Genomic DNA, 57,671 nt, shown 5'->3' on the forward strand with positions numbered 1-57,671 from the left:
CACATTGATGCGCGCGCCCTTCCAGTCGATCGGCGCAATGGTCGTCGAGATGGAAAATGCACGCTTGACCTCCTCGGGGTCATAGTCGAGCGTGGGCTTGGTGCCGTCGTGGCCGCCCAGGCGGGCGGTCTTGCCAGAAAGGTGGAGCATGGCCTCGGCGAGTGAGGTCTTGCCCACCCCGCCTTGGCCTACGAGCACCACGTTCCTTACGTTACCGGTCTTGGGAGCACCCATGATGACCTCCTTGCAGGGCCGCGCGCAATGCGCGACGCCAACGGGGAGAGTTCGCGGTCGGTGCCATCCCGGGAGCAGCATGGTCGGCAGCCGAGCCGACTCACCCTCCAAATGTCCTATGCCACCACCCTACCCTCACGGGCGACCGTCCATGCATACCTTTCGGCGCACGTATGAATACAGGCGGCGAGAGGAAGAAGAGCGCATGCGAGGCGATTATTAAACCCCATCGATACAAATAAAAGCCGCCGCAGACCATAAGACCTGCGGCGGCTTTTTCTCAATATATAGCTGAGCCTAGCCCTCGATACGGCTCAAGAACTCACGGGTACGTTGCTCACGCGGGTGATCGATAACCTGCTCGGCAGGACCCTCCTCGACAATGCGACCGCCGTCCATAAAGACCACGCGGTCGGCAACATCGCGCGCAAATTGCATTGCGTGGGTCACGATCACCATCGTCATATTCTGCGCGGCAAGGTCTTTAATGACACGCAGCACCTCGGCCGTTAGCTCGGGATCGAGCGCCGAAGTCGGCTCGTCAAAGAACAAGATCTCCGGGTCGAGCGCCAAGGCGCGGGCGATACTCACACGCTGTTGCTGACCACCCGAAAGCTCACATGGCACCTTGTTCTCGTTGCCCGTAAGCCCCATCTGCGCGATCAACTCACGCGCACGCGCTTCGGCCTGCTCGCGCGGACGCTTGAGTACGCGAACCGGAGCGTCGGTGATGTTTTTCATCACCGTATAGTGCGGGAACAGATTGTAGTTCTGAAACACCAGACCAAACCGCGAGCGCGCCTGTTTAGGCACATCGCCCTTTGCGTACACCGCGCCCGAACCCGCATCCGTCGCGACGGCAAGGTCGCCAAACGAAAGCGAGCCACCGTCGAGCGTCTCGAGCAGCGTGGCGCAGCGCAGCAGCGTGGACTTACCGCCACCCGAAGGCCCGATAATCGCCACAACCTCGCCACGCTTTACCTCGAGTGAGATATCCTTGAGCACCTTATTGCCGCCAAACGCCTTGCGCGCGTTCGCTATATTCATTACCGAATTAATCATGGTAGTAATCCAATTTTTTCTCGGCGGCGCCCAGCAGCATCTCGACCACAAAGTTAAAGACCCAGTAGATCAGCGCCGCAATCGCAAACGGCACCATGCTCACCTGCGAGGCAACCAGCGCCTTGGCGGTCGAGAACATCTCACCCACGCCAATGGCAAACGCCAGCGACGTGTCCTTGACCAGCGTGATGATCTCGTTGCCCATCGCCGGCAGAATACGCTTGGCGACCTGCGGCATCACGATATACAGAAACGTCTGCGTGCGCGAATAGCCCAGCACCTCGGCGGCCTCATATTGACCGCGCGGAATCGACTGCAAGCCCGAGCGATAGATCTCGGCAAAGTAGCCGGCGTAGTTGATGATGAACGCCACAACGCACGCCGTCCATTTGGAATCGGGCGTGAGCGAGATGCCGAACACGTAATACGGGGCAAAGTAGATGGCAAACATCTGCAGCATGAGCGGCGTACCGCGCATGACCGAAATGTAGATGCGCGCAATCCAGCGCAGCGGCGCGACCTTGCTCATGCGCATAAACGCCACGGGAATTCCCAGGGGAATCGACCCGAGCAGCGTCAGCACAAACAGCTGCAAACTGACCAAGAATCCCTGGCCAAGCATCTGCATCATGACTTGGATAGACATTATTTCAAAACCCAGTTGTCGAAGGATAGACCGTAATCTGCATATTTATCACACAGGTCCTTGACCGTGCCGTCCTCATAGAGTGCCTTGAGCGACTCGGTCACGGCATCGGCCGACTTGGTGTCGCCCTTCTTAAAGCCGACGGCGTAGTGCTCGCTGGACAGCGGCTCATCAAGCTGTGTATAGGCATCGGGCTTGGCGGCAAGCTGATACTGGGCAATCGAGAGGTCACAGGCGACGGCATCGACTGCACCACTCTCGAGCTGCATAAACGCCGTGTTGTACTCACCGATGGTATCGAGCGTGGCAAACGTCGCGGCCAAATCCTTCTGGTCGCCCTCGAGCACATCCTGTGCAGCGGAATCAGTCTGGGTAATCACGGTCTTGCCGGCAAGATCGTCCCAGCTCTTGATGCCTGCATCCTTCTTTACCACCAGCACCTGCTCGTTGAGCATGTACGGCTCGGAGAACGTGTAGTCGTCCTCGCGGCCCTCCATGGTAAAGCCGTTCCAGATACAGTTGATGGCGCCCGAGTTGAGCAGCGTATCCTTGGCATCCCAGTCGATGGCCTCGTATTTGACCTCCCAGCCCTGCTTATCGGCAACAGCCTTGGCCAAATCGAGATCAAAGCCGGTGTACTCGCCATCGTCGCCCACAAAACCATACGGAGGATAGGACTTATCAAAGCCCACCACGAGCTTCTTGGACTCCGCAGCGCCCTTCACATCCTTGGCCGCGGCAGAGCCAGCGGCGGAGCCCTTGCCGGCGCCACCGCCGCAACCGACAAGACCAAGGCCAAGCACCGTGGCGAGCGAGCCGGCTAGACCAACAAACTGACGACGAGACATATCGGTGTTCATGGTATTCCCCCTTGATGACACTTTAGTTAGGTAAAGTGAGTCATGTAACGTTCAGAATCATACACTTTAGCGTGATAGAGCACAAGGCGAGTTTGCCCGCCGCGTGAGGGGTGTGGGGGTTAAGTTTCCTGCTCTACAGTCCTGCTCACGACGGAGGCCACATTAAGTGGCCTCCTGTTCGTGCGGAACTCGCGATAAACTTAACCCCCACACCCCTCACGCGGCGGGCAACCGTCGTTGGGCTTATCACTGACACGAATAAACCGCTTGTATATCGTCTGCTGGCTTGGCACGGTACAATACTTGCAGCTTTAATTCATGAATTAGTGGAGTTATTGATGGCAGAATCTCGTGCGGAGCGTAAGGCTCGTCGTGCTTTGATCGAAGCGGCTGAGGGGTCGGAGGAGAAAAAATCTTCTAAGAAATCCAAGTCGTCTCAGGATGCGAAGGGCAAGTCAGCCAAAGGCAAGGCTAAGGCCAAGCGTCCCGGCTCTCGTCGGAGCGAGGACAAGGCATCTCAGACTCGCTCCAAGCGCTCGCATAAAGATCCGGTTTCGCCTGCGCGTAAGGCTGTGGACCCCAAGTCTCCTTGTTCCATCATGAAAGCTTGCGGTGGGTGCACGGCGCTCAATCGTCCTTATAAAAAGCAGTTGGCAGCTAAGCAGGCTGTTATGGAGGAGCTTTTTGCTGCCCTTTGCGAGCGCGAGGGTATTAGCGTCGACCCCATTCGCGGTATGGGAGTCACCCTGGGTGACCCAGGCACATATCCTGCGCCGCGCGGTTTTCGCCATAAGGCCGCCACTCCCTTTGCCCCCGGCAAAGGGGGCGCTGTCCGCTGCGGCTTTTTTGAACGTGGCACGCACAGAATCGTTGCCGTGCCCGAGTGTCCTGTCGAGGCGCCGGGTGCCCGTCAGATTCTCAACGGCATCGCGCGCGAAGCTGAGCGGCTGCATATTCCCGCCTTTAATGAGGACAAGCATCTGGGGCTGCTTCGCTATGCCGTCGTCCGCTGCGGTTGGCGTACCGACCAGGTCATGGTCACGCTCGTGACCGCCCAGCGTGACTTACCGCATGCGCAGGAGTTCTTTGAGGCCGTCGCGGCGCTCGATCCGCATATCGTCACCGTCGCCCAAAATATCAATGGCCGTCCCGGTAACGCCATCTTGGGTGAGGAAACTCATATCGTCTATGGCGCCGAGTGCATGCGCGATCAGCTGCTCGGCTGCAACTTCGATATCTCCCCCACCGCGTTTTATCAGACCAACCCGCAGCAGACCGAACTGCTCTATCAGCTCGCTATCGACGGCATGGACCTGCGCCAGGGCGATGTGCTTATGGATGCCTACTGCGGCAGCGGCACCATCGGTCTTTGCGCAGCTAAAGATGCCCAGAGCAAGGGCATCGGCATCATGCTGCTCGGCGTGGAGCGCAACCCGGCGGGCATTGCCGACGCGCGCCGCAATGCCGAGCTCAACGGTCTTACCCGCAGCGCCTGGTTTATGGCCGACGATGCCACCGATTACATCCTAGATGCCGCCGACAACAACGAGCGCGTCGACGTCCTTTCCATCGACCCGCCGCGCGCCGGCTCCACCCCCGAGTTCCTCGAAGCTGCCTGCGCACTTAAGCCGCGCCGCATCACCTATATCAGCTGCAACCCCGTGACCCAAGAGCGCGACCTGCACCAGCTCCTCGACGGAGGCTATCGCCTGCTCAAGATCACGCCCGTCGACATGTTCCCCCACACCGACCATACCGAAACCGTAGCGGTCCTCGAACGCCGCTAATTCTCTGGCACAAGAAGGGGGCGGCCCGCCCGGGCCGCCCCCTTCACTTGGTTTATAAACTCCGCTACATCCCCTTGCGCAGGTCGCACACGCCAGCTGCCGCCATCTCGCGCAACAGCGTCTCGCGGTCGCGCGTCACGATCAAATCCAGCGGGAAGTGAATCTCGTCGAGCAACTTGCGGGCGTGATCGAGCTTGCCAATGGCCATACCAATGTGGGCATCGGTCGACACACCAATACCCACGCCCAGCTCGGCGCAGCGCTCGGCGATCTTGCGGCATACGGCCCAATGCTCAGTGTCGACACCGTGTTCAAGACTATGGTTGTTGATCTCGATGATCTTGTGCTTGGCCTTAGCCGCCAGCAGCACCTCGTCGATATCGAACGGCACGCCCGAGCGCCCCGCGTGGCCCAGCATGAACACCTTGGGGTGCTCCAGGGCATTGATATACATCTCGGTCGTCTGGGCCAGCGTCGCGCCTTCAGCGAGCTGCGGATTATGCACGCTTGCCACCAAATAATCCAAATTGCGCGTAACCAAATCGAACAGCGAATGCGGGCGGCTGTACGAATCGCCGGCGATATCGAGCGTGACAGGAGTGTCCTCGCCAAACAGGCTTCCGTCCAGTGAAACGATATCGGCCTCGGCACCACGCAACACCAGCACGCCGCTCCAAATGCGCGGCCAGATATCCTGGTTGATAAAGAACTGATAACTGCGCAGGTCATTAGGGCAAGCCGTAACCATAGAGCTCAGATGGTCGGCAGATCCGAGCACCTGCAGACCACGCTCTGCCGCCCAGTACACATTCTCCTCAATGGTCGAATATGCATGCGCAGAGAACATCGTATGGGTATGAATGTCACAAGAAAGCAGGTAGGGCATCGGGTCTCCTTATCTGGCACGGCCGTCGCTTATATTCATTGTACGCATAGCCTTCGATAGTCGTAAAACCACTCCATCCCAACGACACAACGTCCATGACAACGGGGTCCGGCTTAACACCAAACCCCGTTTCACGTAAAACATTGTAGGCAGAGCGCTTTACTTTTAACGATACTCGTCCGCCAACTGTTTCCAAGCGGGTAGCGAATTGATGATCGTTTCGCAACTCACGCAATAGCCCAGGCGGAACCAGCCCGGCATACCAAAGCTGTCCGAGGGAACCGCAAGCAACTCATACTTCTTTGCGCGCTCGCAAAACGCATTCGCATCGGGCTCGAGTGCCTTCACCCACAGGTAGAAAGCACCGTCCGGCTCAACATAGGTATAGCCGTAGTCCGCCAAGGCGTCGGTAAGCGCCGTGCGGTTGCGAGCATAGGCCTCGATATCGCTCGGCTCATCGATGCAATCGATAATCACGCGCTGGAAGAGCGCCGGTGCACATACAAAACCCAGCGTACGGGCAGCACCCGCAACAGCCGGCATCAGACGCGCAGCCTGCGGATTGGTGTTGGGAACCAAGATCCAGCCAACGCGCTCACCCGGCAGCGACAGCGACTTAGAATACGAGTAGCACACCACGGTGTTCTCGTAGATCGAGGGCACCCAAGGCACCTCGGCACCGTACACGATCTCGCGGTACGGCTCATCCGAGATGAGCATAATCGGATTCTCGGGATCACGCCGAGCGTTGGCCTCGCGCAGAACATTGGCCAGTCGCGTCAGCGTGTCGCGCGTATATACGGCACCGGTCGGGTTGTTGGGCGAGTCGATGATGACGGCCGCCGTCTTTTCGCTGATCGCCTTGAGCACGTTGTCCACGCTCAGCTGAAACGTGTCTTCATCGGCGAGCGCCTCGACACACGTGCAGCCGGCCTTCTCAATCCACACGCGATACTCCGGGAAGTACGGGGCGATAACAACAACCTCATCGCCCGGGTTCGTAACGGCGTTGAGCGCGCAGGTGAGCGAAGCCGCGGCACCCACCGTCATAAAGACGTCCTTGCCCTCATAGCTCGTGCCAAAGCGACGGTTGAGCGATTCGGCGACAGCTGCTCGACATTGCGGCAGGCCCGGTGCGGGAGTGTAGCCGTGCAGCTGGTCACTCGGCAGCTCCAAGGCCTTCTTAATGGACTCCGCCACGGCAGCGGGCGCCGGAACACTCGGGTTGCCCAGCGAAAAATCGAATACGTTTTCCGCACCGATCTGTGCCTTGCGCTCAAGACCATAGCTAAAGATCTCACGGATGATGGAGCTTTCCGCACCGCGAGCATACATAGTTTCGTTGATCATCTGTTCCCCTTTCGCATAGGCGCTATTGTACGCTTTAGTCGAGCAAAGTGCCGCAGCAATGTTAATTGGGTGTTGATTGGGGACAGACTTAAATGCGTGAAAACGCTCATTTAGTCTGTCCCCAATCAACAGATGGCCCCATATCGCTCAAAAGAAAAGGCCTCCGCAGGTTTCCCCGCGGAGGCTTTCACCACAAAGACTATTTGTCGTCGTCGGTGTCGGCACCGGCATTGACGGCACAGTCATCATCGGCAGTCTCGGATGCGACTTCGGCATCCTCCTGCATGGCCGCCTGCGCAAAAGCTGCGGCATCAGCCGCCAGCTCCTCCTCGCTCATGCGAGGCGCGCGCTTCTTGGTCGGCATGCCAGCCGCCTTGGCATTGCGCTCCTCCTTGGCCGCCAGGATATCGCCCTCGCGCTCAAGGTAGGCATCCCACTCGTTGTCGAGCAGGGCATTCACGGCGTCGCCTTCGACGGTCTCGCGCTCAAGCAGCACCTTCGCCATCAGATCAAGCTGATCGCGACGGGCATCCAGAATCTCGACCGCGCGGCGATGGGCCTCGCGCATAATGCGCTGGACCTCGATATCGATGCGACGCGCCGTCTCCTCGGAGTAATCCTGGTGATCGGCGTAATCGCGACCAAGGAACACCTGATGCTGCGCCTCGCCAAACACCTGCGTGCCCAACTCCTCGCTCATGCCCAGGCGCGTGACCATCTCGCGCGCCATCTTGGTCGCGCGCTCCAGGTCGTTGCTCGCGCCCGACGTGATGTCGTCGCACATGAGTTCCTCGGCAACGCGACCGCCCAAGAACACGGCAAGCTCATCGAGCATCTCGTTCTTGGTCTTGAGGAAGTGATCCTCCTGCGGAAGCTGCAACGTGTAGCCCAGAGCCTGGCCGCGGCTGACAATCGAAATCTTATGAACCGGATCGGAGTGCTCCAAGATGTGACCCACCAGGGCATGACCGCTCTCGTGGTAGGCAATCGTGGTGCGCTCGGCTTCGGTCATCACACGGCCCTTGCGTTGTGGTCCGGCAATCACGCGCTCCATCGACTCCTCGACCTCGTCCATCGAGATCACGGAACGATGACGGCGAGCGGCCAGCAGCGCAGACTCATTGAGCAGGTTCGCCAAATCGGCACCGGTAAAGCCAACGGTCATCTGGGCGAGCTTCTCAAACTTAACGTCCTCGTCCATCGGCTTGTTCTCGGCATGCACGCGCAAGATCTGCTCGCGGCCCTTTACGTCCGGACGGTCGACCGTGACCTGGCGGTCAAAACGACCGGGGCGCAGCAATGCCGGGTCCAGAATATCGGGACGGTTAGTTGCGGCGATCAGGATGACCGAGTCGCTTTCCTCAAAACCGTCCATCTCGACCAGCAGCTGGTTGAGCGTCTGCTCGCGCTCGTCGTGGCCGCCGCCCAGACCGGCTCCGCGCTGACGTCCCACGGCATCGATCTCGTCAATAAAGATGATCGACGGAGCCTGAGACTTGGCCTCCTTAAAGAGGTCGCGCACGCGGCTGGCACCGACACCCACGAACATCTCGACAAAGTCAGAACCAGAGATGCTAAAGAACGGCACGCCCGCCTCGCCGGCAACGGCCTTGGCCAGCAGCGTCTTACCGGTACCCGGAGGGCCCACCAGCAAAACGCCGCGCGGGATCTTGGCACCCAGTTTGCGATAGCGGTCCGGATCGCTTAGGAAGTCGCGGATCTCCTCGAGCTCCTCGACGGCCTCGTCCACGCCGGCCACGTCCTCGAACTTGACCTTGGGACGCGTAGCCTCGTTAGTCTTGGCGTTGGTCTTGCCAAACTGCATGTTCCTGTTATTGGCGCCCATCATCTGGCGCATAAAGTAGAACATGATGGCGATCAGGGCGATCGTCGGCAGCACGCTCATCGCCAAGTCGCCCCAAAAATCGGGGTCGTTGGTGTTGACGATATACTTGGTGTCGGGGTGCTCCGCCATAAGCTCGGCAAGCGAATCGGAGCCGACATAGGTCGAGGAAAAGCTCTTGAGCTCGCTCGTATCGCCCTTGTCCTTTTTTGTCTTCCAGTAATGACCCGCCACGCTTCCGTCTTGAACCGTATAGGTCAAATCTTCGACGCGATCCTGCTTAATGGCACTGACCATCTCGCTCGTCGCGAGCTTAACGGTATTGCTGGAGTTGGCAAAGCCGGAACCCATATTAAAGAAGGCATAGCCCAGAAGCGCGCAAGCCAAAAGAAAATACAGCCAGCCCGTACGCGTGGGCTTCTTGCCTCCGGGCATCCCCGGAATCTTTGGGTCCCGGGGAGTCTGGGGATTGTTGTCGTTACGGTCGTCGGGCATCTTACGAATAAACCTCCGGTTTCAAAATGCCCAGATACGGAAGGTTGCGATAGCGCTCGGCATAGTCGAGGCCGTAGCCCACCACAAAGGCATCGGGGCAATGGGTTCCAACATACTTGGGCGTGATGGCCGAGGTACGGTCCTCAACGTCCTTCCACAGGAAGGCAGCGACCTCCAGCGAAGCGGGCTTGCGGCTCTCGAGGTTCTTCATCAGGTACTTGAGGGTCAGGCCCGAGTCCAGAATGTCCTCGACGATCAGCACGTCGCGACCACGGATGTCGATATCCAGGTCCTTAATGATACGCACGATGCCCGAAGACTTCACACCGTCGCCATAGCTCGAAACAGCCATGAAATCGATGTTGGTCGGCAGCTCGATCTTGCGCATCAGGTCGCCCATAAAGACAACGGCGCCGCGCAGAACCGCGATCAACACCAGATCCTTACCAGCGTAGTCGCGCGTAATCTCCTCGCCCAGGCGAGAAACGATACCTTCGATATCCTCCTGCGTAAACAGAACCTTCTCGATATCCGGATGTTGAGAAGCCATGACAACCCTTTCTTGTGCTTAATCGCCCACACACCGCCGTATGGACGCGAACTACACATTCTAGCAGCGCACGGGGTATATTTTCCAGCCCGCGCATCATCAGCGCTGGAATACCGTCAACGCCGCACAGAAAAGCTGGTACGAGGGGCTAATCCGCGTCAACCACGCGAAGCAGATAGGCCACACGCGTCGCCGCCGTGCACTTAAAGCGTTCGTCCGCGCGAACTCCGGCGACCCACACCACGGCACCTCCCGGCGCCGTCCTCACCATGGGCACGCCGGCGCGCTCGGAAACGGGAATGCGAGCCTCTCCTAGCAAGTCGGATACCTTCTTGCTTCGGCCACTCATTCCTAACGGGCACATCACGTCTCCCGGTGCGGGACCGTCCACCCATAGGCGCGCCAATCGCGCCTCGGCAGGGATCTCGCCACGCGAGCCCGCCAGGATCCGCTCGCTATCGCTGTCGGCAAAACCCAGGGCAGCCGCGTCTACCAAAGCTGCCACTTCCCCGGCAGCCGCAAGCTCACGGGCGCGGCGCACGATATCGCATCCCGGTTCAACGGCCATCGGCTCTGCGACCAGCATACGTCCCCCGCCCAACGGCAAACGACCGGGTACGGTAACCCAGTCCGCGACCAGGCCCTCGCGAGCCACCGGAGCCTTAAACGCCAGCATGCCAAATTCGACGCGTGCGTCAATCCCCGCCGGAAGCGTGACCGAGCCTGCGCCCTCGGCAACGCAGGAAAGGACTCGCTCCACATGTCGCATCTCTGGACGAGCGTCCGGATCGATGCGTTTGATCGCCAGTCGCACGATGCGCCGCGCGATTACCACCTCGGCCGCAGCAAGGCGTCTGGCATCGAGCACTAGCGCACCCGCCGCCTCCTTGCGCAGGCAGCTTCGAAACGCCTGTGCCGACAGCTGGGATAGAAACGCATCTTCGTCACCAAGGATCTCGCAGGCGGCGCCAATCGTCTTGCACACGCTCGCATTACGCTGTGCCACCACTGGCATTACCCGATGGCGCACGTAGTTTCGCAGATACGAGATATCCTCATTGCTCTCGTCCTCACGCCACGGCTGACCATGTACCTGTAGATAGCCCACGAGCTCGCCATGAGTTAGGTCGAGCAAGGGGCGCACCACGATATTCCTCCGGTGAGGAATGCTCGATAGGCCAGCGGGCCCTGAACCCTTAATCGCGTTCATCAAAAACGTTTCCGCGCGATCCGAAGACGTGTGCGCGGTGCAGATACGAGCCGCCGTTCGCGGTGCCCCCGTCTGGGCGCAGAGCTCGCGAACATACCTCCGCGCCGCGGCATAGCGCACCTCGCGGGCCGCGGCCTCAATATTGCCCGACTCCCCATCAAAATAAGCGTGCTCCACGCACAGCGGTAAACCATATTTCGCGCAGAGCTCACGCACAAAGGCCTCGTCGCCATCGGACGCCTTGCCGCGCAGATGATGGTTTACATGCAGCACATGCAGGCGCTCGCGAGCAATGGGGGCAACACCGCGTCCGTCTTGGATATCCAGCTTTGATGTGCACGCCATAAGAAGCAGTGCCGTCGAGTCCGCGCCGCCTGATACCATGAGCACGACAGGAGCAGCCTGCTGCCTCGTCCGGGTCTCATCGACTGCCCCAGGCACGGCATGGTGTCCATAATGCTGAGATACCGTAGGCATTTGCTTCCTCCTCTATTCGTCCGCACCCATTGTATCCTTTGGAATCTTATGTCTCGTCTGCACCTTCATATCCTCGGCAGTGGCTCTAAAGGCAACTGCGCACTCATCGAGGGCCCGCAGGGGCTCATTATGGTCGATGACGGACTGTCTCGCCGCGAAACGCTCAAACGCATGGCGGAACTCGGACTGTCGGTAGACGACGTGTACGCCCTTGTTGTCACCCATGAACACAGCGACCACATCAAGGGGCTTGAGGTATGGTGCAAGCATTGGAATGGCCCAGTCTTTTCCAGCAGAGGAACGCTCACGTCCAAAGAAAGCCTCGCACATCTACCTGTCGAGGAATTCGACCCAGGTGACGCCCTCTCTATTGCCGGAGTCCACATTCAAACATATTCGACATCCCACGACGTCGTTAATCCCGTCGGCTACCGGTTTGACGCTCAGGGTGATTCAATTGGCTTTGCCACCGACACCGGCGAGTTGTCGAAGCATGCCATCGATACGCTCAAGGACTGTCGCATTCTCGCACTCGAAAGCAACCACGATGTAACCATGCTGCGTCAAGGCGACTATCCTCGCTTTCTTCAGGAACGTATCCTGTCTGTAAAAGGGCATCTCTCCAACGATCAGGCCGCCGATGCCGCACGCGCGTTGGCAACCGATCGCACCGAGCAACTTATCGCGATGCACATTAGCCAAGACAACAATCGCCCAAGCCTGACCGTCAAAAGCTACGCAAGCTCCCTCGACGCAACGCTCGACAACGAGCTTGGCAGCACCGCCACCCGCGTTGAGGGGCTGCATAAACTCACGATACGTCCCGCCGGACAATATCGGCCCATGACCATACAGTAAACAGCAAAGGGGGCTGGGAATCACTTCCCAGCCCCCTTAACGTAGGCACCGATTTTAAAAGCCGATAGCCTTAATCGATGGAAATCTTCGTAACGTTCTTCTTCTCGACAATCTTAGGAACCGTAACGGTAAGGATGCCGTCAGCGTACTTTGCAGAAAGGCCCTCGCTCGAAGCATCCTTCAGGTACACGCCGCGCGTCGCGCTGTACGAGCTGAACTCCTTCTGCAGGAAGTTCTTACCCTCGTTCTCCTCGTCTTCCTCGACATTCACGCTAATGGACAGACGGCCCTCGTTAAGCTCGACATCGATATCGTCCTTGGCGACGCCGGTCAGATAAGCCTTGACCTCATAGCCATCGCCCTTATCCTCAACGTCAACGGGGAACGCCTTAGAGGCAATCGAGCTGTTCGCTAGGTCGCTCATATCATCAAAGAGATCAAACAACGAGCTAGCAGAGGGACGAACACCAAAAACCGAACGATAAGGAACCATGCTTGCCATGACTACCACTCCTTTAAGGGACTGCCGAGCCATCTTCTAGGTGGCAGGGACTTCTTTTGACGCTCTAATATATGCCCATCCATTTCTTATATATACATTTTGATATAAAGTTTTTTAAGTCTCTTTCTATAAGCATATCTAAGTCTGGTCGACTAAGGTTTTAACGAAGCTAAAGTTCTTTGAACCGTGCCTTAAATACCATATACGCGGCCTGTCAAAACGAAGCGGAGGGCTTACAATGAGCGCATACACGTTGTTAATGACAACCTAAGGGCATCATGGACGATCAGACCTCCGACAATTCGTTTGAGTCGCTGCAGAACGATAGTTCTGCCTATTCACAGCCCATACGCTACCATCGTCCCCATATTTCCCAAGAGCCCATTAACGATGCAGAGCCTGAGTATGTAACTCGCAATCGATATCAAACCCTAGAAGAATCTCAATCAGCGCGCAGACACATGGGTGTCGCCTCGAGCGATCCGGTGTATCTAAAAGATGCCCCATTATCCAAAAACAGCGCAAGCAGCCAGGAGCAGACACAAACACCCACAAAGCAACATCGCAGAGGGCCCCGTCCCAAGCAAACTCTAACGCATTCCGCCCGCTATCTCGAGACGCCTAAGCAGGGGAAATCGATATTTACATCGTCAAACAGACGGCGCAGACAGCACCGTCTCCAAATTGCGCTCTTGATCATTGCCATCGTGGCAATCGCGCTGGTCATTCATTTTGTTTTCTTCAAATAGAAAAGGCTATTAAGCCATAGAGGCGTTTAGCTCATATCGACCAAACGCAAAAAAGGGGGAGGCCGCGAGGCCTCCCCCTTCTACATTCCCAATGGCGGCTCGGTGCCGTCCACCGGTCAGCGGCGCCCTGGCCTCCCACGGGCTGACCCCGCAGTACTCTCGGCGCGATGGGGCTTAGCTTCCGGGTTCGGAACGGGACCGGGCGTGCCCCCCATGCTCTGGCCGCTGACCGGTGGGCGGCGCCCACCGTTCTCGGTGTCCGGGTGTCCCTCTCACGTGCCCTGGGGGCCGCATGGCGTATAGGAAAGGTGACTCGGGGGCATCCTCGTGCCCGGACCGCGCATGGGCGCTTGTCCCGCGGGCCGCGAGGTGCGGTTCCGGAAGAGCTCGGGCGATTAGTGCGGCTCGGCTGAGGACGTCGCCGTCCTTGCACCTGCCGTCTATCGACCAGGTAGTCTACCTGGGCCCTTACCGGAAGGAGAACTAATCCCTGGAACGGCTTCCCGCTTAGATGCCTTCAGCGGTTATCCGCGCCGCACGCGGCTACCCGGCCGTGCCGTTGGTCGACAACCGGTTCACCGGAGGTGCGTCCACCCCGGTCCTCTCGTACTGGGGGCAGCCTCCATCGATTCTCCTGCGCCCACGGAGGATAGGGACCGAACTGTCTCACGACGTTCTGAACCCAGCTCGCGTACCGCTTTAAACGGCGAACAGCCGTACCCTTGGGACCTGCTCCAGCCCCAGGATGCGATGAGCCGACATCGAGGTGCCAAACCTTGCCGTCGATGTGGACTCTTGGGCAAGATCAGCCTGTTATCCCCGGAGTACCTTTTATCCGTTGAGCGACGGCCCACCCACTCGGGGCCGCCGGATCACTAGAGCCTGCTTTCGCACCTGCTCGGCTTGTGGGCCTCGCAGTCAAGCCCGCTTGTACTCTTGCATTCAAAAGGACGGTTGCCGACCGTCCCGAGCGGACCTTCGCGCGCCTCCGTTACCCTTTAGGAGGCGACCGCCCCAGTCAAACTGCCCGCCTGGCACGGTCCCCGAGCCGGTTGACGGCCTCGGGTTAGGACGCCGGTCGCGCGAGGGCAGTATTCCAAGGGCGGCTCCCCGGGGGCTGGCGCCTCCGGATCGATGCCTCCTGCCTATCCTCTACACGCGGGACCAGCGGCCAATGCCAAGCTGCAGTGAAGGTTCACGGGGTCTTTCCGTCCTTCCGCGGGTAAGTCGCATCTTCACGACCAGTGCAATTTCACCGGGTCCATGGTCGAGACAGCGCCCAAGTCGTTGCGCCTTTCGTGCAGGTCGGAACTTACCCGACAAGGAATTTCGCTACCTTAGGACCGTTATAGTTACGGCCGCCGTTTACCGGGGCTTGGCTTCGGGGCCTCGCCTTAACGGCTAACCCCTCCGCGTGACCTTCCGGCACCGGGCAGGCGTCAGACCCTATACGTCGCCTTGCGGCTTCTGCAGAGTCCTGTGTTTTTGGTAAACAGTCGCTTGGGCCTCTCCACTGCGGCCCGCCTCCGCTCCCGGAGCAAGTCCGTTCACGTACGCGCGGGCACCCCTTCTCCCGAAGTTACGGGGCCATTGTGCCGAGTTCCTTGACCATGGTTGACCCGATCGCCTCGGTATGTTCTACCCACCCACCTGTGTCGGTTTGCGGTACGGGCGCGCACGCGCCTGCCTAGGGGTTTTTCTAGGGACCTCGGGCTCACTCGCTTCGCTCAGTCGCTTCGTCCGGAGCCTCGCCCTCGTGCGGACCGGATTTCCCTGGTCCGCGGGCCGCGCTCCATCACGGGGACGTCCAGAACCCCGCCGAGCCACCCCCATCCGTCGCCCCGTCGGTCGTAGCGCCGCGTGCGCGGTGCAGGAATGTCTGCCTGCTGCGCGTCGGCTACGCCTCCCGGCCTCGCCTTAGCCCCCGACTGACCCTGGGAGGATTAGCCTTGCCCAGGAAACCTCGGGTTCACGGCGGACGAGTTACTCTCTCGTCTCTCGCTACTCATGCCAGCATTCTCACTCCCATGCGCTCCACCGTCGGTCGCCCTGACGGCTTCTCCGCCCATGGGAAGCTCCCCTACCGATTCTAATGAATAAAATCCCGCCGCTTCGGTGTCCAGCTTAGCCCCGTGTATTGTCGGCGCATGTCCACTCGACCAGTGAGCTGTTACGCACTCTTTGAATGCATGGCTGCTTCTAAGCCAACATCCTGGTTGTCTGGGCGGACGCACATCCTTTGCCACTCGGCTGGAACTTGGGGACCTTAGCGGGCGGTCCGGGCTGTTTCCCTCTCGAGCACACAGCTTAGCCCACATGCTCTGACTGCCGCGCTCTGGGCCGCCGGCATTCGGAGTTCGGTTGGATTCGGTAGGCGGCGAAGCCCCCTCGTCCATCCGGTGCTCTACCTCCGGCGGTGAACGCGCGACGCTAGCCCTAAAGCTATTTCGGGGAGAACGAGATATCTCCGGGTTTGATTGGCCTTTCACCCCTATCCGCAGGTCATCGCCGCCGTTTTCAACCGACGTGCGTTCGGCCCTCCACGGGGTCTTACCCCCGCTTCAGCCTGCCCACGGATAGCTCACCCGGCTTCGCGTCCGCGGCGCGGGACTCAAGTCGCCCTGTTAAGGCTCGCTTTCGCTCCGGCTCCCTTTCGGTTAACCTCGCCCCGCGCCAGCGACTCGCTGGCTCATTCTACAAAAGGCACGCCGTCACACCCTAAAAGGGTGCTCCGACTGCTCGTGGGCGCACGGTTTCAGGTACTGTTTCACTCCCCTCCCGGGGTGCTTTTCACCTTTCCCTCACGGTACTGGTGCGCTATCGGTCACAGGGTAGTACTCAGGCTTGGATGGTGGTCCACCCAGGTTCGGACCGGGTTTCACGTGCCCGGCCCTACTCAGGGACCGCGTCGCGCCGTCCGGTCTGGGTTCGCGTACGGGGCTGTCACCCGCTGCGGCCGGCCCTCCCATGCCGTTCCGCTCCCCAGCCGGACCTGCGCCCGGGGGCGGCAGCCCCCGGATGCGCGGCCCTGCAACCCCGTCGGCGGAACCCCTGCCGGGTATGCCCGCTCGACGGTTTGGCCATCGGTCCCCTTTCGCTCGCCGCTACTCGGGGAGTCTCGAGATTGATTTCCTCTCCTCCGGGTACTTAGATGTTTCAGTTCCCCGGGTCGTCCTCCCCGCCCCTATGTGTTCGGGGTGGGGATATCCACACTGCTGTGGATGGGTTCGCCCATTCGGAGACCCCCGGGTCGAAGGATGTGTGCTCCTCGCCGGGGATTATCGCAGCTTGCCGCGTCCTTCATCGGCTCCCTGTGCCAAGGCATCCGCCGTGCGCCCGTGGTATCTTGCGGGACCGCATCGGGCCCGCGGGATATCCACGTGTCGCTAAAATTAATTAATCGATATCATGAATAGCGCTCGTATGTCGCAATTCGGGTATCTCATACCGCGGCACAGTGTATGTACTGTGCTCGCGATCAGATGCTCCTCACTCATATATAAGTGAATTCTTCTTGTTTGGATCGGATGAATGATTGCTATCATTCTCTGTTTAAATCGCAGAAAAGAATCGAGTCTGGAAGAATTGGATCTTCCATCTCTCTCCTATCGCTATGCGGCTCTCAAGGTACGCGGGTGCGACCCCGGGGACCGGGTGCTGCGGGGACGTACCGGGAAGACATCTGCCGGACGGGCTCCTGCCCTCTATTCGAGTTAAGTTGATCTCTCTAGAAGATTTATCTCCCTAGAAAGGAGGTGATCCAGCCGCACCTTCCGGTACGGCTACCTTGTTACGACTTCACCCCCCTCACCCTCCACACCTTCGGCGCCTCCCCCCTTGCGGTTGGGCCGGCGACTTCGGGTGCAGACGACTCGGGTGGTGTGACGGGCGGTGTGTACAAGGCCCGGGAACGCATTCACCGCGGCATGCTGATCCGCGATTACTAGCAACTCCGACTTCATGGGGGCGGGTTGCAGCCCCCAATCCGAACTGGGGCCGGCTTTCCGGGATCCGCTCCCCCTCGCGGGGTGGCATCCCTCTGTACCGGCCATTGTAGCACGTGTGCAGCCCAGGGCATAAGGGGCATGATGACTTGACGTCGTCCCCGCCCTCCTCCGCCTTGACGGCGGCGGTCCCGCGTGGGTTCCCGGCATCACCCGATGGCAACACGCGGCGGGGGTTGCGCTCGTTGCGGGACTTAACCCAACATCTCACGACACGAGCTGACGACAGCCATGCACCACCTGTATGGGCTCCTCTCGGCCACGGGGTCTCCCCCGCTTCACCCATATGTCAAGCCCTGGTAAGGTTCTTCGCGTTGCTTCGAATTAAGCCACATGCTCCGCTGCTTGTGCGGGCCCCCGTCAATTCCTTTGAGTTTTAGCCTTGCGGCCGTACTCCCCAGGCGGGACGCTTAATGCGTTGGCTGCGGCACGGGGGGATCGTCCCCCCACACCTAGCGTCCATCGTTTACGGCTGGGACTACCAGGGTATCTAATCCTGTTCGCTCCCCCAGCTTTCGCGCCTCAGCGTCGGTCTCGGCCCAGAGGGCCGCCTTCGCCACCGGTGTTCCACCCGATATCTGCGCATTCCACCGCTACACCGGGTGTTCCACCCTCCCCTACCGGACCCAAGCCGCGGAGGTTCCGGGGGCTTCGGGGGGTTGAGCCCCCCGCTTCGACCCCCGGCCTGCCGGGCCGCCTACGCGCGCTTTACGCCCAATGAATCCGGATAACGCTCGCCCCCTACGTATTACCGCGGCTGCTGGCACGTAGTTAGCCGGGGCTTCTTCTGCAGGTACAGTCTTGACTCTTCCCTGCTGAAAGCGGTTTACGACCCGAAGGCCTCCGTCCCGCACGCGGCGTCGCTGCGTCAGGGTTCCCCCCATTGCGCAAGATTCCCCACTGCTGCCTCCCGTAGGAGTCTGGGCCGTGTCTCAGTCCCAATCTGGCCGGTCGGTCTCTCAACCCGGCTACCCGTTGTCGGCACGGTGGGCCGTCACCCCGCCGTCTACCTGATGGGCCGCGGAGCCATCCCCTCCCGTCGGGGCTTTAGCCGGGGTGCCATGCGGCACCCCGGGGTATCCGGTATTACCCGTCCTTTCGGGCGGCTATCCCGGGGGAGGGGGCAGGTTCTCCACGTGTTACTCAGCCGTTCGCCACTCGCTTCCCTCCGGAGAGGGGTGCCGTTCGACTTGCATGTGTTAGGCGCGCCGCCAGCGTTCATCCTGAGCCAGGATCGAACTCTCCGTCCAAATATGTTGGGCTTCGAGCCCGTCCGGTCCTCTCAGTCATTCGCTGATCGGTTCCGTTCGATTCATATGGTTTTAGTATAGGAAAAGGAATTTCTCGGGGCCGCCTCTCGGCGGCCTTGCGAAAAACAAATCCAAGTTAGACCATTTCAAATGGTTCGATGTCTGCCCGGATGCGACACTGAAGTAAGTGTCCATCCTCGCAGTATCCGGTTCTCAAGGTGCACGCTGTGCGGTCCATCCGGTTCGACCGGGCCGCGCGGCAAGGAGATATATTGCCAGACCGGAGGGGGCCCCGGGGGCGGGAATCATGCACTCCATATTTTGTTCACAAATGAATCTTGGGACCCTGGGACCCGTCAGGGTCTAATCAACGATCATATATCTCAGACAGACCGTATGACCTCGGTGTTCTTGCTGTCTGATGTAGACGCATCGCTTATATACCCAAACCAGAACTGAATAGCGCCTAGGAGATGGATTGCTTAGGTTCCCCTTATAGGGCCTTTACGCGGCAAAGGACCCCGCCAGACAGCGCTGGAGCCCCATTGGTGTGCAACCCCAAGCTGCAAAACGCGAAACGCGAGAAAAGATTGATTTGTGATCTAAATTGGCAGATCCATCTAGGAAATACACAACCAGCCAAAGAAGCGTTCCTAAGTGCGGACTATAAAGAACGAGTCCCAAGACAGGCCTCGAAGAGAATCAGCCCACTCCATATGCTATTGCGACTTTAGAATAAAGAAATCAGCTATCTAGAGCCACGGCTCGATATAAACGCAAAAAAGGGGGAGGCCGCGAGGCCTCCCCCTTCTACATTCCCAATGGCGGCTCGGTGCCGTCCACCGGTCAGCGGCGCCCTGGCCTCCCACGGGCTGACCCCGCAGTACTCTCGGCGCGATGGGGCTTAGCTTCCGGGTTCGGAACGGGACCGGGCGTGCCCCCCATGCTCTGGCCGCTGACCGGTGGGCGGCGCCCACCGTTCTCGGTGTCCGGGTGTCCCTCTCACGTGCCCTGGGGGCCGCATGGCGTATAGGAAAGGTGACTCGGGGGCATCCTCGTGCCCGGACCGCGCATGGGCGCTTGTCCCGCGGGCCGCGAGGTGCGGTTCCGGAAGAGCTCGGGCGATTAGTGCGGCTCGGCTGAGGACGTCGCCGTCCTTGCACCTGCCGTCTATCGACCAGGTAGTCTACCTGGGCCCTTACCGGAAGGAGAACTAATCCCTGGAACGGCTTCCCGCTTAGATGCCTTCAGCGGTTATCCGCGCCGCACGCGGCTACCCGGCCGTGCCGTTGGTCGACAACCGGTTCACCGGAGGTGCGTCCACCCCGGTCCTCTCGTACTGGGGGCAGCCTCCATCGATTCTCCTGCGCCCACGGAGGATAGGGACCGAACTGTCTCACGACGTTCTGAACCCAGCTCGCGTACCGCTTTAAACGGCGAACAGCCGTACCCTTGGGACCTGCTCCAGCCCCAGGATGCGATGAGCCGACATCGAGGTGCCAAACCTTGCCGTCGATGTGGACTCTTGGGCAAGATCAGCCTGTTATCCCCGGAGTACCTTTTATCCGTTGAGCGACGGCCCACCCACTCGGGGCCGCCGGATCACTAGAGCCTGCTTTCGCACCTGCTCGGCTTGTGGGCCTCGCAGTCAAGCCCGCTTGTACTCTTGCATTCAAAAGGACGGTTGCCGACCGTCCCGAGCGGACCTTCGCGCGCCTCCGTTACCCTTTAGGAGGCGACCGCCCCAGTCAAACTGCCCGCCTGGCACGGTCCCCGAGCCGGTTGACGGCCTCGGGTTAGGACGCCGGTCGCGCGAGGGCAGTATTCCAAGGGCGGCTCCCCGGGGGCTGGCGCCTCCGGATCGATGCCTCCTGCCTATCCTCTACACGCGGGACCAGCGGCCAATGCCAAGCTGCAGTGAAGGTTCACGGGGTCTTTCCGTCCTTCCGCGGGTAAGTCGCATCTTCACGACCAGTGCAATTTCACCGGGTCCATGGTCGAGACAGCGCCCAAGTCGTTGCGCCTTTCGTGCAGGTCGGAACTTACCCGACAAGGAATTTCGCTACCTTAGGACCGTTATAGTTACGGCCGCCGTTTACCGGGGCTTGGCTTCGGGGCCTCGCCTTGCGGCTAACCCCTCCGCGTGACCTTCCGGCACCGGGCAGGCGTCAGACCCTATACGTCGCCTTGCGGCTTCTGCAGAGTCCTGTGTTTTTGGTAAACAGTCGCTTGGGCCTCTCCACTGCGGCCCGCCTCCGCTCCCGGAGCAAGTCCGTTCACGTACGCGCGGGCACCCCTTCTCCCGAAGTTACGGGGCCATTGTGCCGAGTTCCTTGACCATGGTTGACCCGATCGCCTCGGTATGTTCTACCCACCCACCTGTGTCGGTTTGCGGTACGGGCGCGCACGCGCCTGCCTAGGGGTTTTTCTAGGGACCTCGGGCTCACTCGCTTCGCTCAGTCGCTTCGTCCGGAGCCTCGCCCTCGTGCGGACCGGATTTCCCTGGTCCGCGGGCCGCGCTCCATCACGGGGACGTCCAGAACCCCGCCGAGCCACCCCCATCCGTCGCCCCGTCGGTCGTAGCGCCGCGTGCGCGGTGCAGGAATGTCTGCCTGCTGCGCGTCGGCTACGCCTCCCGGCCTCGCCTTAGCCCCCGACTGACCCTGGGAGGATTAGCCTTGCCCAGGAAACCTCGGGTTCACGGCGGACGAGTTACTCTCTCGTCTCTCGCTACTCATGCCAGCATTCTCACTCCCATGCGCTCCACCGTCGGTCGCCCTCCGGCTTCTCCGCCCATGGGAAGCTCCCCTACCGATTCTAATGAATAAAATCCCGCCGCTTCGGTGTCCAGCTTAGCCCCGTGTATTGTCGGCGCATGTCCACTCGACCAGTGAGCTGTTACGCACTCTTTGAATGCATGGCTGCTTCTAAGCCAACATCCTGGTTGTCTGGGCGGACGCACATCCTTTGCCACTCGGCTGGAACTTGGGGACCTTAGCGGGCGGTCCGGGCTGTTTCCCTCTCGAGCACACAGCTTAGCCCACATGCTCTGACTGCCGCGCTCTGGGCCGCCGGCATTCGGAGTTCGGTTGGATTCGGTAGGCGGCGAAGCCCCCTCGTCCATCCGGTGCTCTACCTCCGGCGGTGAACGCGCGACGCTAGCCCTAAAGCTATTTCGGGGAGAACGAGATATCTCCGGGTTTGATTGGCCTTTCACCCCTATCCGCAGGTCATCGCCGCCGTTTTCAACCGACGTGCGTTCGGCCCTCCACGGGGTCTTACCCCCGCTTCAGCCTGCCCACGGATAGCTCACCCGGCTTCGCGTCCGCGGCGCGGGACTCAAGTCGCCCTGTTAAGGCTCGCTTTCGCTCCGGCTCCCTTTCGGTTAACCTCGCCCCGCGCCAGCGACTCGCTGGCTCATTCTACAAAAGGCACGCCGTCACACCCTAAAAGGGTGCTCCGACTGCTCGTGGGCGCACGGTTTCAGGTACTGTTTCACTCCCCTCCCGGGGTGCTTTTCACCTTTCCCTCACGGTACTGGTGCGCTATCGGTCACAGGGTAGTACTCAGGCTTGGATGGTGGTCCACCCAGGTTCGGACCGGGTTTCACGTGCCCGGCCCTACTCAGGGACCGCGTCGCGCCGTCCGGTCTGGGTTCGCGTACGGGGCTGTCACCCGCTGCGGCCGGCCCTCCCATGCCGTTCCGCTCCCCAGCCGGACCTGCGCCCGGGGGCGGCAGCCCCCGGATGCGCGGCCCTGCAACCCCGTCGGCGGAACCCCTGCCGGGTATGCCCGCTCGACGGTTTGGCCATCGGTCCCCTTTCGCTCGCCGCTACTCGGGGAGTCTCGAGATTGATTTCCTCTCCTCCGGGTACTTAGATGTTTCAGTTCCCCGGGTCGTCCTCCCCGCCCCTATGTGTTCGGGGTGGGGATATCCACACTGCTGTGGATGGGTTCGCCCATTCGGAGACCCCCGGGTCGAAGGATGTGTGCTCCTCGCCGGGGATTATCGCAGCTTGCCGCGTCCTTCATCGGCTCCCTGTGCCAAGGCATCCGCCGTGCGCCCGTGGTATCTTGCGGGACCGCATCGGGCCCGCGGGATATCCACGTGTCGCTAAAATTAATTAATCGATATCATGAATAGCGCTCGTATGTCGCAATTCGGGTATCTCATACCGCGGCACAGTGTATGTACTGTGCTCGCGATCAGATGCTCCTCACTCATATATAAGTGAATTCTTCTTGTTTGGATCGGATGAATGATTGCTATCATTCTCTGTTTAAATCGCAGAAAAGAATCGAGTCTGGAAGAATTGGATCTTCCATCTCTCTCCTATCGCTATGCGGCTCTCAAGGTACGCGGGTGCGACCCCGGGGACCGGGTGCTGCGGGGACGTACCGGGAAGACATCTGCCGGACGGGCTCCTGCCCTCTATTCGAGTTAAGTTGATCTCTCTAGAAGATTTATCTCCCTAGAAAGGAGGTGATCCAGCCGCACCTTCCGGTACGGCTACCTTGTTACGACTTCACCCCCCTCACCCTCCACACCTTCGGCGCCTCCCCCCTTGCGGTTGGGCCGGCGACTTCGGGTGCAGACGACTCGGGTGGTGTGACGGGCGGTGTGTACAAGGCCCGGGAACGCATTCACCGCGGCATGCTGATCCGCGATTACTAGCAACTCCGACTTCATGGGGGCGGGTTGCAGCCCCCAATCCGAACTGGGGCCGGCTTTCCGGGATCCGCTCCCCCTCGCGGGGTGGCATCCCTCTGTACCGGCCATTGTAGCACGTGTGCAGCCCAGGGCATAAGGGGCATGATGACTTGACGTCGTCCCCGCCCTCCTCCGCCTTGACGGCGGCGGTCCCGCGTGGGTTCCCGGCATCACCCGATGGCAACACGCGGCGGGGGTTGCGCTCGTTGCGGGACTTAACCCAACATCTCACGACACGAGCTGACGACAGCCATGCACCACCTGTATGGGCTCCTCTCGGCCACGGGGTCTCCCCCGCTTCACCCATATGTCAAGCCCTGGTAAGGTTCTTCGCGTTGCTTCGAATTAAGCCACATGCTCCGCTGCTTGTGCGGGCCCCCGTCAATTCCTTTGAGTTTTAGCCTTGCGGCCGTACTCCCCAGGCGGGACGCTTAATGCGTTGGCTGCGGCACGGGGGGATCGTCCCCCCACACCTAGCGTCCATCGTTTACGGCTGGGACTACCAGGGTATCTAATCCTGTTCGCTCCCCCAGCTTTCGCGCCTCAGCGTCGGTCTCGGCCCAGAGGGCCGCCTTCGCCACCGGTGTTCCACCCGATATCTGCGCATTCCACCGCTACACCGGGTGTTCCACCCTCCCCTACCGGACCCAAGCCGCGGAGGTTCCGGGGGCTTCGGGGGGTTGAGCCCCCCGCTTCGACCCCCGGCCTGCCGGGCCGCCTACGCGCGCTTTACGCCCAATGAATCCGGATAACGCTCGCCCCCTACGTATTACCGCGGCTGCTGGCACGTAGTTAGCCGGGGCTTCTTCTGCAGGTACAGTCTTGACTCTTCCCTGCTGAAAGCGGTTTACGACCCGAAGGCCTCCGTCCCGCACGCGGCGTCGCTGCGTCAGGGTTCCCCCCATTGCGCAAGATTCCCCACTGCTGCCTCCCGTAGGAGTCTGGGCCGTGTCTCAGTCCCAATCTGGCCGGTCGGTCTCTCAACCCGGCTACCCGTTGTCGGCACGGTGGGCCGTCACCCCGCCGTCTACCTGATGGGCCGCGGAGCCATCCCCTCCCGTCGGGGCTTTAGCCGGGGTGCCATGCGGCACCCCGGGGTATCCGGTATTACCCGTCCTTTCGGGCGGCTATCCCGGGGGAGGGGGCAGGTTCTCCACGTGTTACTCAGCCGTTCGCCACTCGCTTCTGCCCGAAGGCAGGTGCCGTTCGACTTGCATGTGTTAGGCGCGCCGCCAGCGTTCATCCTGAGCCAGGATCGAACTCTCCGTCCAAATATGTTGGGCTTCGAGCCCGTCCGGTCCTCTCAGTCATTCGCTGATCGGTTCCGTTCGATTCATATGGTTTTAGTATAGGAAAAGGAATTTCTCGGGGCCGCCTCTCGGCGGCCTTGCGAAAAACAAATCCAAGTTAGACCATTTCAAATGGTTCGATGTCTGCCCGGATGCGACACATCTGGTGTGTCCATCCTCGCAGTATCCGGTTCTCAAGGTGCACGCCCCGCGGCTGATCCGGTCTCACCGGGCCGCGCGGCAAGGAGATATATTGCCAGACCGGAGGGGGCCCCGGGGGCGGGAATCATGCACTCCATATTTTGTTCACAAATGAATAGAACCCTCAGTTGCTTCACTGAGGCCGTATTCGAAGCAGCAGCTTCTGATATTGGCGATGACCAGCTGGTTTATAGGTGTTAAGGCATCGGTCATCTCTGGTGCGCCACTTTACTCCAAAAGCATCAGCTATTTGTTTCCCGTCGGTAAAAGGCAGGTTTTGTTCGCCAAGCGTTCTTATATATAGAGAAGTTCGGGTTCGAACCCGTACACCGGCAACAAAAAAGCGACCAACCGAAGTTGATCGCTTTCAATTCTATGCTGGAGCATCTAGAGGGTGTTTCCGAACTCATTTTCTCGCTGCCATTCATGCTTTCGAAGCATCGTTCGACCTCCGCAGCCTCATGTTTTGAGGATCTGCCGTGTTTATCACTGTTATTAATGAGTGTGTGGAAGTGATCCTCATACAGATACGTCGATCCGCCAGATAACTGAGAAGCATCTTTCTGCAGCCCTCGTTGTCTATCCTCACATCTCTCAGGTCTTCCGGAAATTCACAAGCAGTCTTAGGGTCAATTTGTTTCTGCTTTCAGAGACTTGTTTGAGAGTTTTTAAAGACAGTTCAAAACAATAAGTGAGACACCATAAAGCAGAGCAAGATGTGCCGGATAGAAAATGTAGAAGAAATATTTCAGCTTCAGCCCTCGCTTGCCATTATAAAGATTGATAAGCAGCAACGAAACGACCGCGGCGGCAACATCAGGATTTAATACATTAGCTGTAGCAAACTCAAATCCGCCGCCAACTATATGGCACGACGAAAGGAACACTGCGCATACTGCAGCAAAGAACATCTTGGCCTTGTTGTCGTGGAATAAATAGAACGCAGCCACAAGCAGAATGCCATACACACCGCCATCTAGTTTAGTGTATTCAGCTGCCAGTGCCGTCAAAACAATCAGAGCAATTTCTGCGATGTGCCTCTTCCATTTTGAAAGACTTTGTATCTTTTCCAGAATAATCAAAAAGACCAAGGAAAGCAGGAGCTCATACATAACATTCTGTTGCCGAAGGTCAAATAGCTGCCCGGTTTGAACGAAATCGTATATGGGCTCCGCAATGATTGCGAAGACAAGCATATTTCGCAGGTACTTCTTTATGTCATGAGTATGCAAAAATCCCTCAACTATCAAAAAGCAAAATAAGGGAAATGCAATTCTGCCAAGAACATGAAGCACATCCGAAGCCTCGCTTAGAATCGCCCACTGTTCGTCTGATATCTGATTGTACGATGCGTGAGTCATGATTCCATTGGTCAGGACGATCCTGCTTACATGATCGAGAACCATCGAGATGGCCGCTATTATCTTTAATGTGCTGCCGCTAATTCCGTATCTATCTGTTTTCATTTCTTTTTCCTTTCTTTGGGTGGGCCGTCAGGGGTTCAGCCTGCTCCGCAGGCGGCCGCTGCGGCGCTTCGCGCCTTGCGCGCTGCGCTGGCAAACGCTCACGCGTTTACTCAGCTCCGCGCCCCGACGGGTTCGAACCCATGCCTTGGCAACAAAAAAGCGACCAACCGGAGTCGATCGCTTTCTATTCTATGGTGGGCCGTCAGGGGTTCGAACCCTGGACCTTGGGATTAAAAGTCCCCTGCTCTGCCAGCTGAGCTAACGGCCCGCGGGTGGCATTGTACCACGGTCTGGGACTATTCCCAACTCCATTGGCCGTTCTGGAAAATCACAACTTCGCGTCCATCGGGCGTAATGCCCACAATATCGATGTCGTCCGTACCGATCATAAAGTCGACGTGCGTGCTCGAAACGTTGACGCCATGCTCAATGAGCTCCTCTTTGGACATATCATATCCACCCTCAATGCACTCGGGGAAGCCGACTCCCAGTGCAAGATGGCAGCTGGCATTCTCGTCATAGAGCGTGTCATAGAACAGGATGCCGCTTTCGCGAATCGGCGTGTTCTTGGAAATGAGCGCAACCTCTCCCAGATGAGCAGCGCCCTCGTCAGCATCGATGATACTTGCGAGTGTCGCCTTTCCCACACGGGCGTCGTAATCCACCACACGACCGTTCTCGAACTTGATCCAAAAATCGTCGACCTTGTTACCGTGATGGATAAGCGGCATTGCGGAATAGACGATTCCGTCAGCACGCATACGATCGGGCGAGGTGAAGACCTCCTCGGTGGGGATGTTGGGGAAGAAGGGGTGACCGTCGGGGGTCTCGCCCTTACCGCCGGCCCACTCATGCCCCTTCGTCATACCAATTACCAGGTCGGTTCCATTCGAAGCGGTATAGCGCAGGCAGTCGAAACGATTTTCGTTCAGAAAGCGCAGGTTCTTTTCAAACGCCGCATCGTGAAGCTCCCAGTCACTCTCCGGATCTTGGCCGTCAGCACGGGCGGTATGCAGGATCGCAATCCATAGTTTATAGATTGCAACCTCATCGGCGTCTCCCGGGAACACCTCGCGCGCCCAAGCCACGACCGGCGCTCCGGCAATGCACCACGGGTTGATGTTGTAATCCAGTCCGCGGCGGAAAATCTTGCACTGCGTGTTCCTCGCCTTGGAAGCGGCAGCGGGCTTGGCAGGATCGATGCCCTTGAGAGCGGCGGGGTCAGCACCCTCGATAAAGATAAAGCAGGCACCGTCCTGGGCCAGAGAATCCAGCTGTATGCGCTTCCACTCGGGCGTCTGCCCAAAATAGCTTTTCTCGACATGCTCGTACGCAAGCCTCGTCACGGCGTCGTCGGCCCAGATGACCGTCACGTGACCGGCACCGGCGTCATAAGCCTCCGCAACCACCACGCGCGCAAATGATGCGCACTCGACGGGAGACTGAACGACGACCTCCTGGCCGGGCTTAACGTTTACACCCTTGCGGATAACGAGACGCGCATAATTTTTAATCTTGGGCTCAAGGGTCTTCATGCCCTCAAGAGCTTCCTCGACCGTTAGGGCAGCTCGAATCATGTGCCACTCCATCTATCTATAGAACAGTAAAAAGGCGCGCCGCAAAAACGACGCGCCTTATATCTTAGCGATATGTATGGATACAAACGCTACTTCTTCTTGGAGTCCTTCTTGTCCTCCTCGGCAGCCGAGCGCTCGATAAGAGCGTTGAGCTTGTTCTCGGACATGCCCTCGGCCTGCGCGCGGTACATGTTGCGCAAGGGACGAATACGAACGAAGTCGTAGATAAAGTCACCCAGGATGATGACATAGGACAAAACGATGCCGACCATCTGAACAGGACTGGACACCGTGCCGCCGGGAGCGAAGTAGAGCGAAGCCCAAATTGCCACGACGAGTACCATGCCGATGGCGAGCACGGCCCACCAGATACGACGGCGCTTGGTGTAGTCCTCATCCTGCTTGAGAAGAATATTCGACACCGTATAGATACGATCCTCGCGAGCACGCTGCTTGGCCTTGCGGGCGCGCTTCTCCTCCTTGGAAAGGCCTTCCAGGTTTTCACCCTTCTCGAGCTCTTTGCGGCGAGCTTTAGACGAAGCCGGCACGACGCGAACGGAGCTCGCTGCTTGGCGGGCGGGTTTAGCAGATGCGGCGGACTTGCGCGCAACCCCGGTAACTTCGTGGGATTGCGTGCGCTTGTTCGTGGCGCTACGGGTACTCACTTATGCGTTCTCCTTCATGCTTGTGAACTGGGAGCCCGTGATGATCTGGAAGGCCTCGCGATAGCGCTCGGACGTGCCATCGATGACCTCGGCGGGCAGGTGCGGGGTCTCCCCCGTCATATCCCAGTTGGCCTTGAGCCAATTGCGGACGAATTGCTTGTCGTAGCTAGGCTGGATCTTGCCCTCCTCGTAGCTGGCGGCGGGCCAGAAACGGCTGGAGTCGGGCGTGAGGCACTCGTCGATCAGCGTGACCTTGCCATCGATAACACCAAACTCAAACTTGGTGTCGGCAATGATGATGCCACGGGTCGCTGCATACTCGGCAGCAGCCTTGTAGATCTTGAGAGACAGATCGCGAATCTGCGTGGCGATGTCCTCGCCAACGATCTCGCAGCAACGCTCAAACGAGATATTCTCGTCGTGATCACCGATCTCGGCCTTCGTGGACGGCGTGAACAGCGGCTCGGGAAGCTTGGAGGCCTCGGTCAGACCCTCGGGCAGCTGGATGCCGCAGACGGTGCCGTTCTCGTCATAGGTCTTCTTGCCCGAACCGGTCAGATAACCGCGGACGATGCACTCGATAGGAATCGTCTGGGCCTTCTTGACCAGCATGGCGCGGCCTGCGAGGTAGTCACGATACTCGGCAAACTCCTCGGGGAAATCCGCCGGATCGATGGAGACGAGGTGGTTGGGGACGATATCGGCAAACTTGTCGAACCAGAATGCCGAGATGCGGTTGAGCACCTCTCCCTTAAACGGAATCTCGTCGGGGAGAATAAAGTCGAACGCAGAAATGCGATCGGTGGCGACCATCAGCAGGTTTTCGCCGGCATCGTAGATATCACGAACCTTGCCACGGGAATCCGGACGACGCTCCATCGTTGTCACGTGAGTCACTCCTTACCTAAATACGACAGAAATGCGGGTTCTTTCCCGCATGTTTTCGCAAACTCGGAGCGGCAGGAACGCGGCCCCTCCTTCACCGAATAGCGAAAAGCTAGTGCTCCATTGTAGTAGATGCCGCGTCCGCCGTGTGCTCGCGAGGCAGATGAATCGTAAAAGTCGTACCCTTTCCAAGCTCCGACTCCACGGATATGTAGCCATGGTGACGCTCGACGATTTGCTTGGTCACGGCGAGGCCAACGCCCAGGCCGCCGGCTTCGCGGGCGCGGCTGGCATCTGCGCGCCAAAATCGCCCGAAGATGCGCGACAGGTCGTCCTTGGCAATACCGATACCGGTATCCGAAACGGCAATACTGACATGCTTGCGGTCACTGAGCACCGACACCACGACCCAACCGCCCTCGGGGGTGTAGCGCATGGCGTTGCTCATGAGGTTGATGACGCACTGCGTGATCATGTCGGGATCGGCCTCGACGACATCGTCGTGACCTTGGGTCTCGTCAGCAAAGCGCAAGCGCAGATCGCGGTCAACAAATAGGCGCTCCTGAGCGTTGACGATAGACCGCACAAAGGGAACCATGTCCACCGGTTCGAGATTGAGCGGCGCCGTGCTGTTTTCCATACGCGATAGGTCGAGCATCTGCTGCACCAAACGAGCCAGGCGGCGCGTCTCGGAAGCGACCGTCTCCAGATGCTCATCGTCGGTGGGATACACGCCGTCCTGCATGGCCTCGACCGTTGCAAGCATGGCCATGAGCGGCGTGCGAAGCTCGTGTGCGACATCCGAGGTCAGGCGCTTTTCGTGCTTCATATCTTTCTCGAGCGAGGTGGCCATCTCGTCAAAGGTCTCACCCAACTGATCGATTTCATCGTCGCCGCGCAAACCGGTACGAGCGGACAAATCGCCGTCGCGAATTTGCTTGGCTGTGCTGGTTATACGATGAATCGGTCTGGTAAGCATGCGCGACACGAACGATCCGATAACAACTGAGATGCAGACCGCAACAACCGCGGCAAGGGCCATGGCGTTAAAAGTCTTTTCCCTAAACGCAGAATCCGCCTTGGTGAGCAGGGCATCGGAGCCGATAGCCCATAGCTTCACCTGTCCGACATGCTCGCCAGAAGACGTTATGATTTCGACGTTGGCAACGCTATCGGAGTCGGTGGGCGCCGACGAGACCGGGCTATGCGAGGCCTTTTTACCGCTCGAGCTGCTCGACGCCGATTCGCTCTCGCGCACATCGGCGGTCGCACTTGCCGAAGGCCATGAGTCGTCATAGACGACAACGCCCTTTTTGTTGACAACCTGCATACTCAGGTCGTCGGACACCAAGCTCGATGTCGCGACCGTGCGTAGCTCGCCCGCAGTCCAGTTGCCGTTTTCCTCGTACGACGTCGCAAGCTTTTCGGCGGCAGAATTGGCAATCTCGACGATATTGGAGCGCGTGTAATCCGAAAAGACGGTACCCCACACAACGGAGACAACGCCCACCAGCACCAATACCGTCATGAGCGACGTCAGGGCAAAAGCCAAGGCCATGCGCGAGGGATAGCTCATCGCTGGCCGTGAATCGGAACGAGGCGTGTTCCAACTTGCCTTGGAACCCGCCTCGTTCTCCTGCTTATGCTTTTGCCCAATTTCAAAGCGCGCAGGTGTCATATGTGATTTCCCTATTTCTCGTCCGACTTATCGGTCTTGGCCGGAGCCTCGAAGCGATAACCGACGCCGTGAACGGTGTAGAGCCACTTAGGCTTCTTGGGGTCGTCGCCCAGCTTGGCGCGAAGGTTCTTGACGTGACTGTCGATGGTGCGCTCGTAGCCCTCAAAGTCATAGCCGAGCACCTTCTCGACCAGCTCCATACGGTTATAGACGCGACCGGGATGGCGAGCAAGCGTGGTGAGCAGCTTAAACTCGGAAGCAGTCAGGTCTACTTCCTTGTCCTCGACCAAGATCTTGTGGCCCGAGATATCGATGACCAGATCGCCAAAGTCGAGCACCTCAACGGCGGGCTCGTCTGCCTGGTGAGCACGACGGAACAGGGCGCGGACGCGGGCGACGAGCTCACGCGGCGAGAACGGCTTAATCAGGTAGTCGTCGGCACCAAGCTCAAGGCCGATGATGCGATCCTCGATCTCGCCCTTGGCCGTCAGCATAATGATGGGGACATCCGAGGTGTCGCGAATGGTGCGGCAAACGCGCTCGCCGGGAATCTTGGGGAGCATAAGGTCGAGCACAACCAGGTCGAACTGGTGCTTCTCGAACTCCTCGATCGCAGACTGGCCGTCCCCGACGCCAACAACCCAGTAGCCCTCGCGCTCGAGATAGGCAGCGACAGCGTCACGGATTGCCTTCTCGTCCTCGACCAGCAGAATCTTTTTTGCATCTGAAGCCATAACACGGCCCCCCTGTCTCAATTAGCTAAGAACAAGCCCATTTTAACGCACCTATGCCCGCCGAGCACCGCTACAGTGCGGCGGCTCGGCGGGCGGCACTCACAATTACAACGCGTTTATTCCCCCGTTGGCGCCCTTTTAACCCCTCGGCGCTAAAGAGAGAACAGGCGGGCGGTAACCGTCTCGGGAATTCCTTGGCTATTACGCACCGTGGCATAGGTTAAAAACGTATTCGATTTACCCGCCGTAGCTGGATAATCGCCATATTCGAGAGCGCGGTCGGGCGACAGCAGCGAACCATAGGTTTTGGCGGAGGTATCGATCAGAAAATGCGATGCCTGAACCTTAACCAGATATTTGCCTTTTCTGCCGGCAGCACACGCAAGCGGCTCGCGCGACAGGAATAGGAACGTCCCATTCTCGTTACCGATATAGGTGCCCATGTTGCCTAGGCTCCCCACGCCGCTATAGGTGGCCTCGATGGAGAACACAAACGTGTCGCCCATATATACGGCCTCGAAGGGAGACACCGATGAGGGAAGGACCAGCTGAGCCCTCTTGGTATTGTTGCCGTCCGTCAGGTCGATCGCCGTCATGCCGTAGTAGACGCCCTCGTCGTTGCGCACACGCGGGGAAATGGTCAAGATGCCGTCACTCACACGCGGGGCGGATGCAAAGCGGCCCGTTGACTTCCAAATGGCCTCGGCCTTTGCCTCGTCGAGCGAGCGGCGGTAGCAATACGAGTCGTGACTCGTCTTATTGCCGCCTGCAGCAGGCATCTTGTACCAAATGACGGACGATTCGAACGCCGTAAACAGCGGCGGGTCGTAGTCCTTGCCGCCTCGGTCGAGCTCGACCACATCGCCGACAAGCGACGCACCTGCCGTATTTTGCGCATAGAGTTTCCATGATGCATTCGCAAAGTTCATCTCGACCCAAGCAAATACGCCATCGCCGGCGCGGACATCGTAAAACGAATACCCCGCACCTTCCACGGGATCCTCGACGAGCGTCGTGAGTGAGCCGTCGCCCAGGTTGAGCATGCCGAGCGTATTGGCATGCCGCGCCGATGCGGGCGCCATCATCGCCGCGGCGTAATCACCGTCGCAGTAATACAGCAGCGTACCCAAAGGCAATGTCCATGAAGCTGCAGGCTCGAGGTCGATTTCGACAGCCTCGTACTCATCCGTAATCGAGACGATTTTTGAGTCATCTTTGATAACCTGCGGCTCGCCGGCGGCATCGTCGCTGGTGCCCGTTTTTTTCGAGCATCCGGCAAGTACCGTGGCAGCGCCCGCGGCAGCTCCACCGAGCACAAAGCCGCGGCGCGATATTCCGTTCTTGATGTGGTCGGCGATACCCATTAGGCGATCTCGGCGCGAGCGGCCTCGATAGCGCGGGTAAGCTGGTCGGCGCAGGAGGTCTTTTTCATACCGCAGGTATTACCGGCGAGAACCTCGATTACGCGATCGGCAGGAGCACCCTCAACCAGCTTGGAGATAGCCTTGAGATTGCCGTCGCAGCCGCCGGTAAACTCGACGCCCAGCACTTTGCTGCCGTCATCGGAAAGATTGAGGTGGATATTGCGAGAGCATACACCCTGAGGCTTGTAGTCAAAACTAATCATTGAGATCCCCTCTCAGAAAGAAATTTCAGACGTCTATTATCCCCGCCTGGCCCGACTTATTATCGTAAGCACCGATTCAACATCCTACGATGCATAGATTAGTGGGGGCAAGATTAGCAGCCCGTACCCCGTGCGTGGACTGTGCGCTTCTCCCGATACATATTGTGGTCGGCGACACGATATACATCGGCCAGCGTATTTCCAGCCGTCTCGACGGTCGCCACGCCAATCGATGCGCTGACCGTCAGTGCCTCATCGCTTACCGCGGCAAGACCGAGACGAAGATCCTGTTCCAGCCCGAGCGCAGACTCGTTGTCAGTATGGGGGCAAACCAGCAAAAACTCGTCGCCGCCAACGCGCATCGGCAGGTAATCCGCACCAGCCACCCGCCGCAGCACGGACGCCGTCCGTCGCAGCAGTTCATCCCCCATCTCGTGACCGTAGATATCGTTGGTCCGCTTGAGATAATTGCAGTCCAACATAATCACGCTCACGGGCAAGCCCTCGTTTACCAGGCTATCTCCGCGCGATTCAAGGTAGTTGCGGTTGCGAAGCCCCGTCAGTTTGTCTTGGTATGTCAGCTCCTCGGCATGTTTGACCATCGATATGTTGTGCGTCGCCACGACGACCGACTCCAGCCGGCCTTGCTCATCGCGATGCTGGGGGACAACCTGTAGCGAGTACCAAGCGCCTCGACAATCTCGCACCTCGGCAGCCAAGTACGGTACGCCCTCCATACGTTCGCGAAGCGTACTTATATCTACGAGTCCCACAACCGCTTCGCGGCTTTCGGGGCTCACGACATCCCGGCAGACCGTGTCCATAAAGTCATATGCCTCGCTGTGCTCGGCAAATATCTTCGCTATCGTCGGCGACATATTGATTCCCTCGATCTCGAGGGTGTCGAGATGCAAAAGGAAGGTCGAATCGTAGATGGCGCTTATGGCATTGATAATGCCGAGCTGTTTATCCTTTTCGACCAAATTGCGGCGATCAACGATATTTCGAGCCAACAGTACCACGACCCAAAACGCAAGGCACACCAAGACGCCAGCGGCGACAAATGTGATCCTGCCAGACATGACCTCAGATTTGGGATACAGCGCAAACAGGCGGTAGTCCTTGTATGCCGCACGCACCGCGTACCATTTGTCTCCTCGATATTCGATGCGCGTTAGGCCATCGTCTTTCCACTCAACCCCTGCGCTGGTGAGGAATCGGGCGAGCGACACGTCAGCATCGGCGCTGTTGGATGAGACAATCTCCGCATCCTCCATAACAAGCACCGTGGGGCCCTGGTGGAAGGTGCTGTTCGAAAGCACGTCGACTATGGCATATGAATAGTCGTCCGCTGGATCGGAAACAAATGAGCGGTATGCCAAGGCAACGCCGTCGCCATACGGGATAGCACAGACGGCAAAAACGACACCACGGCGCTCGACGACAGTTGAGTAGGTCACTTTGGAACCTTGATACATCGATGCGACCGGCGCACAGGCCAGCTCCTCTCGCCACAACATGAGCGGATCGCGACCATCGATGTCGTAGTGGGCAGCCATATGGCCATCGGAGTCCATGACCATCAGCCCCGAAAGGTTCTCGGCATGGACAAATTGCTCGATAAGATCGTCGTTAACCTCAACGCGATCAGAGGACAGGAACGTCGCAAACGATTCGACCGCGGCGAGCAAATCGTGCGTCTCTTCGGTTTTTCTCCCCTGTTCGTAGCGGTCATATTTTTCGCAAGCGTTTTCCAAAAACGCCATGGTTTCTTGGCCAAACCCAAGCGTTTTTTCGAGGCAGCGATGGGTTCCAACCGTATACAACAGGCCTAACAAGACAGCGCTGACAATAACGCCGACAGCTATGACGGTCAGAGTCTTTCGACGCAAGCGGTGCTCATCATTTGTCATGGATTTGCTCCTTGCCCGCCCGTCGTCGCTCCTGTCTTGTAATTGCCCACAATACGGTCAATCGTGCCATCTCGGTCCATGGCAAACAATGCGGTATTGAGATCCTTTACGATCGGTCCTTCATAGCCGTCATCAAACGCGACGTCCAGATCAACCGTCATAATGTTGTCGGCAAACACGCGGTAAAGGCCGGGATACCGGGCGACAAGTCGGTCAAGCGGCTGAACGTCCGCCATCCAACAGTCGACATACCCTTTGGCGAGGGCGGCTTTGCAGAGTTCGGCAGAACCATACGATTTGATTTGCACGTTCGGCGAGATTTCCAGATCCCCTGCGAGCAATCGGCGTTCACTCACCGAGCCCGCAATTACCGCGATGGTCTTGCTTCCATCGAGATGCGCCAAGGACTTGATGCCACTCGTTTTCTTGGCGGCAACCGAGACCGTCACGGTTAGATACGGCTCGGTCCAGTAATACTTATCCTCGCGATAACAGGGAGAATAATCACACCACAGGCAATCGATATCACCGTTTTCGAGCAGCCGGTCGCGATCGTTCCAGTCAATATCGACAAACTGTGGCTTGAGCCCCGCACGCTCACACGCCTCGCGGGCGATGTCGATATCGATACCGGCGTAATCGCCCGTGGTATCGACATACACATAGGGGTCGTTATCCGTAACGCCGATTTTGAGTACCGGGAGATCTTTGTCGGCTTCATTCGAGGAGGAAGAACTGCTTCGAACGGTATACGTCAGGGCGGCCACACAGGCGGCAACAAGGAGCATGAGCGCAAACGAGACGATGGCGGCTCGCTTGATACGTCCGGGCACAAGCCTCCCTTCATCGAAACAGCAGTCGGATTTCATTGTATACCCGGGGCTGATGCGGCGATAAAAAAGCGCCTCACCCAAGATGGGCAAGGCGCCAAAGGTTGGAATGCATCCGCAAACGGCCGAATTAGGTTAACCCTACTCGAAGCTCACCTGCTCCAGGCGATCGAAGACCGTGTCGATGCGGGTGAGGAAGTCCCACGGATCAAAGATCTCGTCGAGCTTCTCCTGGCTGACGGTGCAGCGCGGATCGGCCTCGAGACGCTCCTTAAAGGTGGGACCGGAGACACAATCCTGCACTTCGTGCCAGGTGGCCATGGCGTTTTCCTGCACGATAGCGTAGGCGTCCTCGCGGGTGATGCCAGTGTCGACGAGGGCCAACAGCACCTTGGAGGAGAAGATAAGGCCGCGGGTCTTGTTGAGGTTGGTCATCATGCGAGCCGGATACAGCCGCAAGCCGTCGATAACGCGGATGAGGCACCGGAACATGTGGTCAAGCGCGATGAAACTATCGGCCTGGGCGACACGCTCGGCAGAGGAGTGAGAAATATCGCGCTCGTGCCACAGGGCGACGTTGTCGAAGGCGACCTGGGCGTTGGACTTCACGACGCGCGACAGGCCGCAGACCTTCTCCATGGTGATCGGGTTGCGCTTGTGCGGCATGGCGGAGCTGCCCTTTTGACCCTTGCGGAACGGCTCCTCGGCCTCGAGTGTATCGGTCTTCTGCAGATTGCGAACCTCGGTAGCGATGCGCTCGCAGGTGGCTGCCGTGGTGGCAAGGACGCCGGCGAGGTAGGCGTGATGGTCGCGGCTGATGACCTGCGTGGACAGCGGGTCGTGAACCAGACCCAGGTGCTCGCAGACGTACTCCTCGACGAACGGCTCGATGGAGCTGTAGGTGCCGACAGCACCCGAAATGGCACCGAAGGCAACGTTCTTGCGGGCATCCTCGAGACGGTCCAGATCGCGCTTGAGCTCCCAGGCCCAAGAGCCAAACTTCATACCGAAGGTCATCGGCTCGGCGTGGATGCCATGAGTACGGCCGGCACAGAGTGTGTTGCGCTCCTCGAAGGCACGACGCTTGCAGATCTCGCCGAGCTTCTTGACGTCCTCGATGATCAGGTCACAGGCCTGGGTGAGCTGGTAGCACAGAGCCGTATCGCCCAGGTCGGAACTGGTCATGCCGTAGTGGACCCAGCGGCTGGGCTTGGGGTCGCCCTCGGGAACATCGGCGTCGATGTACTCCTTCATGTTGGTCAGGAAAGCAATAACGTCGTGGCGCGTGACTTCCTCGATCTCATCGACCTTTGCCTTCTCAAAGTTAGCGTGATCGCGGATCCACTGGGCTTCGTCTTTAGAAATACCGATCTTGCCGAGCTCCGCCTGGGCCTCGCAGGCCAGGACCTCGATCTCCTGCCAAATGGCGTACTTGTTCTCGAGGGAGAAGATGTGTCCCATCTCCGGGCGAGTATAGCGATCGATCATAGCGGCTCCTTTTTGGCTATTGGCACGTTGGTCGTAACTCGACTATTGTACCGTGCGCAGGCGCCCGTATGAGCAACGGGCATCAACCTAACATGTTGCAGATGGAGCGGTCATGAGGACGTCCGCGTATTTGCGAAGCAAATACGCACCGGCTTCAGGCGAGCCCCTCGGCCTCACGAAGCCGCGGGGGAAACTTTGTTGAATTGGCCGTCCCCATGTCTCCCGTGCCCGGTGGAGCGGGCAACGGGACGTCCGCGTATTTGCTTCGCAAATACGCACCGGCTTCAGGCGCCTTCCGGCGCCTTCGCCTGGTCGCTACAAACGCTTCGCGTTTGCTTTACGCTCGCACCCTGGCGGGTTCGAGTCCCGGCACTTTATTGAAAAAGGCACGGCACCGTGATGGTGCCGTGCTTGTGCTTTTAACTGGAGCGGGCAACGGGACTCGAACCCGCGAGTGTCAGCTTGGGAAGCTGATGCCTTACCACTTGGCGATGCCCGCATATGTGGGGGATAGTATAACGCGGTTGTCTTGTTCTATACAAGGGTGACGATGCTTGTTTTAGCTGTGGAGAATCGTCCTACAAACAAGCCAATTGTGGAGATAGGGACCTGTAGGCTCTCCTATTTACCGTTGTCTACCTGCAGCTTTATTCCATTGTCTTTCATAGGCGCCATTTGTCAGATATCGGGCAAGCGTTTGGTCAGGTTCTGGTACTTACCCGCATGAACCTCGGGGGTAGCCTCATCCCAAGCGCCGCGGCCTCCCCGTGCGGCGCACGAGGGATAAGGAGCAGCCATGTCCAACGCACCCACGCACTCTGTCCACAGCGCAATCACAGCAGGATCGCTGCTCCTAGTCCTCTTTTTACTTTTAGGCTGCATGACACCGGATGCCGCGCTCGCCGTCGACGGTTATGAATCGCTCGGATTCCGCACTATCAGCAATGAATGCGGTCCTTTTGAAGTTGGCAAATACGAGGCACAGGATTCTTCGATTGCCTACTGCATGAACCAGGAGCGCTTTGGCCCTAGCACACCGGGCGGACCCTGGCTCACCTATAATCAGGGCTGGGTATGGCTCGAAGACGAATTCGCGGCCATCATCTGTCATGGCTACCCCACCGCCACATCCTTTGGCGGGCATAACCTATCCCCCGATCGAGCACGTGCCGCAACCCAACTTGCCGTCTGGATGCTCAACGGCACCACCCATACCGACGGATCATTCTCATATACAACCGCCCGGGGCGTCACAGAGAGGGGAAATTTTTCCGGCGACAATGAGGTCGTTGCCGCAGCGCGCTGGCTCCACGACGGCGCCAAGTCGGGAAGCATTAAAGCCGCACCGCATCGCGCGCGGCGCTATTTGGGAGCTGTGTCGGGCGGCAGTAAACGTCAAGACATGCTCTACGTGCTCCCGGCCGTCTCCGCATCCTTCCAAAAACAGTCAGCCAACGCCGCCATCACGAGCGAAAACGATACCTACAGGCTCGACGGAGCGAGGTTCGACATCTATGAGAGCGCCGGCGACAAGCGTGTCGGCAGCATCCAGATGGACAGCAGCGGTCGCTCACAGGCGACACTTTTGCCCAACACGGCATATTATCTGGTCGAAACCAAAGCTCCGGCGGGTTATATCCCCAGGAGTGACCGTATCGCCTTTTCCACCGGCAATGACGGCGGAAATGTCGTCATCGATGAGCAGCCCGGTACCATTACCCTGCGCATCGCAAAGGTCGATGCCGCGACTGGGGCAGGTCCTCAAGTCGGCGCGTCACTTGCCGGCGCTGAGTTCACCTGCGTCTCACAGTCTACCCCGGGCTGGACGCGCACCCTCACGACGGATGAGGACGGCCGGGCAACACTTACCGACATCCCCCTGGGCACCTTTACCATCTATGAGTCGAGAGCTCCCAAGGGCTATCTGCCCTCCGATGAAACCTGGAGCTACACCATCGGTGCCGACCAGCCCGGAGACGCGGGCGTCGTTGAGCTCGAGCGTCGCATCCCCAACATCCCCATCGCTTTTGACCTCGAGATTTCAAAGTTCAAGGACTACGGCAATAGCGATGGGTCTGGTATAGAACAGCCGGCGAAAGGCGTGGTCTTTGAAGTGGTAAGCAACACTTCTCAGCAGGTTGTTGGAACGCTGACCACCAATATCTACGGCTTCGCATCGACCAAAGACCAGGCTGGAGCATGGTTTGGCGCAGGAGAGCGCCCCGATGGCGTCAGCGGAACCATACCGTATGACCGTGCCGGCTACACCATTCGTGAGGTTGTCGACACTGTGCCCGACGGTTTTAAGCAGGCAGGGGAATGGACTATCACGGCAGAGCAGATCACTGACGGCGCAGAGCTTCAGTACATCGTAGACAACCACGCCCTGTCGACACATCTTCAAATCGTGAAGCGCGATGCTCAGACCGGCAGCGCCGTACCACGCGTCGGGTTCACCTTTCAGCTGCTCAATGGCAACCGTGAGCCCATCTCGCAAACATCTTGGCATCCCGCCCATACCGTTATGAATACCTTTACGACCGATGAAACCGGCGCCGTCACCCTGCCCGAATCGCTTAACCCGGGCACGTATTACATACGAGAGACTTCCGCCAAGGAACCGTATCTTGTTGGAGAAGATCTGGAGATAACGATTCCCACCAACATGAACTTAACGCCCATCGCGGTCGCCTCGTTTTACGACGACGCGGCAACAGGAAGCATCGAGATCGTTAAGAACGATACCGTAGACGGACACGCCCTTGCCGGCGCTGTTTTTGATATCCGCGCCGCGGGCGATATCGTGCGCCCCGACGGCAGCATTGTTGCCCTGGGCGGTGAAACCGTCACCACCATCACGACCGACGAGCGGGGATTTGCGTGCGCGAATCATCTTTCGCTGGGGTGCGGAACCGCCACCTATGAGGTTATTGAGGTACAGGCACCCGAAGGATACCTGCTCGACCAAAGCGCCCACACCGTCGAGCTGTCGTATGCCGACCAGGAAACACCCACGGTCAAAGCGCACCTCGATATCTCTAACGACTACACCAAAATCGACATCTCCAAAGTCGATCTGACCGGCAAACAAGAAGTGGATGGCGCTCGGCTCTCCCTCCACGGTGCCGACGGAACCGAAATTGACGCTTGGACCTCCTCTGACAAACCGCATCGCATCGAGCATCTTTTGCCCGGCACCTACACCCTGCGCGAAGCGATGTCCCCGCGCACTTACGACCTTGCCGAAGACATGACGTTTGAAATTAAGGCCACAGGAGAAGTGCAGACGGTAACCATGAAGGACACACCCATCGAGATCGAGGGCAGAGTCGACAAGCGGCAAGAGATCGCCCGCCCTATCGGTAAGGGCCTCGTCGCTAACGGCGATGGCAAAAACCGGGCCGTGGCACAATCCGATACGAACGGTTCCTTCTCCTATACGCTCGATGCTAAAAATGAGTCGAATACCTGGGTTGATGAATTCACCATCACCGACGATCTCGAATGCGCCAAAGACGGCACTGCCAGGCTCATCGCCATCGAAACCCCTGTCGCGGCTGGGGACATCGACGGGCTTTGCAACGTGTGGTACCGAACGTCTCCAGTGGGAAGTATCGATACGGGCGAACAGGCCAATGCAACGCTCAGCGACGGGCATGACAACCCCTGGCTCAAAACGGACGAGGTCAAAAAGCTCCTAGGTGACGATTTGCGCATGGTCGATTACGACGATTGGCATCTTTGGAAAGCAAATATTCCAACAACGGAATCAGTCACCCTCGAGGCAAAAGAGCTCGCTCTTTTGGACGACACCGGCATCACGGGCATTCGTCTTGAGTATGGGGCCGTATCGGCCAACTTCACGACAAGAGGCGCTGCAGAATCTTGGACCCGCGAGGACCTCAAAGACGAACATGACGACCTTGATGATGTGAGCGCCGTCCTTGACTCGGATATTCACGGTGCCGTCATCCATATGCAGGCCGCGTCGTCTTACACGCCTCAGACCGCACTCGCCAACAGCGCTCGCGTTGACCTCTGTCGCAATGGCGGCGGTAGCAACCTTGAATCACATGACGAGGATCGCGTCATCCAGCGATGCACCATGCCGCAAGATTTACCATCAACGGGCTCTCTTCCCATCGCCGCCTGCCTCACTGCCTTCATGACCTCCGGCGCCGCGGCAATCTGGTTTGCCCATCTAAAGCTGGCATCGAAACGTCACTAACGTAATAAAAAAGAGGCGAGCCCGTCTCCCGGCTCGCCTCTTTTTCGTTCGTGGCGAAATGGCTATTCCTCAGATGCAGACCCACCGTCGATGAGCGCTTGATCGGACTCGGAGATGCCATCGGCTCCCAAACTCTGCTCGTGCTCCACTTCTTCGCTAATCGTGGACTCAGGCGTTGAGCCTTTAACGCCCACGATATACGCGACCCCAAAACCAAGGGCAATGGCAATCAGGACCAAGATAAGATAGACGGGCCAGTGGCGCTTGATATACGAAAACACGCAGACTCCTTATAGGTCAACCTACGAACGACGAATGACCTCGGTCACGACCTCGGACACCGTAGCGATATTTGTCGGATTGACGTTGCACGGCAGATCGTCCTCGGTGTGAGCGCACGCCAGACGTGGACCGTCGACGCCGGCAATGGTAAGGGCGCGTCGGCTTGCCTCGAGCGCAGCATAGGCATCGGTCTTGGCATAGGGCATCTCAAATGCACCGCAATCGACATGGAACGATTTGCACACCTTGTTGACCAAGTTCATGATGCGTCGGTCACCCTTGAGCAACTGCTGCTCGCCCTCGACCGTCACGACCGAAAGCCTACCGGCACCAATGGACTCAAGGTTGATAAAGAACACGCCGCGGAGCTTGTCGCGATGCGCGGCCAGGAACTCCTTCATGCCGGCGCCGTCACAATCGGAAGCGCCTGTAGCCACAAACCAGATGTCGTGGCCAAGCAGCTCGTCATCACCCATGGAGGCAACGGCAGCAAGCATATCCTCGGCGGAAGCTCCATCGGAAGACGCGGCGCCACCCTTCCAGCCGTCGTCGTCATCTTCGAAGTTATCCCACGAGCCGATACCGCGACCAGACTTCTTGGCGTCGTAATCATCCTCGACGCCAAGCCAATCGCTCATGCTGTCCTGCTCGTTTTTCTTTTTGCGACCGAACAGACCGCCCAAGCCGCGCTTTTGCGGTTTGGCGGCGGGGGCGGCAGGAGCCGAGATAGTCTCAAGCGGCTGAACATCCGAGGTGACCGGCATGGGGGGAACAACCGGAGCCGATGTGGGCTCGGGACCCTGTGCCGTCGCGAAGGGATCGTTGACCTGAGCCGAAGGGTCGGGAAGGTCGAACAGCGAGGTGCGCGAGGCGACATTGGCCTGCTGCATCGAAGGCATCGAGGGATCGGGGACCGAGGCCAGCGGAGACGCAGAGGGCATGGGGGCCGGCGCGGATGCCGGGTCGGGAACGTTCATGTTCGGGCGCGGCGACGCCTGAGACGAGATTTGAGCCATCAGAGCATCGACCGTCTCGGCCTGCGACGGAGCAGCATTGGCAACCGTGGCGCCGGGATCACTCGGCGCGGGCATGGTGAAGATCTGCGTAGAGTAGGGCCTCGACTCATCCGCCTGCGGAGCTTCGGGGGCCACGGGCTCAGGCTCTTGCTCGGAGCTGTCCGCAGCGACCTGTTCCGCCACAGATTGATCCTCGACCGTATCGGGCGCAGCGGGCTCGTCCTCGACAGGAGCGGAAAGGGGCTCGGCGATAGCGGTGCCCTGCTTCTCAAACGTCATCGTGGCATCAAACGACACAGTGCTGTCGACCGGCTGTTGGGTTTCGAAAGTCGCCGTCTCCCCGGCAACATCCGCAGGCGAAGGCTGCGGCGCCTCGAAAGACGTCGTGGCGTCGGCAACATCAACAGATACCGGCTGCTCGGCGTCGTTTTGCTCAAATTCCTGTGCCGCGCGCTCGCGCTCGGCCTCGGCCGCCTGTTGCTGGGCTGCAGCCTCGCGCTCGGCTGCCTCGCGGGCAGCGGCGCGCTTTTCCTCAAAGTCGTCAACGAGTTTCTTGCCCTTTTCGAATGCCCCCTTAAAGAAATGGGAGGCGCTGGCACCGATCGAAGAAAACGCGGAAGCGATATCGGCATGGGGCGTCGTCACCGGAAGCTCGGCAGAAAAATCGGTGTCGCTCTCGTAGGACACACGCTGCGGATACGCATCGTAGTCGTCCTCGGTATTATCGAGCTCCTCGGGCGCCGGGGCAGGCGCCATGACGTCCAGACCGGCTGCGGAATCGATAGCAGTCTCCGCATCGGCTTCCGTCTCGACGGCATTGGCCTCATCGGGCTGCGCAGCCACGACCGGATCGGGCTGGGGCGCGGGCTCGAACGTCGGCTCCTCGCCCTCTTCGTAATCGAGCGTACAGGACTCGGGAAGCATTCCCAGGGCACGGATGGCATCCGAGCCAAACCGGATGTTGCCGGCGGCATTGCGATAAAGCTTGGGCTCGGGCTCGGCCTGCTCGGCCGCGGCAGGCTCCTCTGCCGACTCGGCAGCGGACTCGTCTGCAACGGGCTCCTCGGCCGGAATATCTTGGACCTGGGACTCGGGTGCAATGACGCCAATCAGGGTCTCGTCGGCAGAAGCACCTTCGAATCCATCGATTTGCTCATCAAAAGCCTCGCCCTGCTCACCCTCGGGAGCGACCGGCTGGCCATACTCATCCTCGGTATAGGCAGGCTCTTCGTACTCGATGGTATTGCCGTAATCGTTTTGCTGCTGGGCCGCGGCGTACTCGGCTGCCGCGCGCGCCATCTCCTCGGCGCGACGCTTCTGCTCGCCAAAATACGTGTCAAACGGAATATCGTCAGGGAACTCGTTCTCACCCTGATAGGGGGCGACGTTATCCATGACACCCAGCATGGCGGCAACAGAGGACTTGTTGCAAACCGAGCCGGACGTGTAGGGAAGGACAAAACGATTGGAAATGATATTGGCGGCATTGGCGAGCGCCACGAGGGAGGCAAGGATCGCGACAATCCACAGCAGGACCTTCAACGCGCCGGGAAGCGGCAAGATGCGCAGGATGGCAATAGCCGCGGGAGCAATCGTGGCAATCGGGAGCAATTTGGCGATCAGCGCTCGGTACGGCGCATAGGGCTCGCGAGCGAGCAGTTCGGCGCGCGGGGAGTCATAGTGCGCGACGACGACAACCGGGCGATTGCGCGGAGAGGCAAGCGGGCCCGACGCCTTGTGGTAGGCGATGACGTTTTGGCTCACGCCCGTCTTGCCCAGGCGCGAGATCACGGGACGCCCGGTTCTCTCGAGCACATAGAGCACGGCTCCGACAATGGCCAACAGGGTGCCGACTAAGCCGATACCGCCACCGATGCCCATAAGCAGGGCACCGGCGAATGCCAGAATGCCCGTAACGGCAAACGCCATCCTGCTCGGCGCGGGAGCATTAAACTCCTGCACCTCGGGATCAAAGCCGTGGTTGCGGAAAATTTGAGCGATATCTTCGGCAGCCAAGCGCTCTTCTTCGCTGCACGCCGGCGTGATGCCAGTGTTCTGCAACAGGTGGTTAATATAGTTCTGGGTGTTCGCCATATGCGCTCCACATCCATAATCCGACAAATAGGCCCAATGTATGCACATTAGAACCGTATATAGTCGAAAGTATACCCCGAGCGGGCGCAAACGGCCGAATTCTGGGCATCTTAACGCCCCAAGCGGACAAGGATATAGCCTAATCTCCATATCGGACTAAAATCATGGCATCAAACACCTTCCCATGCGAGGATTCTATGACGGCAAGCGATACAACCGTAACGAATAAAAATGGGGTGCCGGAACCCGGTTTCGACAAGACCGCCCAGCGCATCCTCAATCTGTTCTTTGTCCTCAACAGCTCTCCCGAGCCATTGACCACAGAGCAAATTGTCCTGGATTCCGATCTTGGCTATGGGTCGGGCAATATCGACTCGGACAAGCGCAAGTTTCGCCGCGATCGCGAAAAACTCCTCGAACGCGGAATCACGATCAAGGAAGTTCGCGCAGCAGGCGCCCAAGAAACCGAAGAAAGCGCGTGGACCATCGATCGCGAGCACACGTTTGCGGCCGGTGGCCTCATCACCGCAGACGACGCGGACATCTTGCTCGACGCTATCGACCAGACCCTTGCGACCGGTTCGGCCGCGTTTGCCACGCCGCTTGCAGACATACGCTCCAAGATCGCCTACCTCACCGGCGCATCGACCGCAGAAGAGCCTCCCGCCCGTCGCTTACCCGCCGTCGATGCGGTGTGGAGCGCTTTCGCCGAACGCTGCGCACTGCGCTTTTTGTATCAAAACGGGCACGGGGAGCAAAAAGAGCGCACCGTCTGCGTATACGGCATGTTTGAGCACGAGGGTGTGGCGTATTTTTGCGGACTCGACAACGCCACCGATGAAATCAGGACGTTTCGCTGCGACCGTATCGTTCGCGCATGGCGCCCCTCGAAGGCCTACTCCATCCCCGCCGACTTTAACCTGAACGATCGCCTGTTCTTCGAGTTTGATTTTGCCGATTGCAAGCCCGTTATGGCGACCTTTTCGTTTGCCCCACAAGCCCAGGCCGACATGGTCAGCGGCCTAACGCGCGGTCGCGGGGAGCTCACGCACACCGAAGAGGGTTGGACCTGGACCGTCGGCGTGCGCGACCTTAATGCCGCTGCCTCGTTTTGTATGGAGCACGCCATGGACGGCATGAGACCCGTTGCCCCCGATGCACTTAAACTGGCGTGGAACCACCTCATCGAAAGGACGGTGCACGAGCATGCCCGTGCGTAAACTCACCAGCGAGCAAAGGCTCTCGCGTGCGATTGACATCATGGAGGCCCTCTACGCTGCCGGTGAGACCGGTATGACACGAGGGGATATCTGCAGCCGTTTTGATATCACGGGTGCGGCGCTCGACGAAATTATCGATATCGTCTCGACCCTCGCTGACCGTGAGTCGGGCGCACGCATCATCTGCGAGCGCCACGGCGAGTGCATCATCCTGACAGGCGATGCGGGGCGTGTGCTGCCCTTGCGCCTAAGTGCCGCCGAAGGTGCCGTGCTCAACCACGAACTCGAATCGATGGGAATCGACTCTCGGGCAGCAGAGCGTATCCGACACGCCCTCCTACCCGAGAAACTCGGCTACAACCAGCGCGTCGTCGATACCGTTGCCCGAGGATCGCACTGGCAACAGCTGAACTGCGCGATTCAAGACGGCGTTCGATGCCGCATCATCTACCGTTCGATGGACGACACACGGCCGCGTGAGCGTCTCATCGACCCCCTGCGCATCGCGACGCATGGCGACCAAACCTATCTGATTGCCTGGGATGTCGAAGTCGACGAGCAGCGCTCCTACCGCATGGACAAAATCGAAGGCCTTACCCTTACCGACGATTCCGTGGAGCGCCACGCGCCCGCGTCCTTGTCCCTCCACGAATCCCTTTCCCAAGCGGAGCAGAGCGCAAAACTCCTCATGCCGCTCGACATGGCAGAGCGCCTAGACTGGGCCGGCATCATGTCGATTGAGCCAAACGGGGCAGACATGGCGACGGTGACCGTGCGTTATGGGTCAGAGCATTGGCTGTTCTGCCAGGTAATCGCAGCGGGCGGAGCCATCCGCATACTGGATGACCCCGCCCAGGCATTGCGTCTATGCGATATGGCGAAGAGCCTGACCTGCCCGCTTTAACGGCGTCGCTCGTGGCGTGCACGCCACAGCTGCAAATAATGACCGATCTGTGCCGACTCGATACGCTGGTAGGAAGTCGTGGGCAGCGACGTCAAGAACTTCTTGCCGTAGCCCTTTGTCACCAAGCGCGGATCTGCCAAGATGAGCACACCGCAATCAGTCGACGAGCGGATGAGACGGCCGGCGGCTTGCTTGACTTCGAGCACCGCCTCGGGCAGCGAGTAGCGCGCCCAGGCGCGGTCTTCGCGCAGGTTGCGCTCACACGAAAGAGGATCCGTGGGGCTCGAGAACGGCAGCTTGGGGATAATGACGCAACGCAGTGTCTCGCCGCTGGCGTCAAAGCCCTCCCAAAAGGCCTTGAGCGCAAAGAGCGATGAGGTCGGCTCGTTGATAAACCGATCGCGCAGGCGACGCGGGGACGAGTTGCGCTGCTGGCAATTGAGCTCCAGGCCCGCTCGCGCCAATTTGGGCTCGACACGGGCATACAGGTCCTCCATGTCGCGCCTGTTAGTGAAGAGCGTGAGCACCGATCCACCCATGGCGAGATGGGCATCGACCAGCACACGCTCGAGCGCCGACAGATAGTGCTCGCGATCGCGCGGATCGGGAATGTCCCCCGCCACGACCACGGCCATATTCGAGTCAAAGTCATAGCTCGAATCCAGGTGCAGCGATGAGGATGTCGACTCACCGATGCGATCGAGGCCGACAGCATGGTTGAAATGCTCAAAGCTCTTGGACACCGTCATGGTCGCCGAAGCGAAGATGGCCGTGTGCACTTCGGGCAGCCACTCGTTCGCCAAGGCCTCGCCGATATCGATGCGCTCGGCGGTCATAGACTCCCCGCCCGCGCGCAGCCGACGGTTCACCTGCAGCGAGTACACATAGTGCTCATCCGTACCCTCAATGATGAGTTTGAGGTTCTCGTCCAGCTCGTGCAGACGGCGCGAAATGTCGCCTAGGTCGACAACGACCTCGGGCTTATCGGCGGCGACGGTCTGCACCAGCGCGTCTACGCTTTTATCCGCCTGGTCCAGCGCATCAATTGCGGTATGGGCCGACTGCAAAAAATCGTGCCAGTCATCCGACTCGCGCAGCTCGGGGCCAATCCACAGATTCGCGTTATCGTAGCTCCCACGGGCGCGACGGCCGAGCTCGCGCACACCATCGAACACATCGGCAATCGCCATGCTCGCGCGGGCAACCGTCGACGTCGCTTTGGCGGTGAGTCCCAGGTAGAGCGTGGAGCCCTCGGAAGTGGCCAGGTCACGGGAAACTTGACTCAGCGCGCCGGCACTCGACCCACCCAAGCGCTCAAACAGCACGCGCGACTCATCTGCCGAAACCACGCGCGCCCATTGGCGACGGGCCTCGCGCTCGATGGAATGGGCCTCGTCGACCACCCAGTGACGAATCGGGGGCAAAATCCTCCCCTCGGCGGCCACGTTGCGGAACAACAGAGAATGGTTGGTGACCACCACGTCGGCATGTGCCGCACGACGGCGCGCCCCGTGGACCAGGCATTTGTCAGGGAAGAACGGACACAGACGACGAGCACACTCGCGCGAAGCCGTCGTAAAGTCGGGACGGTTGACGCTGCGCCAGCGAATGCCGAGCGAATCGAGGTCGCCATCGGCAGATTGGCACACATACGCCATGATTACCGCAACCGCCGTGAGCGTGTCAGCAGGATCGCGCTTGGTGGTGATCTCAACCTGACCACGGCTCATGCGCTCGAGCTTGCGTAGACACGGATAGTGGTCATAGCCCTTGAGTGCACAAAACGACAGGCCCCCGTCCAGCTGTTCGGCGAGCTTTGGCAGCTCATGGTACATAAGCTGGTCGGCAAGATTATTCGATTTGGTCGCGATACCAACCGTGATGTTGTTGCGGCGTGCGGCCTCGGCAAAAGGCACCAGGTAAGCCATCGATTTGCCGACGCCCGTCCCCGCCTCAATCACGCGATGCGTTCCCGTAACGAGCGCGTCACGGACCTCGAGCGCCATCGCGATTTGCTCATCGCGCGGCTCGTACGTGGGATACATGCGATTGACTAGGCCACCGGGGGCATAATCCGCCTCGATCTCTTCACGGCTCGGCATCTTAAGGACCGGCAACTCGTCCGCATCAACGCGATCGTCTGCACGATCGGCCTTGAGCACGTCAGCACGAGCGGCGCTGAGCGAAAATATCGAACCCGGGTTCTGGCCGGCCAAAAAAGAAAAAATGGGGCGATAGGACCAAGGCACGTCCGCGTGCATGTCCGCCAAGCGCGCCATAAGGCCCGAAGGCAGGTCGGTAAGCGCAACCAACAGCACGCGCCACACACCGCACAGGGCATCAACGTCTGCGTTCGCGCGATGCGACACCGAATCGCACCCAAACAAGTCGGCCATAAAAGACAGCTTGTGCGAGGCCAAGCGCGGAAGTGCGATGCGCGACAGTGCCAGCGAATCGATCCAGATGTCGCTGACGTTGACACCGCCCTTGACCGACTCGATAAACGAACGGTCGAAGGTGGCGTTATGCGCAATCACCGGGCAGCCGCCGACAAAATCGGCGAGAGCGGCCACGGCATCGACGGCCGATGGGGCATCCACCACATCGGCGTTTGTAATGCTCGTGAGTTCGGTAATCTCGGCGGGAATCAGCTGCTTGGGGTGCACGAAGGTATCGAACCGGTCGACGATCTCGCGGCCCGAAAGACGGGCAGCCGAGATCTCAATCAGTTCATTGTCCTGCACCGAAAGACCCGTGGTTTCGGTATCGAGGACGATAACATCTTCCTCGATGAGACCAAACGATTGGGTTTTGGCACGCTCGGCAAGCGTGGCATAGGAATCGATGACAAACTGCGGCGTTCCCGACGAAACAGCGTCCTCGATTAGCATGCAACGCCCGCTCGACGAAGTCCCATACGAATCAGACTGTCACAGACCTGTGGGAACGTCATGTCATCGGTGTGGCGAATCTCATCCGGATACAGCGACGTATCGGTCATGCCGGGAATCGTGTTGGTCTCGAGGATGACGGGGCCATCCTCGCTCACGATAAAGTCGCTGCGTGAAATGCCCAGGCAGCCGAGTGCCTTATGGGCCGCGCAGGCAAGTTCCTGGGCACGTGCATAGTTTTCGGGGGAAATCTGCGCCGGAATGCGATGGATATCCGTGGGGTCCACATACTTCACGTCCAGATCGTAGAACTCGCAGTCCTCGGGCTTACGGATCTCAACAATCGGCAGGGCGCGCACGTCATCCTCGCCGTATACGCCGACGGTAATCTCGGTACCCTCGATGCACTTCTCGACCAGCACTTTGTCGCCGTACTCAAACGCCTTGGCGATTGCCGCGGGTAGCTCGGAGGGCTCATGGACCAGAGAGATGCCATAGCTGGAGCCGTTGACGGCGGGCTTTACAAAGCACCGCTCGCCACAAATCTCGACGATACGATCGATATCGACCTCGTCGCCCGCCTCAAGCGCCAGGCCGGGGGCAATGGGGATGCCCGCCTTGGCATACAGAAGCTTTGAAACCTCTTTATCGGCGCCACATGCGCTGGCGAGCACGCCTGACGCCGTGTAGGGGATACCCAGCGTCTCCATGGCCCCCTGCATGGCGCCATCCTCGCCGCCGGCGCCGTGCATGGCGATAAACGCCACGTCGAAGCCACCGGTCGCCATAGTCACCATAAAGTCATCGGCGGCGGTGTCGAGCAGCTCCACCGAGGTGTAGCCGGCCTCCTTCAGTGCCTCCACGACATTCTTTCCAGAATTGAGCGAAATCTCGCGTTCGGCGGAATGGCCGCCCGCCAAGACCGCTACGTGCATGTTCTCTAGGCTTTTACCCGGCATGGGCAGACTCCTCCTCTATAATTCCTGCAGCTGATACCATATTGTAGCGATACCCTCTACGTTTCCCCAAAATCGAAAGGCTTCCATGAATCCCAGGACTAAATCTCAAGACATTCGCGACTTGAGCCAAAACGATATTCGCGAACTTGTCGCCGAACTCGGCCAACCCGCTTTTCGCGCAAAGCAGCTCATCGAATGGGTTTTTGAGAAGAACGTTTGTTCGTTTGATGACATGACAAACCTTCCCAAGGCCTTCCGCGAGCAGCTGAAGGAGGCATTTGCCTTCGACACGCCGACCGAGCTCACCAAGCAGGTGTCTAAGGATGGCTCTCGTAAATACCTGCTCGAGTATCACGACGGCATCTCCGTCGAGACCGTCGGCATGCCTCGTCGCAACAAGCTGTCTGTCTGCGTATCTACCCAAGCGGGCTGTGGTATGGGCTGCGCTTTTTGCGCTACCGGCCTGAACGGCCTCAAGCGCTCACTGACCGCTCAGGAAATCGTTGACCAGGTACTCCACGTTTCCAACGACTTTGGTGAGCGCGCGACGAGCGTCGTGTTCATGGGCCAGGGTGAGCCTTTTGCCAACTATGACGAGGTCCTCAAAGCACTACGCATCCTTAATGACCCTGACGGAATCGGTATCGGAGCGCGTCATCTCACCGTCTCCACCAGCGGCGTTATTCCTGGTATCCGTAAGTTTGCCGACATTCCCGAGCAGTTCACGCTCGCCGTCTCGCTGCACTCCGCCATTCAATCCACCCGCAATAAACTCATGCCGGGCGTTAAGAAGTACACACTTCTGCGCCTTCACGAGGCCCTTCAGCTCTACACCGAAAAGACCGGCCGCCGTCCGACATACGAATACGCCATGATCGAGGGCGTCAATGACACAAACCCCGAGATGCAGGCACTCTGCGACTTCTGCGAGGGCACGCTGTGCCACGTCAACCTGATCCAGCTCAACGATATCGAGGGCAGCCCTCTCAAGCCGTCGCCGATCCATAAGGTTGAAGACCTTCAGCGTCGTCTTGAGTCCCGTGGTATTGAGACCACGATCCGCAACTCTCGAGGCAACGATATCGACGCCGCTTGCGGCCAACTCAAACAGCGCTTCAAGGTCCAGAAGAACGTGTAGGGGAGAACAACCTAAACGTTTCATGTGAAACATCGAACAGCCCCGGTTGCCTAATTGCAACCGGGGCTGTTTCATATCTATCAATAATCTGTATCGCTCAGTTGTTCAACAATTTTTCGTACGAAATAAGGGACCCCATTCTGGCGTTCAGAGAAGGACCCCTCAATAAAGGATAGTAATTGTTAGGTACCTAAAAGCCTACATTTTCCCATTGATGATTAACCCAATCTTGATTAATCTTCGGATTCTTAGTTACCTGAGCAGTACGCATAGCGACATCCTCAGTCATAACATCCATTTTCTTTTTGGACGTATCGACGATATCCTGCGCTCCGCGAAGCAGACAACCACGCAATTCATCATCTGTTGCGACCTTAAATCCTGCAAATACACCAACCGCAACAGTTGCAGCCAAAGCAAGAGCAGTCAGAACTCTATTCTTCATCCTGATCTCCCTGGTCAAATTGAATCATCTCGCCAAGAATGCGAGACAGCTCTTCCTCATCCTTAAACTCGATCTCAATCTTATTTTTGCCACGCGAGCTCTTCACTCGAACATTTGTGTTAAACACCTGACGCAATACACGTGCTGCCTTTTTAAAGGACTGAGGCGTTGCAGGTCGGGGCGTCTTAGGCGTCTCTCCGGCAGAAAACAGTGGAGCAAGATTTTCTGTCGCACGGACAGACAATCCCTCTGCAACAACCTTCTCAGCAAGCTTAATGCGCGCATCTTCATACGGAACAGCAAGGATTGCACGAGCATGACCGGCGGCCAGCCTTCCTTCGAAGATCATCTGCTGAACTACCTCTGGAAGATCAAGCAAGCGCAACGAATTGGTGATTGCAGAGCGAGACTTGCTGACAGCCTTTGACAAGGCTTCTTGAGTCATACCGCTTGAATCGATGAGCTGTCGATATCCCTTAGCCTCTTCGACGGGGTTAAGGTCAGAGCGCTGAAGGTTTTCAATCAGCGCGAGTGCGAGCATTTCCTCATCATCAACGTCCTTAATGATGACGGGGAGCTCTTCAAGGCCAGCAAGCTTTGAAGCCTGATAACGGCGTTCACCCGCAATAATCTCATAACCGTTACCGTGCTTGCGCACAAGAAGCGGCTGCAGAACGCCGTGCTCCTGGATTGACTCACTCAGCTCGCGAAGTTCAGTCTCATTGAAATGAATTCGTGGCTGATTTGGGTTCGGAATGATATCTTCGATTGGAAGTTTAGTTTCTGAAGCGGCATTTGATGCTGATGTTGCAGATCCACCAGTCTCATATTCAGCTTCCGAGACCAGTGCGTTGAGACCACGACCCAAGCCGCCGCGCTTCTTAGGACCAGGCACGCTTAATCACCTCTTTAGCAAGGTTCATATACGCCTTTGCACCCTTATTCTGTGGCGCATAGGTAATTACAGGCTCACCGAACGACGGTGCTTCTGAAATTTTAACTGTACGTGGAATCAAGGTCTTGAATGCCTTGTTGCCAAAGTACGATTGAACCTCTTCCACAACCTGGTTCGAAAGCGATGTGCGCGAATCGTACATAGTCATAAGCACGCCATAAGTATCAAGGCTCTTATTCAGGCGCGTTTTAACCATTTTCATCGATTCAAGCAGCTTTGTAACACCTTCAAGTGCGTAGTATTCGCACTGAATAGGAATCAAAACACTGTCCGCAGCTGTTAACGCATTAATGGTTAGCAAACCAAGCGATGGCGGACAGTCGATAAATATAAAATCAAACTCATCCTGAACAGGCTCAAGCAGATCCTTTAAGCGAGTCTCGCGGGCAATCGCACTGACAAGTTCGATTTCCGCACCCGCAAGCTGAATAGTAGCCGGAATTACAAATACCTTACTGCAATTTGTATCAAGAATGAGTGATTCTGCCGGGACATCGTTCAGCAATGCATCATAGATACAGTGATTGAGCTCTTCTTTCTCGATTCCAAAACCGCTCGTGCTATTTCCTTGCGGGTCAAAATCGACAATTAATGTTTTTCGGCCCAGTTCACCCAACGCTGCTGCAAGATTTACAGCTGTGGTGGACTTACCTACGCCGCCTTTTTGGTTGATGATAGCAATGATGCGCGTGTCTTTTGCGCTCTTAGAACGCTTAACGTCGCGAAATCCCACGGTCCCTCCTTGTGTGTATTAAAGCTGTCAAACGGAGGATGTTTCACGTGAAACATTCCGATTCGACATCGACTGCTATGTTTCACGTGAAACATATCGACTCGTCACTATCCATTATGTTTCACGTGAAACATCTAGGCAAGCGGATTCTTTTTTGCCATACCATTAGCACGCGGAAGAGAAACTGATGCCTGACGAGTCTTTTTAAGGATAATAAATTCGCGGTGACCCAGACCATTCGGCAAATCGAGATCGTCTGTCATGAGAGTGGTAAAGCCACATATCTTTGCAGCAGCAAGACCCGATTGAAGCTCCTTATCCGAGGGATTCCCCTTTGTAACAACAAAGAGGCCACCATCTTTTAGAAAAGGAGAGGCATACTCAACGAGAACCGGTAATGGCGCGAGCGCACGGGCGGTCACAACTGCAAATTGCTTCTTATGAGTTCGGGCATATTCCTCAAGACGAACGTGAACGGCATGAGCATGCTTAAGGCCAAGCTCCTTAACAAAGGAATTAACAGCATCAACTTTCTTGCCAACCGAATCGATATACACCGCTTTACGACCACTCGCAATGGTCAATGGAACACCTGGAAAACCAGCGCCGGTACCCATATCAAGCAAAGCGCCTTCAGGAGCTTTATCAATATAGGGTAGCAAAACAAGTGAGTCAAGAATATGAAGGACGGCTGCATCATCAACATTCAGGATGCGCGTTAGATTGGTAGTCTTATTGGACTCCAGAACAAGATCAAGATGCTGGATACAGACACGAAGGCTATCGTCGGAGACCTTCAAAGAATAGTCTTTACAATACGAAATTAGACGGCTCAGCATTTGGCTTGCCTGCTCATCAGATAACACAAACAAGACGACTCCTTTCTGACAAAAATCAGTGTATCAAGAACTTTTGACAAAAAAAGGGGACGTGGAAACCACGTCCCCTTAGCATAGACTCGAGAAGCTTATCGAGCAACAATCACAACATGGCGATCGGGATCAGAGCCCTCAGAGTGTGTGTCGACAGCATCGTTGCCACGAAGGGCAATATGGACCAGTCGACGTTCATAGGCATTCATGGGCGGCAGGGAAACACTCTTATGAGTGCGAATAGCACGCTCGGCGGCGGACTGGGCCATAGATGCAACCTTGTCCTGTCGACGGCTCTTATAACCCTCAACGTCGACGACGACCGGATACCTAAAGCCAAGCTTGCGGCTCACCAGCAGCGAGAACATAACCTGAAGGGCATCGAGGGTACGTCCGTGACGACCAATGAGAACAGCAAGATCCGGAGCGGTTACGTCCAGAATCAACTCACCCTCATCGCCCTCATACTCATCGATGGGAGAGTTCGCCGCATCGAAGTGCGAAAGGATGGAACGCAGAATGGAAATAGCCACATCGGCAATGGTGTCGAGCTCCTCATCGGTCAGCTCTTCACCAGCCTTGTAACGCTGTGCAATCTCGGGATAATCGCCCGCGACCTGCGGGGCAACCTCCTCAAGCATATCCTCGACGATCTCTTCAGACATAACGAACTCCAAAAGTTAGGTACCTAAATAAGAATAATGTCCCACTACTTTTTCTTGTGCGGGCGCGGCTTCTTCTCGCGACGAGTAACCTCGACCTGCAGCGGAGCATTCTTAAGACGCTCTTCCTCATCGGCCTTGGCCTTATCGATAACCTTCTGCGTCACGAAGATCTGCTGGACAACCTGCCAGGCGGAAGACACGTCGTAGTACAGCAGAACGCCGACGGGCAGGCTCCAGCCCATCCAAAGCATCATGACGGTCATCACGACGGCCATTATGCGCATGCTCTGGGCCTGCTGACCAGTCTGATTACGCGACATATACAGCTGCGGAATCAGGGTCAAGACGGCGAAGAGAATCAGGCAAACCAGCGCAGGCAGCGCAACCATAAAGCCATCGGCAAAGGAAGCGCTCGGCGTGGTGGTAAGGTCGGGCAAGATGTTGAAGAACGAGAACGTGCCGTCGCTAAAGTAGTTCGGCAGGTTACGCAGCAGCGTAAACAGGGCGAACAGGACAGGCATCTGGATCAACAGCGGCAGACAACCAGCCATGGGGTTGAACTTGTTCTCGCTGTAGAACTTCTGCATCTCCTCGGCCTGACGCTGGGGATCGTCAGCGTAGCGCTCCTGGATCTCGAGCATCTTGGGCTGCAGCACCTGCATGCGCGCCGTCGACTTTGTCGACTTGAGCATGAGCGGCGTCAGCAGCAGACGGATGATGACCACCAGGATGATGATGGACAGGCCCCAGTCGACCGCAAAGGTTTGGATGAGCTTGAGCAGCTCGAAAAGGATGTTAACGATCCAATCCCACATGTAAGTTTTCCTCCGATAGCGAGTGCCAACTAGGGCACAGGGTCATAGCCGCCGACGTGCAGGGGATTGCAGCGAGCGATGCGCCTCACGGCAAGCCAGCAGCCTCTCAAAACACCGTACTTCTCAATCGCCTGAACGGCATATTGCGAGCACGTTGGGTAATAAATGCAGGCATCAGGTAATAAGGGCGAAATAACCTGTTGATATATGCGAATAGGAGCGATGGCAACACGTCGCAAAACGTGATTGCTCATCGCTCCTCCCCGGCAACGCCGGCGCGTTTCATAAGCGAACGCAATGCCTTGTCCATCTCCTGCGGCGAGGAAATCCTCGTCTTGGGAGTCGCGAACAAGATGATGTCATAACCCGCAACGGGAAATCCGCAGCTGCGGGCGGCCTCGCGCATCACACGCTTAGAACGGTTGCGCACAACTGCACAACCGAGCCGTTTAGCACCAACGAAGGCGACCCTTCCGGAGTCGCCTTCGCCAACCGATTCACATATGGTCATTCGAATCAGAGGGTGATTGAAACGACGCCCCTGACTGAACACATGCTCGAAATCTTGCCGAGACTTAATAGTCTTCATGCGAGATGTGTGTATCGCTGCTAGACAGTGAGACGCTT

The 57,671-nt window shown here is 58.3% G+C and carries 40 protein-coding genes, 2 tRNA genes, 6 rRNA genes and 1 pseudogene (1 of these 49 running past the window's edge); 7 read left to right on the forward strand and 42 right to left on the reverse strand.

What is annotated here, in order from left to right; translation table 11 throughout:
* From OGM60_00005 to OGM60_00020, 4 genes and pseudogenes are all read right to left on the reverse strand, one after another.
* Window positions 1-234 (reverse strand): annotated as a pseudogene (locus OGM60_00005) (GTP-binding protein).
* 297 nt (window positions 235-531) lie between these two features.
* A complete protein-coding gene (locus tag OGM60_00010) occupies window positions 532-1,281 on the reverse strand; it encodes an amino acid ABC transporter ATP-binding protein (GenBank protein UYJ00185.1) in 750 nt (249 codons plus the stop codon).
* Window positions 1,282-1,288: 7 nt separating this feature from the next.
* Window positions 1,289-1,942, reverse strand: coding sequence for an amino acid ABC transporter permease (locus OGM60_00015; GenBank protein UYI99224.1), 654 nt, complete (start codon window positions 1,940-1,942; stop codon window positions 1,289-1,291).
* Window positions 1,942-2,802: a transporter substrate-binding domain-containing protein gene (locus tag OGM60_00020; protein ID UYI99225.1), complete on the reverse strand. Its 861-nt coding sequence runs from the start codon at window positions 2,800-2,802 to the stop codon at window positions 1,942-1,944. The genes OGM60_00015 and OGM60_00020 overlap by 1 nt, the downstream gene beginning before the upstream one ends.
* 338 nt (window positions 2,803-3,140) lie before the next feature.
* Here OGM60_00020 and rlmD point away from each other — a divergent pair, with 338 nt between their 5' ends.
* On the forward strand, window positions 3,141-4,589 hold the full coding sequence (rlmD, locus tag OGM60_00025; protein ID UYI99226.1) for a 23S rRNA (uracil(1939)-C(5))-methyltransferase RlmD: 1,449 nt from the start codon (window positions 3,141-3,143) through the stop codon (window positions 4,587-4,589).
* A gap of 64 nt (window positions 4,590-4,653) precedes the next feature.
* On the opposite strand, the gene OGM60_00030 is transcribed toward rlmD, so the two are convergent.
* From OGM60_00030 to tilS, 5 genes are all read right to left on the reverse strand, one after another.
* Window positions 4,654-5,475, reverse strand: coding sequence for a phosphatase (locus OGM60_00030; protein ID UYI99227.1), 822 nt, complete (start codon window positions 5,473-5,475; stop codon window positions 4,654-4,656).
* A gap of 165 nt (window positions 5,476-5,640) precedes the next feature.
* Complete coding sequence (locus OGM60_00035) at window positions 5,641-6,825, reverse strand: pyridoxal phosphate-dependent aminotransferase (protein UYI99228.1); 1,185 nt, start codon at window positions 6,823-6,825, stop codon at window positions 5,641-5,643.
* A 199-nt stretch (window positions 6,826-7,024) separates the two neighbouring features.
* Window positions 7,025-9,103: an ATP-dependent zinc metalloprotease FtsH gene (gene ftsH / locus OGM60_00040; GenBank protein UYI99229.1), complete on the reverse strand. Its 2,079-nt coding sequence runs from the start codon at window positions 9,101-9,103 to the stop codon at window positions 7,025-7,027.
* Window positions 9,104-9,164: 61 nt separating this feature from the next.
* On the reverse strand, window positions 9,165-9,713 hold the full coding sequence (hpt, locus tag OGM60_00045) for a hypoxanthine phosphoribosyltransferase (GenBank protein UYI99230.1): 549 nt from the start codon (window positions 9,711-9,713) through the stop codon (window positions 9,165-9,167).
* Between the two features lie 148 nt (window positions 9,714-9,861).
* The gene (tilS, locus tag OGM60_00050; GenBank protein UYI99231.1) at window positions 9,862-11,400 is read right to left on the reverse strand and encodes a tRNA lysidine(34) synthetase TilS; all 1,539 of its coding nucleotides are present in this window, start codon (window positions 11,398-11,400) and stop codon (window positions 9,862-9,864) included.
* A gap of 48 nt (window positions 11,401-11,448) precedes the next feature.
* On the opposite strand from tilS, the gene OGM60_00055 reads away from it, so the two are divergent.
* Window positions 11,449-12,258, forward strand: coding sequence for an MBL fold metallo-hydrolase (locus tag OGM60_00055; protein UYI99232.1), 810 nt, complete (start codon window positions 11,449-11,451; stop codon window positions 12,256-12,258).
* 70 nt (window positions 12,259-12,328) lie between these two features.
* On the opposite strand, the gene OGM60_00060 is transcribed toward OGM60_00055, so the two are convergent.
* Window positions 12,329-12,760 (reverse strand): Hsp20 family protein, encoded by a 432-nt coding sequence (locus OGM60_00060; protein UYI99233.1) that lies wholly within the window; start codon window positions 12,758-12,760, stop codon window positions 12,329-12,331.
* 278 nt (window positions 12,761-13,038) lie between these two features.
* Here OGM60_00060 and OGM60_00065 point away from each other — a divergent pair, with 278 nt between their 5' ends.
* Window positions 13,039-13,509 carry a hypothetical protein gene (locus OGM60_00065; protein UYI99234.1) on the forward strand — a complete coding sequence of 157 codons (471 nt, stop codon included), beginning with the start codon at window positions 13,039-13,041 and terminating at the stop codon, window positions 13,507-13,509.
* Window positions 13,510-13,623: 114 nt separating this feature from the next.
* Here the strand turns inward: OGM60_00065 and rrf (OGM60_00070) are convergent.
* The 19 genes from rrf (OGM60_00070) to OGM60_00160 form a co-directional block, all read right to left on the reverse strand.
* Window positions 13,624-13,739 (reverse strand): 5S ribosomal RNA (gene rrf, locus OGM60_00070).
* A gap of 145 nt (window positions 13,740-13,884) precedes the next feature.
* A 23S ribosomal RNA gene (locus OGM60_00075) occupies window positions 13,885-16,861 on the reverse strand.
* Between the two features lie 396 nt (window positions 16,862-17,257).
* A 16S ribosomal RNA gene (locus tag OGM60_00080) occupies window positions 17,258-18,763 on the reverse strand.
* Between the two features lie 844 nt (window positions 18,764-19,607).
* Window positions 19,608-19,723 (reverse strand): 5S ribosomal RNA (gene rrf, locus OGM60_00085).
* 145 nt (window positions 19,724-19,868) lie between these two features.
* Window positions 19,869-22,843, reverse strand: a 23S ribosomal RNA gene (locus OGM60_00090).
* A 396-nt stretch (window positions 22,844-23,239) separates the two neighbouring features.
* Window positions 23,240-24,745 (reverse strand): 16S ribosomal RNA (locus tag OGM60_00095).
* Together the 16S, 23S and 5S rRNA genes form the textbook arrangement of a ribosomal RNA operon.
* Window positions 24,746-25,632: 887 nt before the next feature.
* Window positions 25,633-26,430, reverse strand: coding sequence for a conjugal transfer protein TraX (locus tag OGM60_00100; protein UYI99235.1), 798 nt, complete (start codon window positions 26,428-26,430; stop codon window positions 25,633-25,635).
* 192 nt (window positions 26,431-26,622) lie between these two features.
* Window positions 26,623-26,698, reverse strand: a tRNA-Lys gene (locus OGM60_00105).
* A gap of 28 nt (window positions 26,699-26,726) precedes the next feature.
* Window positions 26,727-28,007 carry an aminopeptidase gene (locus tag OGM60_00110; GenBank protein UYI99236.1) on the reverse strand — a complete coding sequence of 427 codons (1,281 nt, stop codon included), beginning with the start codon at window positions 28,005-28,007 and terminating at the stop codon, window positions 26,727-26,729.
* An 89-nt stretch (window positions 28,008-28,096) separates the two neighbouring features.
* Window positions 28,097-28,672, reverse strand: a complete 576-nt coding sequence (locus tag OGM60_00115) for a hypothetical protein (GenBank protein UYI99237.1) — start codon at window positions 28,670-28,672, stop codon at window positions 28,097-28,099.
* A complete protein-coding gene (locus OGM60_00120) occupies window positions 28,673-29,551 on the reverse strand; it encodes a phosphoribosylaminoimidazolesuccinocarboxamide synthase (protein ID UYJ00131.1) in 879 nt (292 codons plus the stop codon).
* A gap of 118 nt (window positions 29,552-29,669) precedes the next feature.
* On the reverse strand, window positions 29,670-31,235 hold the full coding sequence (locus tag OGM60_00125) for a HAMP domain-containing histidine kinase (GenBank protein UYI99238.1): 1,566 nt from the start codon (window positions 31,233-31,235) through the stop codon (window positions 29,670-29,672).
* 11 nt (window positions 31,236-31,246) lie between these two features.
* Window positions 31,247-31,969 (reverse strand): response regulator transcription factor, encoded by a 723-nt coding sequence (locus OGM60_00130; GenBank protein ID UYI99239.1) that lies wholly within the window; start codon window positions 31,967-31,969, stop codon window positions 31,247-31,249.
* A gap of 152 nt (window positions 31,970-32,121) precedes the next feature.
* Window positions 32,122-33,333, reverse strand: a complete 1,212-nt coding sequence (locus tag OGM60_00135) for a twin-arginine translocation signal domain-containing protein (protein ID UYI99240.1) — start codon at window positions 33,331-33,333, stop codon at window positions 32,122-32,124.
* Window positions 33,333-33,596: a TIGR03905 family TSCPD domain-containing protein gene (locus tag OGM60_00140; GenBank protein ID UYI99241.1), complete on the reverse strand. Its 264-nt coding sequence runs from the start codon at window positions 33,594-33,596 to the stop codon at window positions 33,333-33,335. The genes OGM60_00135 and OGM60_00140 overlap by 1 nt, the downstream gene beginning before the upstream one ends.
* Window positions 33,597-33,709: 113 nt before the next feature.
* A complete protein-coding gene (locus tag OGM60_00145; GenBank protein UYI99242.1) occupies window positions 33,710-35,509 on the reverse strand; it encodes a GGDEF domain-containing protein in 1,800 nt (599 codons plus the stop codon).
* On the reverse strand, window positions 35,506-36,342 hold the full coding sequence (locus OGM60_00150) for a transporter substrate-binding domain-containing protein (protein ID UYI99243.1): 837 nt from the start codon (window positions 36,340-36,342) through the stop codon (window positions 35,506-35,508). The genes OGM60_00145 and OGM60_00150 overlap by 4 nt, the downstream gene beginning before the upstream one ends.
* Before the next feature lie 138 nt (window positions 36,343-36,480).
* The gene (purB, locus tag OGM60_00155) at window positions 36,481-37,827 is read right to left on the reverse strand and encodes an adenylosuccinate lyase (protein ID UYI99244.1); all 1,347 of its coding nucleotides are present in this window, start codon (window positions 37,825-37,827) and stop codon (window positions 36,481-36,483) included.
* 424 nt (window positions 37,828-38,251) lie between these two features.
* Window positions 38,252-38,326: transfer RNA gene (locus OGM60_00160), tRNA-Gly, on the reverse strand.
* A 297-nt stretch (window positions 38,327-38,623) separates the two neighbouring features.
* Between OGM60_00160 and OGM60_00165 the strand changes: the two genes are divergently transcribed.
* A complete protein-coding gene (locus OGM60_00165; protein UYI99245.1) occupies window positions 38,624-42,055 on the forward strand; it encodes a SpaA isopeptide-forming pilin-related protein in 3,432 nt (1,143 codons plus the stop codon).
* 62 nt (window positions 42,056-42,117) lie between these two features.
* Here OGM60_00165 and OGM60_00170 read toward each other — a convergent pair whose 3' ends face one another.
* Entirely contained in the window at window positions 42,118-42,336 is a 219-nt protein-coding gene (locus OGM60_00170; GenBank protein ID UYI99246.1) for a hypothetical protein, read from the reverse strand.
* Window positions 42,337-42,357: 21 nt separating this feature from the next.
* Complete coding sequence (locus OGM60_00175; protein ID UYI99247.1) at window positions 42,358-45,447, reverse strand: M28 family peptidase; 3,090 nt, start codon at window positions 45,445-45,447, stop codon at window positions 42,358-42,360.
* A gap of 236 nt (window positions 45,448-45,683) precedes the next feature.
* Between OGM60_00175 and OGM60_00180 the strand changes: the two genes are divergently transcribed.
* Both OGM60_00180 and OGM60_00185 read left to right on the forward strand, forming a co-directional pair.
* Window positions 45,684-46,667 carry a WYL domain-containing protein gene (locus OGM60_00180; protein UYI99248.1) on the forward strand — a complete coding sequence of 328 codons (984 nt, stop codon included), beginning with the start codon at window positions 45,684-45,686 and terminating at the stop codon, window positions 46,665-46,667.
* Window positions 46,654-47,571: a WYL domain-containing protein gene (locus OGM60_00185; GenBank protein UYI99249.1), complete on the forward strand. Its 918-nt coding sequence runs from the start codon at window positions 46,654-46,656 to the stop codon at window positions 47,569-47,571. The genes OGM60_00180 and OGM60_00185 overlap by 14 nt, the downstream gene beginning before the upstream one ends.
* Here the strand turns inward: OGM60_00185 and OGM60_00190 are convergent.
* Together OGM60_00190 and OGM60_00195 are read right to left on the reverse strand one after the other, a co-directional pair.
* The gene (locus OGM60_00190; GenBank protein UYI99250.1) at window positions 47,568-50,462 is read right to left on the reverse strand and encodes an exonuclease domain-containing protein; all 2,895 of its coding nucleotides are present in this window, start codon (window positions 50,460-50,462) and stop codon (window positions 47,568-47,570) included. The genes OGM60_00185 and OGM60_00190 overlap by 4 nt on opposite strands.
* Window positions 50,456-51,421, reverse strand: a complete 966-nt coding sequence (locus tag OGM60_00195) for a D-alanine--D-alanine ligase (protein ID UYI99251.1) — start codon at window positions 51,419-51,421, stop codon at window positions 50,456-50,458. Before OGM60_00195 ends, OGM60_00190 begins: the two co-directional genes overlap by 7 nt.
* A gap of 85 nt (window positions 51,422-51,506) precedes the next feature.
* Between OGM60_00195 and rlmN the strand changes: the two genes are divergently transcribed.
* Window positions 51,507-52,559, forward strand: a complete 1,053-nt coding sequence (gene rlmN / locus OGM60_00200) for a 23S rRNA (adenine(2503)-C(2))-methyltransferase RlmN (protein ID UYI99252.1) — start codon at window positions 51,507-51,509, stop codon at window positions 52,557-52,559.
* 190 nt (window positions 52,560-52,749) lie between these two features.
* On the opposite strand, the gene OGM60_00205 is transcribed toward rlmN, so the two are convergent.
* From OGM60_00205 to rpmH, 9 genes are all read right to left on the reverse strand, one after another.
* A complete protein-coding gene (locus tag OGM60_00205) occupies window positions 52,750-53,004 on the reverse strand; it encodes a hypothetical protein (GenBank protein ID UYI99253.1) in 255 nt (84 codons plus the stop codon).
* A complete protein-coding gene (locus tag OGM60_00210; protein UYI99254.1) occupies window positions 52,994-53,899 on the reverse strand; it encodes a ParB/RepB/Spo0J family partition protein in 906 nt (301 codons plus the stop codon). The genes OGM60_00205 and OGM60_00210 overlap by 11 nt, the downstream gene beginning before the upstream one ends.
* On the reverse strand, window positions 53,886-54,692 hold the full coding sequence (locus OGM60_00215) for an AAA family ATPase (protein UYI99255.1): 807 nt from the start codon (window positions 54,690-54,692) through the stop codon (window positions 53,886-53,888). The genes OGM60_00210 and OGM60_00215 overlap by 14 nt, the downstream gene beginning before the upstream one ends.
* A gap of 134 nt (window positions 54,693-54,826) precedes the next feature.
* The gene (gene rsmG, locus OGM60_00220; GenBank protein ID UYJ00132.1) at window positions 54,827-55,558 is read right to left on the reverse strand and encodes a 16S rRNA (guanine(527)-N(7))-methyltransferase RsmG; all 732 of its coding nucleotides are present in this window, start codon (window positions 55,556-55,558) and stop codon (window positions 54,827-54,829) included.
* A gap of 101 nt (window positions 55,559-55,659) precedes the next feature.
* Window positions 55,660-56,229, reverse strand: a complete 570-nt coding sequence (locus OGM60_00225; GenBank protein UYI99256.1) for a KH domain-containing protein — start codon at window positions 56,227-56,229, stop codon at window positions 55,660-55,662.
* A gap of 44 nt (window positions 56,230-56,273) precedes the next feature.
* A complete protein-coding gene (locus tag OGM60_00230; GenBank protein ID UYI99257.1) occupies window positions 56,274-57,044 on the reverse strand; it encodes a YidC/Oxa1 family membrane protein insertase in 771 nt (256 codons plus the stop codon).
* Between the two features lie 29 nt (window positions 57,045-57,073).
* Window positions 57,074-57,298: a membrane protein insertion efficiency factor YidD gene (yidD, locus tag OGM60_00235; GenBank protein ID UYI99258.1), complete on the reverse strand. Its 225-nt coding sequence runs from the start codon at window positions 57,296-57,298 to the stop codon at window positions 57,074-57,076.
* Window positions 57,295-57,633: a ribonuclease P protein component gene (gene rnpA / locus OGM60_00240; GenBank protein UYI99259.1), complete on the reverse strand. Its 339-nt coding sequence runs from the start codon at window positions 57,631-57,633 to the stop codon at window positions 57,295-57,297. The genes yidD and rnpA overlap by 4 nt, the downstream gene beginning before the upstream one ends.
* A gap of 20 nt (window positions 57,634-57,653) precedes the next feature.
* A protein-coding gene (gene rpmH, locus OGM60_00245) for a 50S ribosomal protein L34 (protein ID UYI99260.1) crosses the window boundary here: on the reverse strand, window positions 57,654-57,671 show its 3' portion. 117 nt of this gene lie beyond the right edge of the window; 18 of the gene's 135 nt are visible here — the last part of the coding sequence; the start codon falls outside the window, past its right edge; its stop codon occupies window positions 57,654-57,656.

Source organism: Coriobacteriaceae bacterium (assembly GCA_025757745.1).
Taxonomy (GTDB): domain Bacteria; phylum Actinomycetota; class Coriobacteriia; order Coriobacteriales; family Coriobacteriaceae; genus Collinsella.

Excerpts from the sequence above, each read along its gene's own strand:
- OGM60_00010 (UYJ00185.1), bottom strand. The coding sequence starts at position 1,281 with ATGAATATAGCGAACGCGCGCAAGGCGTTTGGCGGCAATAAGGTGCTC.
- OGM60_00015 (UYI99224.1), bottom strand. The coding sequence starts at position 1,942 with ATGTCTATCCAAGTCATGATGCAGATGCTTGGCCAGGGATTCTTGGTC.
- OGM60_00020 (UYI99225.1), bottom strand. The coding sequence starts at position 2,802 with ATGAACACCGATATGTCTCGTCGTCAGTTTGTTGGTCTAGCCGGCTCG.
- rlmD (UYI99226.1), top strand. The coding sequence starts at position 3,141 with ATGGCAGAATCTCGTGCGGAGCGTAAGGCTCGTCGTGCTTTGATCGAA.
- OGM60_00030 (UYI99227.1), bottom strand. The coding sequence starts at position 5,475 with ATGCCCTACCTGCTTTCTTGTGACATTCATACCCATACGATGTTCTCT.
- OGM60_00035 (UYI99228.1), bottom strand. The coding sequence starts at position 6,825 with ATGATCAACGAAACTATGTATGCTCGCGGTGCGGAAAGCTCCATCATC.
- ftsH (UYI99229.1), bottom strand. The coding sequence starts at position 9,103 with ATGCCCGGAGGCAAGAAGCCCACGCGTACGGGCTGGCTGTATTTTCTT.
- hpt (UYI99230.1), bottom strand. The coding sequence starts at position 9,713 with ATGGCTTCTCAACATCCGGATATCGAGAAGGTTCTGTTTACGCAGGAG.
- tilS (UYI99231.1), bottom strand. The coding sequence starts at position 11,400 with ATGCCTACGGTATCTCAGCATTATGGACACCATGCCGTGCCTGGGGCA.
- OGM60_00055 (UYI99232.1), top strand. The coding sequence starts at position 11,449 with ATGTCTCGTCTGCACCTTCATATCCTCGGCAGTGGCTCTAAAGGCAAC.
- OGM60_00060 (UYI99233.1), bottom strand. The coding sequence starts at position 12,760 with ATGGCAAGCATGGTTCCTTATCGTTCGGTTTTTGGTGTTCGTCCCTCT.
- OGM60_00065 (UYI99234.1), top strand. The coding sequence starts at position 13,039 with ATGGACGATCAGACCTCCGACAATTCGTTTGAGTCGCTGCAGAACGAT.
- OGM60_00100 (UYI99235.1), bottom strand. The coding sequence starts at position 26,430 with ATGAAAACAGATAGATACGGAATTAGCGGCAGCACATTAAAGATAATA.
- OGM60_00110 (UYI99236.1), bottom strand. The coding sequence starts at position 28,007 with ATGATTCGAGCTGCCCTAACGGTCGAGGAAGCTCTTGAGGGCATGAAG.
- OGM60_00120 (UYJ00131.1), bottom strand. The coding sequence starts at position 29,551 with ATGGAGCGTCGTCCGGATTCCCGTGGCAAGGTTCGTGATATCTACGAT.
- OGM60_00125 (UYI99238.1), bottom strand. The coding sequence starts at position 31,235 with ATGACACCTGCGCGCTTTGAAATTGGGCAAAAGCATAAGCAGGAGAAC.
- OGM60_00130 (UYI99239.1), bottom strand. The coding sequence starts at position 31,969 with ATGGCTTCAGATGCAAAAAAGATTCTGCTGGTCGAGGACGAGAAGGCA.
- OGM60_00135 (UYI99240.1), bottom strand. The coding sequence starts at position 33,333 with ATGGGTATCGCCGACCACATCAAGAACGGAATATCGCGCCGCGGCTTT.
- OGM60_00140 (UYI99241.1), bottom strand. The coding sequence starts at position 33,596 with ATGATTAGTTTTGACTACAAGCCTCAGGGTGTATGCTCTCGCAATATC.
- OGM60_00145 (UYI99242.1), bottom strand. The coding sequence starts at position 35,509 with ATGACAAATGATGAGCACCGCTTGCGTCGAAAGACTCTGACCGTCATA.
- purB (UYI99244.1), bottom strand. The coding sequence starts at position 37,827 with ATGATCGATCGCTATACTCGCCCGGAGATGGGACACATCTTCTCCCTC.
- OGM60_00165 (UYI99245.1), top strand. The coding sequence starts at position 38,624 with ATGTCCAACGCACCCACGCACTCTGTCCACAGCGCAATCACAGCAGGA.
- OGM60_00175 (UYI99247.1), bottom strand. The coding sequence starts at position 45,447 with ATGGCGAACACCCAGAACTATATTAACCACCTGTTGCAGAACACTGGC.
- OGM60_00185 (UYI99249.1), top strand. The coding sequence starts at position 46,654 with ATGCCCGTGCGTAAACTCACCAGCGAGCAAAGGCTCTCGCGTGCGATT.
- OGM60_00190 (UYI99250.1), bottom strand. The coding sequence starts at position 50,462 with ATGCTAATCGAGGACGCTGTTTCGTCGGGAACGCCGCAGTTTGTCATC.
- OGM60_00195 (UYI99251.1), bottom strand. The coding sequence starts at position 51,421 with ATGCCGGGTAAAAGCCTAGAGAACATGCACGTAGCGGTCTTGGCGGGC.
- rlmN (UYI99252.1), top strand. The coding sequence starts at position 51,507 with ATGAATCCCAGGACTAAATCTCAAGACATTCGCGACTTGAGCCAAAAC.
- OGM60_00205 (UYI99253.1), bottom strand. The coding sequence starts at position 53,004 with ATGAAGAATAGAGTTCTGACTGCTCTTGCTTTGGCTGCAACTGTTGCG.
- OGM60_00225 (UYI99256.1), bottom strand. The coding sequence starts at position 56,229 with ATGTCTGAAGAGATCGTCGAGGATATGCTTGAGGAGGTTGCCCCGCAG.
- OGM60_00230 (UYI99257.1), bottom strand. The coding sequence starts at position 57,044 with ATGTGGGATTGGATCGTTAACATCCTTTTCGAGCTGCTCAAGCTCATC.
- yidD (UYI99258.1), bottom strand. The coding sequence starts at position 57,298 with ATGAGCAATCACGTTTTGCGACGTGTTGCCATCGCTCCTATTCGCATA.
- rnpA (UYI99259.1), bottom strand. The coding sequence starts at position 57,633 with ATGAAGACTATTAAGTCTCGGCAAGATTTCGAGCATGTGTTCAGTCAG.